The following is a 56,505-nucleotide window of genomic DNA, read 5'->3' on the forward strand; positions in this document are numbered from 1 at the left end:
ATCATCAACCACGCCGGGCGCATGCGGCACCGCACCCGCGGGCGCCTGGCCTGCCCGCTGGTGGTGCGCTCGCCGTGCGGCGCGGGCATCCACGCGCCCGAGCACCATTCCGAAAGCCCCGAGGCGATGTTCGCGCATATGCCGGGCATCCGCGTGGTGGTGCCGTCATCGCCGGCGCGCGCCTACGGGTTGCTGCTGGCGGCGATCGCCGACCCGGACCCGGTGATCTTCCTCGAGCCCACGCGGCTGTACCGGCTGTTCCGCCAGGAAGTGGCCGACGACGGCGCGGCGCTGCCGCTCGATACCTGCTTCACGCTGCGCGAAGGCAGCGATCTTACGCTGGTGAGCTGGGGCGCGATGGTGCAGGAAACGCTGGCCGCCGCCGACGCGCTGGCCGCGGAAGGCATCACCGCGACCGTCATCGACGTGGCCACGCTCAAGCCGCTCGACATGCAGACCATCCTGGACGCGGTCACGCGCACCGGCCGCTGCGTGATCGTGCACGAGGCGCCGCGCACCGCCGGCTTCGGCGCCGAGATCGCGGCGCAGCTGGCCGATGCGGGGCTGTATTCGCTGGCCGCGCCGGTGCAGCGCGTGACCGGCTTCGATACCGTGGTGCCGCTGGCGCGGCTGGAATACACCTACCTGCCCGGCGTGGCGCGCATCGTCGATGCCGCGCGCAGGGCCCTGGCGGCGTAGGCGCCGGCCAGTGCGCACACCGTTCACGCCTGCCAAGGAGGACCGATGAGAGTCTTCAAGCTGCCCGACCTGGGCGAAGGCCTGCAGGAGGCCGAGATCGTGGCCTGGCACGTCAAGACCGGTGATACGGTGGCGGCGGACCAGCCGCTGCTGTCGGTGGAGACGGCCAAGGCGATCGTCGAAATTCCGTCGCCCTATGCGGGCAGCATCGGCAAGCTGTTCGCGCAGCCCGGCGACATCGTGCACCTGGGAGCGCCGCTGGTCGGCTTCGAGGGCGCCGGCGAGGACGCCGACGCCGGCACCGTGGTGGGCTCGGTCCAGGTCGGCACGCACGTGGCCAGCGAAGCCGCTCCGCCCGGCACCGCGGCACCCGCGGCGGGCATGGCCGCGCGCGTCAAGGCCACGCCCGCGGTGCGGGCGCTGGCGCGCCGGCTGGGCGTGGACCTGGCGATGGCCACCGCCTCCGGCCCCGAAGGCGTGGTCACCGCCGCCGACGTGGAACGCGTCGCCAGCACGCTGGCCGAGCTGGGCGCGCCCGAGGAACTGCGCGGCGTGCGCCGCGCGATGGCGCAGAACATGGCGCGCGCGCAGGCGGAAGTGGCCGCCGCCACCGTGATGGACGACGCCGACATCCACGCCTGGCAAGCCGGCGCCGACGTCACCATCCGGCTGGTGCGCGCGCTGGTGGCCGGATGCCGCGCCGAGCCCGGGCTCAATGCCTGGTATGAAGGCCAGACCGGGCGCCGCCACGTGCTGAAGAAGATCGACGTCGGCATTGCCGCCGACCTGCCCGAGGGCCTGTTCGTGCCGGTGCTGCGCGACGTGGGCAACCGCGACGCGGCCGACCTGCGCCACGGGCTCGACCGCATGCGCGCCGACATCCGCGCACGCACCATCGCCCCCGAGGAGATGCGCGGCAACACCATCACGCTGTCCAACTTCGGCATGATCGCGGGGCGCTATGCGGCGCCGATCGTGGTGCCGCCCACCGTGGCGATCCTGGGCGCCGGACGCGTGCGCGACGAAGTGGTCGCGGCCGCCGGCGCGCCCGCGGTGCACCGGGTAATGCCGCTGAGCCTGACCTTCGACCATCGCGTGGTCACGGGCGGGGAAGCCGCGCGCTTCCTGGCGGCGGTGATCGCGGATCTGGAGATGGCGGAATAGGGCTGGCTGGCAAAAGGTGCGGCCCGACGAAGTACGACAGGCTTTTCCAGCACTAGCTGCGTACTCCCTCTCCCGCTTGCGGGAGAGGGTTGGGGTGAGGGCGGGAGCTTCCACGAAGTTCGAACGCCTCGCGCTTGCCACGCGCCCGCCCTCACCCCCGCCCCTCTCCCGCACGCGGGAGAGGGGAGCAAACCGTCCGCGTGCCAGCCGCCTTCGGTAGCCGCGGTGGGCTGTATATAATGCCCATCCAACCGCCGCCGCCATCACCGGCCCGGACCGCCGCACATCCTCATGGAATCCAAGACCGCCCGCCTGACCATCCTGATCGACCCGGTCAAGAAGAAGGCCTTTGAAACGCTGTGCGCCGCGCAGGACCTGACGCCGTCGCAGGTCGTGCGCCAGCTGATCCGCGATTACCTGGCGCAGCATGGCGTGGATTACGCCACCAAGCCCAGGCCCGCGGGCAGCACGCGCCAGAAGAAGTAGCTCAGCGCGGGGCGTTGCCCGCGCCTGGTTCGTCACCGGCCAGCACGGCGCAGCGCTGCGCCGCCTGCGCCAGCGAATCCGCGTAGTTGTCCTCGCCCAGCGCCGCCAGCACGCCCGCGCGCGCCAGCTTTTCCCTGACCCGCGCGTTGGCTTCGGCCAGCACCACTGCGACGCCGCGCTTCTGCAACGTGACGATCACCGCCTCGAGCGTCTGCAGGCCGGTCATGTCCATGAAGGGCACGCGGCCCAGGCGGATCAGCAGCACGCGCGGCTCGGTATGGGTCTGCACCAGCGCACGCTCGCATGCTTCGACCGCACCGAAGAAGAACGGGCCGTCGATGACATAGACCAGCACGCCCGGCGGCATCGGCGCCGCCGCGCCGGTGCCCGCATCGCCAAGCTCGCGCGCCACGGCCTCGGCGGCCTGCGGTGCCACCTCGACCGATGCCGACATGCGCCGCAGGAACTGCAGCATGGCCAGGATCACGCCGATATTGACCGCCACCACCACGTCGGTCAGCACCGTCAGCGTAAAGGTGATCAGCAGGATCGCGACATCGGCGCGCGGCGCGCGCCGCACCATGCGCGCGAACTGGCGCATCTCGCTCATGTTGTACGCCACCACGAACAGGATCGCCGCCAGCGCGGCCAGCGGCACGCTGGCCGCGAGCGGCGCCAGGAACAGCAGCACCAGCACCAGCGTGAGCGCGTGCACCACGCCTGCGAGCGGGCTGTTGCCGCCGTTGCGGATATTGGTGGCGGTGCGCGCGATCGCGCCGGTGGCGGCAAACCCGCCGCACAGCGGCGCCAGCACATTGGCGATGCCCTGTCCCACCAGTTCCTGGTTGGAGTCGTGCCGGGTGCCGGCCATGCCGTCGGCCACCACCGCCGACAGCAAGGACTCGATCGCGCCGAGCATGGCGATGGTGAAGGCGGGTCCGGCCAGCTCCAGCACCCGCGCCAGCGTGATGTCCGGCAAGGCCGGCACCGGCAGGCCGCGCGGCAGGCCGCCGAAGGCCGAGCCGATAGTGGCCACGCCGTCGAAACGGAACAGCGCCTGCGCCGCGGTGGCGGCCACCAGCGCCACCAGCGGCCCCGGCACGCGCCGCAGCCAGCGCACGCGGGGCGCGCCCACCACCAGCGCCAGGCTGCCCAGCGCCAGCGCGGTGGTAGCCGGGTGCGATTGCGGCAGGGCCTGCAGCAGGTGCCAGAGCTTTTCGTGGAAATGCGTCCCGGCCACCGGCGGCAGCCCGAAGAAGTCGCGCCACTGGCCGACAAAGATGATCACGCCAATGCCCGCGGTAAAGCCGACGATCACCGGCGCGGGAATGTAGCGGATCACGCTGCCCAGCCGGCTCAGCCCCATCGCCAGCAGGATCAGGCCCGCCATCAGCGTGGCGATCTGCAGGCCGTCGATGCCGTGGCGCGCCGTCACCGCGGACAGCACCACGATGAAGGCGCCGGTGGGCCCGGCGATCTGCAGCCGGCTGCCGCCGAACAGCGACACCGCCAGCCCGGCGACGATGGCCGTGTACAGGCCCTGCTCCGGCTTGGCGCCCGAGGCTATCGCGAACGCCATCGCCAGCGGCAGCGCCACCACCCCCACGATCACGCCCGACACCAGGTTCGGCAGCCAGTTGCCGCGGCGGAACAATCCGGCCAGCCAAGCTTCGCGCAGCGCAATCATGCGTCGGTCCCTTCCATCGGTGCGGGGGTAAAGGTGCATCGGATGATAACAGGATGTTAATGTTTGCCCGCGCCCCCGGCTGTGGATCGCGGCAGCGCCGCGCTGGCCCGGTGTCCTGTTCCTTATGGCGCGCAATTCCTATACTGGATTGGCTCGCCCGCCGGTGCGCGGACGCGCCAGGCTGGCGCGGCATCTCTCTGCAAGCGGAGGCTCATCATGTACAGGCACCTGCTAGTACCGACCGACGGCTCCGCGCGCGCCGATGCCATGGTGGACCGCGCGATGGCATTCGCCAGCCGCATCGGCGCCCGCGTGACCGGGCTGCATGTGCTTCCCGAGTACCACGTGCTGACCTACCGGCTCACCAGCCTGCAAGACCCCAAGAGCAACTTCGCGGCCGAAGCCGCGCGCCACGCCGACACCTTCCTCGCCGCGCTCAGCCACACCGCGACGCAGGCCGGCGTGCCTTGCGAGACCATCACCGCCACCGACGACCATCCCTGGCAGGCCATCATCGCGTGCGCGCAGCAGCGCGAGTGCGACCTGATCGTGATGTCGTCGCATGGCAAGCGCGGGCTGCAGGCCCTGCTGATCGGCAGCGAGACACACAAGGTGCTGACCCACAGCACGATCCCGGTGCTGGTGTTCCGCTAGCGGCGGACCGGGCGATGGCGGGACAGAGGGACAGCCGGGATAGCGGGCAAGCGTGCGCGGCAACGCGCGATTCCAAACCAAGCCAACTGCAAGGAGCGCAACCATGGCGATTCGACTGGGCGAGCAAGCCCCTGATTTCACCGCCGAGACCACGGAAGGCCAGATCAATTTCCATGAGTGGATCGGCGACGGCTGGGCCATCCTGTTCTCGCATCCCAAGGACTTCACGCCGGTGTGCACCACCGAGCTGGGCTACATGGCCCGGCTCAAGCCCGAGTTCGACAAGCGCAATACCAAGATCATCGGACTGAGCATCGATCCGGTGGGCGACCACCAGCGCTGGGTCAAGGACATCGAGGAAACGCAGGGCTGTACCGTCAACTATCCGATGATCGGCGATGCCGACCTGAAGGTTGCCAAGCTCTACGACATGATCCACCCCGAGGCCAGCGGCAGCGGGCCGCGCACCGCGGTGGACAACGCCACCATCCGCTCGGTGTTCATCATCGGCCCGGACAAGAAGGTGAAGGCGATGCTGGTGTACCCGATGAGCGCGGGACGCAATTTCGACGAGGTGCTGCGGCTGCTGGATTCGCTGCAGCTCAACGCGAAGCACACCGTGGCCACGCCGGTGAACTGGAAGCCGGGCGAGGACGTCATCATCCCGACCTCGGTCTCGGACGAGGAAGCCAACAAGAAATACCCGCAGGGCTTCAAGACGCACAAGCCCTACCTGCGCACGGTGGCACAGCCCAAGTAGCGCAACGGCGAAGGACGGGCGCGGACAGGGAGAGGGGAGAGCGAGGAGCGGCGGCGCCAGGGAGCGCGGCGGCGCGGAAGCCCGCGCCAGGCCGCGGTCGGGGCTTCCCGGCCGGCATCGCGTGATGCCGGCCGGGAGCGCACCGGCGGGCCCGACTTGTCCACAGGAAATATCCACAGGATCAGTGGATATCCCCCCTCTTGACAACCGCAAAGGGCGCGCCCGCGCTGGAACGCGCTGGAGTGCCCGTTTTATAGGCAACCGACCGGCGTACGGGAATGGTTGCGGGCGCTTGCATTTTGTGCCTGCCGTCTGTACCCGCGGCGGCGTGCTTGACGAGTCAGCACCGCGGGGTCAGCACCGCGCGGATGGTGTCGGCAAGTTCCTTGGCGACAAACTTGGCCACATAGGCGTCGGCGCCCACCTTGCGCACATGTTCTTCGCTGGCCTCGCCCGACAGTGACGAGTGAATCACCACCGGCAGCGATTTCAGCCGGCTGTCGGCCTTGATCTTGCGGGTCAGCGTAAAGCCGTCCATCTCGGGCATTTCCAGGTCGGTCAGGACCAGCGCGACGTCGTCCTGCACCGATCGGCCATGGCTGGCGGCCTCGGCCGCGATACGGTCGAGCAGTTCCCAGGCCTCCTTGCCCGACTTGGTCATCACCACCGGCGCGCCCAGCGCCTTCAGGCCCTGCTCGATCAGCCCGCGCGCCAGCGCGGAGTCGTCGGCGGCGATCACTTTGGCGCCGGGGCGCAAGTGCAGCTGCGGACCGACCTCGCCCGGATCCACGTCAGGCTGGCGCGTCGGCAGCACGTCGCGCAGGATCTGCTCGACGTCGAGCACCTGCACCAGGCGCGCCCCTTCGGCACCGCCCTCGGCCCCGTCCGCGCCGCCTTCCAGCTTGGCGATGCTGGTCACATGGCCGGTGCGCACGCTGGCCTCGGCCGAATGCACCTGGTTCCATTCCAGCCGCACGATTTCCTCGACGGCTTCGACCGCAAAGCCCTGGGTCGAGCGGGCGTATTCGGTGACCAGCAGGATGCCCAGGCCGCCGCGCGGCTTGCAGCCGACCAGCCGCGGCAGGTCGATCACCGGGATCACCTGGCCGCGGATGTCAGCCATGCCCAGGATCGACGGGTCGGCGCCGACCACGGTCGTCACCGGGGGCATCACCAGGATCTCGCGCACCTTGAAGACGTTGATGCCGAACAGCTCCGACTGGCCGGAATGTTCCGCCTCGCCGAGCCGGAACAGCAGCAGCTCGAACTGGTTGTTGTTGGTGAGGTTAGTCCGTTCGTCGATGTCCCTCATGGAACTGCTCATGCGTCGCTCCCGTGCCGTGCTTGTGGTGTGTTGCCGCCATCGTTGTCATCTGCCTGCGGCCGCGGCGGATGGCGCACGGCAGGGTTCATGACTGGATATCGGCCGGGGGCACGGGGAGTTGAGCGGCGCCGCGGCCGGGGGCTAGCCCCCGGCCAGTGCCTGCAGGATATGGACCTCGTCGGTCTCCTGCAGCGGCGCATCGAGGCGCATCAGCTGGGTGCGGTTGACGAAGACGCGGATATACGGGCGCAGCTTGCCCTGCTCGTCGACGATGCGAAAACGCATGCCGGGAAACTGGCGCTCGAGGTCGTCGAGCAGCTCGGCAATGCTGGCACCGCGGGCCTCGACATATTCGCGCTGTCCGGTATAGGAGAACAGCGGCGTCGCGATACGGACCTGCATGGGAAATCCTCCGGCGCGGCAGCAGCGATCAGGCCGGACGCGCCACGCTGACCGCGTAGATCTGCGGCAGGTTGCGGGCGATGCATTGCCAGGCCTCGCCTTCATCGGCGCTGGCCCACAGCTCGCCGCCGGTGGTGCCGAAGTACACGCCCACCGGTGCGTGGCCGTCGGTTGCCATGGCCTGCCGCTTGACCGTGAACCAGCCCTGTTCGGCGGGCAGGCCGCGGTCCTGCCGCTGCCAGGTCTCGCCGCCGTCGCGCGTGACATAGGCGGCGGGCCGGCCGCCCGGGCTGACGCGCGGCCACACATCGCTGCCATCCATCGGGAACACCCACACCGTGCGCGGGTCGCGCCGGTGCGCCACGATCGGGAAGCCGATGTCGCCGACTTCGGCCGGCATCGCCTCGCCGATGCGCTTCCACACGCCTTCGCGGCGGTCCATCCGGTAGATGCCGCAATGGTTCTGCTGGTACAGGATGTCGGGGTTGGCAGGATGCTGCAGCATGCAGTGCGGGTCCTGGCCGTATTCCGGGTTGGGATCGGGCAGGAAGTTGGCGATGCTGCCGCGGTTCAGCGGCTTCCAGTCGGCGCCGGCGTCGGTGCTCTCGAACACGCCGCCGCTGGACATGCCGATATACAGGTGGCGCGCATCGCGCGGGTCGACCAGCACGGAATGCAGCTTGGGACCGTCGGGGGTGCCGTCCTGCTCGCCGCCGGTCCAGCTGCGCCACATCGGATGGTCATTGAAGCCGGACACCGGCTCCCAGGTCGCGCCATGGTCGGCACTGCGGAACAGCCCCTGCGGCGAGGTGCCGGCGTACCAGGTGCCGGGTTCGCTGGCATGGCCGGGGGTGAGCCAGAACACGTGGTCGACGACGCGGCCGGTCTCGCCCTCGGGCACCTTGTCGAAGGCGGGCGGGCGCGCCGCCTCGGTCCAGTTGCGGCCGCCGTCGGTGGAGCGGAACACGGTCGGCCCCAGGTGGCCGGTGCGCGCCGCCATCAGCACGCGCGACGGGTCGCGCGGGTCCTGCACGATATGGTGGATGGTATGGCCGAGGAAGGTCGGGCCGTCGATTTGCCAGCTGCGGCGCGCGGGGTCGCTGGTCAGGAACCAGGCGCCCTTGGTGGTGGCCACCAGCAGGCGGACCGGGCCGGTATCCGCGCCGTGGCCAGCAGATTCAGGAATGGGGGAAGTCGTCATCTTGGCTCCTGCAAGAAGGCCGGTGAACGATGTTTCCGAGTCTAGTACATGTAGACAGTGTTCACAATGAACGATCACGACGGCCCGTGCCAGCCCCCTTGCACGCGCCCGCGGGCAACAGAAGTAGAACGGAGTTCACTGCCGAAGCCCGCAACTTGGCTGGACATTACCGATAAAGTGTGGCATAAGCAATGTTCCTTCGCACCCTTGCGCCCCCAGCCTCCATGCCTTGCTTCGCCCGTTTCGCCACCCTGAACCGCCCGGCCCAGCCGGCGGCAGGCGCGCGCGTGCGCACCGCGCGGCAAGGCTTTGCCCTTGGCCTGGCCAGGCTCTTCCCCGCCTGCAACCAGGTCCGTCGCGCCGTGCTTTTCCTGGCCGTGCGGGCAGTTCGGGGCGCCACCCTCCAGCCCTGAGCTTTCCCGCACGGCCCATGTCGCGGATGCCATCCGGCACCCGCTCGATCATGCAGCCAGGAGAAAGCCAGACATGTCACCGCTCTACCGCCATACCTTCTGCGCCATGGTGGCGCTCGCCGCCCTCTACCTGCTCCTCAATTCCTGAGCGGGTGGGAGACTGCCATGGCGAATTTTCATGCCCCGCGCCTGCCGGTGCCGGCGCTGCCGCGCGCGCTCGAACTGCGCATCGACGTTGACCTGGCACCCGCCGAGATCGAGCGCGAACTCGACGCCCTGCACGGCCGCATCGGCCGGCCGGGCGACCGCCTCCATGCGATGCCTGCCCTGCCGGCAGGCGCGCCCGGCCTGCGCCTGCGCTACCGCGAGGCGGACGGCGAGTACTACGTGTATGTGGAGGACGTGATGCAGCGCCGGCTGGCCGGTTATACCGTCTTCAACCGGCTGATCGAGGTCGGCCGCCGGGCCGATCCGTGGGTGCGGGCGCCGCATAGCAAGTTTGCGCCCGCTTACCAGCGCCGCGGCCTGGCCCGGGCGCTCTATCGCTGGGCGCTGGACGGCGGGCTATGCCTTCTGAGCGGCGCGCGGCAATCGGCCGGCGCCCACGCGCTATGGCTGGCGCTGGCCCCCGACTACGCCATGGGCTATGTCGATTTGCGCAGCAAGACGCTGACGTGGCTCGGCGAAGCCGTCGATGCCGCCACGCGCGATGGGCTGCATACGCGGATGCTGCTGCTCGGCCGCGGCTGGACGCTGGAGGCGTTCATGGCCCGCACCGGCATGTACTGACGCAGCGCGGTTGGCTTACAGCCAGCGGATCGGCGCGGCCTCGCGGGCATTGGCCGCGTACAGCGTCCAGCCCTGCGCAAAGTAAGCGCGCACGCGCGCGGCCAGCGACTGGCCGCCGCCCATGCGGGCGTAATAGGCGACATCGCGCGTCGGCTGCGCCGCCACGGGCTGCGAGGCCTTCGGCTGTGCGGGCTGGCGATAGAGGGTGTCGGCGAGTGCTTGCATGGCGATTTTCCTTTTTCGGTCGGAAACAGGTTTAGTGTCTCGTGAAGCACTTCTGGCCGGGATTCGGCCTGGGTCGCGAGACGATTCAGGGTTATCCCTAGTATAGAGAAGTCGACCGCCGGGCATCCGGGTCATTCCCTATAGGCCGTATATGCATCGCCTGATAACGGCAGCCGCCGAAAACGCCACCTGCAGCGGCCGCGACATCTGGAGATACCCATGCATCACATTCGATATTCTCCGTCGCACATGCCGCGCATTGAGCGTCGGTGATGATGGCACGCGCCGCCTCACCTAGCCTTCAGCCTTGCCCGGATCACGCCCACAGAAGGCACCGACAAGCGGCACACCGATAACAGCGGGGTTGGCCAGGATTTCCGCCTCCAGCCCAGACCAGAACCACGTGAGACCGCCTGACGACGTTCCGCACGACGGACGTTGCAGCGCCCGCAAGGAGACAGCTCATCATGATCGAACAACCCTATCCGTCGTCCGCGGCGGAGGCCGATCCCGCACGCCCCCACGTCCCCCATGTTCCGGAAGTCAAAGGCCGGCTCGACGCGTTCTTCGAGATCACCGCGCGCGGCAGCACCCAGCGCCAGGAAGTGGTGGCCGGCGTCACCACCTTCATGGCCATGGTCTACGCCGTCTTCGTCGTGCCGGGCATGCTCGGCAAGGCCGGCTTCGACACCAGCGCGGTCTTTGTCGCGGTGTGCCTGACCACGGCCTTCGGCTCGCTGCTGATGGGCCTGTGGGCCAAGCTGCCGATCGCCATCGGCTGCGCCATCTCGCTGACCGCGTTCATGGCCTTCGGCCTGGTGCTGGGCCAGGGCCTGTCGCCGGCGGTCGCGCTCGGCGCGGTGTTCCTGATGGGCCTGATCTTCACCGCGATCTCGGTCACCGGCGTGCGCAGCTGGATCCTGCGCAACCTGCCGGCCGGCGTGGCGCACGGCACCGGCATCGGCATCGGCCTGTTCCTGCTGCTGATCGCCTCGAATGAAGTCGGGCTGGTGGTCAAGAACACGCATGCCGGCCTGCCGGTGGCGCTGGGCAAGATCACCTCGTTCCCGGTGGTGATGTCGGTGCTGGGCCTGGCCGCGATCTTCGGGCTGGAGCGCCGCAAGGTGCCGGGCGGGATCCTGCTGGTGATCATCGCCATCTCGGCGCTGGGCCTGGCCTTCGATCCGGCGGTGAAGTTCACCGGCGTGTTCGCGCTGCCGTCGCTGAGCGCACCGGGCCACGAGTCGCTGATCGGCGCCATGGACGTGCGCGGCGCGCTGACCGCCGCCGTGCTGCCGAGCGTGCTGGCACTGGTGATGACCGCGGTGTTCGACGCCACCGGCACCATCCGCGCCGTCGCCGGGCAGGCCGGGCAGCTCAATGCCGCCGGCCATATCCACAACGGCGGACGCGCGCTGACCGCGGACTCGGTCAGCTCGATCTTCTCGGGCATGTTCGGCGGCGCCCCGGCCGCGGCCTATATCGAGTCGACCGTCGGCGTCGCCGCCGGCGCCAAGACCGGCCTGACCGCGGTGGTGGTGGGCCTGCTGTTCGTCGCGGTGATGTTCTTCTCGCCGCTGGCCGCGCTGGTGCCGTCGTACGCCACCGCGCCCGCGCTGATGTACGTCGGCCTGCTGATGCTGTCGAGCGTCAGCCGCCTGCACATGGATGACCTGGTCGACGCACTGGCCGGCCTGGTCTGCGCCGTGTTCATCGTGCTGACCTGCAATATCGTCACCGGCATCATGCTCGGCTTCTGCACCCTGGTGGTGGGCCGCGTCGTGGCCGGCGAATGGCGCAAGCTCAATCTCGGCACCGTGGCGATCGCGGTGGTGCTGGCTGCGTTCTACGCCGGCGGCTGGGCGATCTGACGCCGCCGCGCATGACCGCGTCCCGGCTGCTGCCGGGACGCTGACAACCAGATGTCTCCTCCACCGCGATCCAGGTGGATTTCAAGCCCGGGCTTCCTGCTTTCCCGGGCTGTTTTTTTTGGCGCTGGCCGGGCGCGATGGCACCTTCATTGCGACGCCTGCATTGCCGCCATATCCATGTACACCAGCTCCCAGACATGGCCGTCCAGGTCCTGGAAGCCGTGGCCATACATAAAGCCCAGGTCCATTGGCGGCTTGTAGGTATTGCCGCCCGCCAGCACCGCGGCATTGACCATTTCATCGACGCGGGCCCGGGTTTCCATCGACAGGCAAACCAGCACTTCGGTGGCTTTGCGCGCATCGCAGATGTCATTGGGCGAGAACGTGCGGAACTTGGCTTCGGTGAGCAGCATCACGAAAATGTTCTCGCCGACGATCATGCAGGTGCCGGTATCGTCGGTAAATTGCGGATTGAAGGTAAAGCCCAGCTGGGTAAAGAAGGCAATCGACTTTTGCAGGTCGCGCACGGGTAAATTGAGAAAGATCTGCTGACTCATAGGGGGCTCCGGTAGTCGTGGCTTGGCACTGCGCGGGGCGCAGACAAACAGTCTAGGCGCTAAAGCCAGGCGGCGCGCGTAATTCGATTGGCCCTAAATGAGGGAAAAAAATAGGAAGCCCGGCGCAGCAAAACCGTCATTGAGGGGGCAATGTCGCGGCCATGGACGCGCCAATCGTTCCCGCATTGGGCGTGACAATCATAGCGACAAGCCGCCCGACAATCTGTCCGTGCAATCTGCGTTATTTTTTGTAAAATTTTTCCAGGTGCTCTGTCACCGGAATTTCTAGTACCATGCAGCGGCCTAATTGCAGAAAGGGGATATAAATGGCGACATACAAGCAACTCCTGGCTGAGAAGGAAGCGCTGGAAGCCAAGCTGAATGAAGTGCGCGCGACCGAAGTAGCGGGCGTGATCGATAAAATCCGCGACCTGATGACCGAATATGGCCTGACCGCGGAAGACATCCTGCCCCGGCGCAAGCGTGGCCGTCCTGCCGGCAGCAGCGCGCGCAAGACTGCCGCCGCCCTGCCCCCGAAGTACATGGACCCCAAGACCGGCAAGACCTGGTCGGGCCGCGGCCGTGCCCCGGCCTGGCTGGGCAAGCGCCCGGAGCGCTTCCTGATCGAGCAGTAAACCAGTCCTGCCCCGGGGCTCAGCGGACCGATCCGGTTGCCCGCTGCCCCGCAAACCCGTCCGCAGCCGGGGGGCCCGGACGGGTTTCACAACGCCTGACAGACATAATCCTTGCGCAGCGCCCTGAAGCCCTGCTGCGTCGGCTCGGCCGCCAGGCGCGCGCCGCCGTCGGCCAGCGGCTGCAGGCGCAAGATCCGCGCCGAACACTGGCTGGCGGTCTCGTCCCGCTGGTAGCGGATCTCGTACTGCGCGCCAGCCACCGGCACGAACGACACGCCCGCGGCGCAGCGCATCTCGGGCAGCGGCGGCGCGGCCGCCGAAGTTACCGCCACATAGATGCGCCGGCCCGCCTCGACCAGCCGTTCACGGGTGCGCGCGGCCGGCTCCGGCGAACGCCCGGCCATGTCGAGGCCGCGCTCCCTTCCCATCGCCGACAACTGCCTGCCCATCCCCGCCAGCACCAGCGGCCGGGCCGGATCCGGACACCCGGCCGGATCGACGATGGTGAACGAGGTGTTTTCGTCGGTGCTGGTCACCAGCCGCACGCTGGCGGACGGCGCACCGGCAGGTACCCGGTATTGCGCCACGCAACCCGACACCGCCGCGGCGGTGGCAAGCAATGGCAACACGGCAAGGCGGCGCGGGAAGGCGAACGACCGGTCATGGCGCATGGCGGCGGGCAGATTGAGTCGCGGAATGTGGATGCCGGGCTGGGTACAGCGTTGGCGGCACGATGACGCAAAATGGGCCATGGATGCCGTCGGATCGCGCTGCGGCCCACCCAACCGTCGGCGGCCGCTGGTGCCGGAGCTGTCCCGCCATGCCGCCAAAGCCACCCAGCATACCCGCTTCCACGGCCCACTGGCAGCCGCACAAACCCATGTTGAAAACTCCGACGTGATATCCACAGAATCTGTGGATATCCTGCCGCGCACTGTCCGAAAACCGCGGTCTGTGCGCCACCGCACCGGACTGCCCAAAATTTAAGCAACGGGTTGCAGCGACCCGCCAAGCCAGCCGCGACGCGGGCCTCACTGTCGCCTGGCATCCAAACACGCCTGCGTGAGCGTCCGTTAAGCTGCCTGGCCCACACTTCCGGCCGCCCCGCACCCTTGAAGGGCCCATCGTCACCGCGTAATCTCTTTCGTACCGGGGGCTGCACGGGCGCATTTGCGCCACTTTGCCAGCCAGAAAACGACGATGCCACAACAAGAGCCTATCCAGGCCGGGCCGTTGCCTCGTGACCTGCTGCACGCACTGCGTGAAGGCGGTTACGACGTATCGGCACTCGCGCCTGCCCCGGAATCCGACACCGACTCCGACTCCTGCGACCACCAACCCGCCGCGCACGCGGCCGACCCGCAACAGGCCATCCACCTGCTGCTGGCCGTCTATCACGCCACCGGCGACCCCGCCATCGGATTGTGGCTGGGCAGCCGGATGCCGCCCGACCTGCTCGGCCTGGCCGGCCTGCCCGCCATGGCCGGCCCGTCATTGGGCACGGCCCTGCGGCGCATCGCGCGCTACCAGAAGCTGCTCGCCGGCGACCGCGTGGAGCTGCGCCGCCAGGGCGACGAAGCCTGGGTCTGCATCCGCCCGAGCGATCCCGAGGCGCCCGACAGCCGGCCGCGCATCGACATGGAGCTGTGCTCGCTGCTGGCCTTCGGCCGGCGCTTCACGCGCAAGCCGCTGCATCCGCTGCGGGTATCGCTGCGCATCGGCCAGCCGGCCTGGCACCTGCGCTATACCGAGGCCTTCGACTGCCCGGTGCGCTTCGGCGAGCCCGAAGACGCGATCGTGTTCGGCCGCCGCGACCTGGCGCTGCGGCTGATGGCGCGCGACCGCTCCAGCCCCGCGGCACCGCCCGCCAGCCGCGACCTGCGGCCGGCAGCGGCCTCGCTCTACGATGTGCGCAGCGCCCTGCAGCAGCTGGCCGGCGACCGCGCCCTGAGCCTGGCCGCGGTGGCACGCCACCTCGACATCAGCGAGCGCACGCTGCAGCGCCGGCTGATGGCCGCCGGCACCAGCTTCCGCACGCTATGCGAAGACGCGCGGCGCGAGCTGGCCGGCCACTACCTGAGCGAAGGCGCGCTGTCGCTCGGCGAGATCGCGTTCCGGCTCGGCTTCGACGATGCCAACTCGTTCTTCCGCGCGTTCCGCCGCTGGACCGGCATGACGCCGGGCGACTACCGGCGCCACGCCATGCCCGCGGCCCAGCCGCCGGCATAGCGAGGGACCTGGCTCACCCGCCGCGGGGCCGCTCCCACGGCGGGTTGTCGCCAAAGCGCTCGGCCAGGAAATCGACGAAGGCGCGCACGCGCGGCGGCACCAGCCGCCGCTGCGGCATCACCGCATAGATGCCGGTGTCGGCCAGCGGGTAATCGGGCAACACCTGCACCAGCCGGCCGGCCTGCAGGTCGGCACAGACATGCCAGGCCGAATGCAGTGCGATGCCAAAGCCCGCCAGCGCCGCGTCGGACAGCAGCTCGCCGGTATTGGCCTCGATCCGGCCGCGTACGCGCACGGCAATCTCGCCGCCGGCGCCATCGCCCAGCCGCCAGACATCCTGCCGACCCTGGCTGCCCACCAGCAGCAGGCAATCGTGCCGCGCCAGGTCCTGCGGCGTGCGCGGCGTGCCGCGCCGGCGCAGGTAGTCGGGCGACGCGCACAGCAGCCGACGGTTGTTGGCCAAGCGGCGCGCGACCAGCGCCGAGTCGTCGAGCGCGCCGATGCGGATCGCCAGGTCGAAGCCCGCGCTGACCAGGTCGAGCACGTGGTCGCTCAGGTTGACGCTGAGCGATACCCCGGGATGCCGCACCAGGAATTCCGGCAGCAGCGGCGAGACGTAAAGCCGCCCGAACGACGACGACGTCGTCACCCGCAAGGTGCCGGTGATGCCGGTGCCGGCCTGCCGCAACGACGCCCCCAGCGCCTCCAGGTCGTCTACCAGCGCGCGCCCCTGCTCGGCCAGCACTGCGCCCTCGGGGGTCGCGTGCAGCCGCCGCGTGGTGCGATGCAGCAGGCGCACGCCCAGCTCGCGTTCCAGCCGCTGCAAGCGCTGGCTGGCCACCGCCACCGACAGGTCCAGGCTGCGCGCCGCGGCACTGATCGAGCCCAGGTCGAGCACGCGCAGAAACAGGCCGATATCGCCGATGCGGTCCATGATTCTCAATGGTTTATTGAAACTGATTATGGATCATGCCGGTTTTTGCTGAAGCCGGAAAGGGCCAGACTGCGGGCTTCGTACTCCCTTGCGACCCTCTTCGACCATGGCTTCCTCCCCTTCCACCCTCGCCGCTCCCGCCCGGGCCCGGCTCCCGATGGCGTTGTACGCGCTGACGGCCGGTTCCTTCGGCATCGGCTGCGCCGAATTCGTGATCATGGGCCTGCTGCTGCAGGTTGCGGCTGACCTGCAGGTGACCATCGCCGCCGCCGGCATGCTGGTGTCCGGCTACGCGCTGGGGGTGTTCGCCGGCGCGCCGGTGCTGACGCTGCTGACGCGCCGCATGCCGCGCAAGGCGGTGCTGCTGGCGCTGATGGTGATCTATACCGTCGGCAACGCCGCCTGCGCGCTGGCGCCCGACTACACCACGCTGATGATCGCGCGCGTGCTGACCTCGCTCACGCATGGCACCTTCTTCGGCGTCGGCGCCGTGGTCGCGACCGGGCTGGTGCCGGAGGACCGCCGTGCCTCGGCGATTTCCGTGATGTTTTCGGGCCTGACCCTGGCCACGCTGCTGGGCATGCCCGCCGGCGCCTGGCTGGGCCTGCACCTGGGCTGGCGCTCGACCTTCTGGGCCATGACGCTGGTCGGGCTGCTGTCGCTGGCGGTGATCGCGCTGCTGGTGCAGAAGAGCCAGGACCACGGCGCGCGCGTGGCGCTGCGCGACGAGCTGGCCACCATCGGCCGCCCGCAGGTGCTGCTGGGGCTGTTGATGACGGTGCTGCAGTCGATGGGGATCTTCGCCGTGATCACCTACGTGCAGCCGCTGCTGACACGCGTGTCGGGCTTTGGCGAGGCGGCGGTATCGCCGATCCTGCTGCTGTTCGGCGCCGGCATGATCATCGGCAACGTGCTGGGCGGCCGCTTTGCCGACCGCGCCCCGACGCGCGCCGTGCTGACTACGCTGGCGGCGCTGACGCTGGTGCTGGCGGCGATGACGCTGGCCATCCACAGCCAGGTGCTGGTGGTGGCCTTCGTCGGTATCCTCGGCGTCGCAGCCTTTGCCACGGTGTCGCCGCTGCAGCTGCGCGTGCTGCGCCACGCCCACGGCGCCGGCGAGAACCTGGCATCGAGCTTCAATATCGCCGCGTTCAACCTCGGCAACGGCCTGGGCGCGTGGATGGGCGGAGTGGTGGTCGACCACGGCCCGGGGCTGGCGGCACTGCCCTGGGTTGCGGCACTGGCGCCGATGGCGGCGCTGGCGGTGGCGTGGCTGAGCGTGAAGCGGGAACAAGGCGCGCGCGCCCGCGCGCCGATGGCGGCCTGCCCCTGAGCCCCCGCGCGATATCGTCAGCCCGGCTTGCCGTCCACCCGCGGACGCGCCAGCCGCGGTGCATACGTCAGCGCATAAAGTCCGAAGCCCGCCACCCAGCACGCGCCCGCGCCCCATACCCAGTGCAGGTAGCCGGCGGGCCAGGCCATCGGCCCGAATACGCGCAACACCGCCGCCGCGGCCACCAGCCAGTACGCCGCGGTCTCGGTGCGGCCGGCCACCAGCATGCGGCCGGTGTGGCCCAGCGCGGTGCGGGTAATCATGGCGATGATCGCCACGCCGAGCACGCCCACGGTGAACGCGTGCGTCGCCAGCCCGGCCATCACCAGGCCCAGCGCACCGAGCGCCTGCAGCAGCAGCGCCACCGGCAGCCACGCGTAGGCCAGGTGCAGCACCCACAGGATCGGCCGGTTGCCGACCGCATGGCCGCGCCACCCCGCCACGCGCGCACCCAGCACCAGCGCCGCCAGCAATGACAGCGCCGCCACCAGCCATCCGGGCACGGGCAGCAGGCCCGCCGCCAGCCCGAGCACCGCAGCGGGAATCACCAGCCGATCCACCTGCCGGTTCTGGCGCAACCGGAAGCCGGGAATCGCATTGGTGGTGAACATCGGGATCACGCGCCCGCCGATCACCACCACGAACAGCGTCACCAGCGCCACGCCGGCGCGGCAGGCCAGCATCGCGCCTGCGTCATGGCCGCGCGCCTGCAGCCACAGGCTGGCGATATCGGCCAGCGCCAGCAGCCATAGCGCGAGCGCCAGCGGATAGTTGCGGCGATTGCCGCCGCGCACCAGCGTGCGCGTAAAGGCCAGCGCCGCCAGCGGCAGGAACGCGGCTTCGATGGCGAAGGCAACGGTGCCCGGCGCCACCCACAGGCCCACGCGTCCGGCCAGCCACAGCCCGAACAGCACGGCCAGTGCCGCGCCGGTCGGCGTGGGCTGCCCGGTCCAGGCCCGTCCCGCCGTGAACAGGAAACCCACCACGATCGCCGCGCCAAAGCCGAACACCATTTCGTGCGCATGCCAGAACATCGCCGGCAGCGCCGGTGCCGGCGCGAACGCGTGCACGCCGGCCAGCATTGCCGACCACGCCGCGATCGCCAGCGCGGCAAACACCGCGCCGCCCAGATAGAACGGGCGGAAGCCCAGCGCAAACAGGGCAAAGCCACGTGGCGGCGGGCCCGCAGGGGCCTTGCCGGAAGGCGGCATGCGCCGCGCGGGAAGGATGGGAATGGTGTCCATGACTGGAGAGCGCAATGAGGATGCGGCGCGGGTTTCGCCGCGGCGGCGCAACGTGATGCGCCGCAAGTCGTCCCCACGATAGCACCGCCGCCGCGCCGGCGACCTCCCCCGGTAGAACTACTTCCAAAGGCAGTCAGCGCCCGCGCCTGCGCTGTGCGGCCGGCGAATAGGCAGCACCAGCGCCCGCCCCTACTCTGGCATCACCCCCGCCAAAGTTGACACAGGAGCATGGCCATGGCCACCCAACCCCGCGCGCCGGAGCCGATCCCGCCCGGCGCCGCAATAACACTGGCGTCCAGTACTTTTGCCTTCACCATCTGTTTTGCCGTGTGGATGCTGTTCGCGGTCCTCGGCATTCCCCTCAAGCAACAGCTCGGCCTCAACGACACCGAATTCGGCCTGCTCGCCGCCACCCCGGTGCTGAGCGGCTCGCTGATCCGCGTGCCGCTGGGGCTGTGGACCGACCGCTTCGGCGGCCGCATCGTGTTCTTCGTGCTGATGCTGGCCACCGTGATCCCGATCTGGCTGATCTCGTACGCGACCACGCTGTGGCAGCTGCTGGTGCTGGGCCTGTTCGTCGGCCTGGCGGGCGGCTCGTTCTCGGTCGGCACGCCCTACGTGGCGCGCTGGTTCCCGCGCTCGCGCCAGGGGCTGGCGATGGGCATCTTCGGCGCCGGCAACTCGGGCGCGGCGCTGACCAAGTTCGTCGCGCCGGCGCTGATCCTGGCGGCCGGCACCTGGACCGTGGTGCCGCGCGTGTATTCGGTGGCGATGCTGGTCACCGCGCTGCTGTTCTGGGTGTTCTCGCGCAGCAACCCGGCGCACATGGTCAAGTCCAGCGTCGGCTGGCGCGAGCAGCTGGCGGTGATGCGCGACCCGCGCGTGTGGCGCTACTCGCAGTACTACTCGGTGGTGTTCGGTGGCTATGTCGGCCTGTCGCTGTGGATGACCAAGTACTACATCGGCGAATACGGCTTCGACATCAAGGTGGCGGCCTTCCTCGCCGCCTGCTTCTCGCTGCCGGGCGGCGTGCTGCGCGCGATCGGCGGCTGGATCTCGGACCGCTACGGTGCCCATCGCACCACCTGGTGGGTGATGTGGGTGAGCTGGGTCGGCTTCTTCCTGCTCAGCTATCCGCAGACCGATTTCATCGTCCAGACCACCAGCGGCCCGCAGGCCTTCCGCATCGCGCTGACGCCCACGCTCTTCACCATCCTGCTGTTCGTGGTCGGCATCGCCTTCGCCATCGGCAAGGCCTCGGTGTTCAAGTTCATTTCCAACGACTTCACCCACAACATCGGCGCGGTTTCCGGCGTGGTGGGCCTGGCCGGCGGCCTGGGCGGCTTCGTGCTGCCGATCCTGTTCGGCATGCTGGCCGACCTGACCGGCGTGCGCAGCAGCTGTTTCATGCTGATGTACGGCACCGTGTGCGTGAGCCTGGTGTGGATGCATTACAGCCACCGCGCCGAACGCCAGCGCAAGGCCCAGGCCGTGGGCCTGACCCAGGCGGCCTGACGCGGCACTGACCACCCTGCGCCTGCGCGCATTCTTCCTCAAGGCACACTGATCATGACCTCATCCGTACTCACCCGCTGGGAGCCCGAGAACGCGGCGTTCTGGCAAAGCGAGGGCGAGCGCATCGCCTACCGCAACCTGTGGATCTCGATCCCGGCGCTGATGCTGGCCTTCGTGGTCTGGATGCTGTGGAGCGTGGTCGCGGTCAACCTCGACCGCGCCGGCTTCCAGTTCACCAAGAACCAGCTGTTCTGGCTGACCGCGCTGCCGGCGCTGTCGGGCGCCACGCTGCGCATCTTCTACTCGTTCCTGGTGCCGGTGTTCGGCGGGCGCCGCTTCACCGCGATCTCCACCGTGCTGCTGCTGATCCCCGCGCTGGGCATGGGCTTCGCGCTGCGCGACCCGTCCACCGGCTATCCCACGCTGCTGGTGCTGGCGCTGCTGTGCGGGCTGGGCGGCGCCAACTTCAGTTCGTCGATGGCCAATATCAGCTTCTTCTTCCCCAAGGCGAAGAAGGGGCTGGCCACCGGGCTGAATGCCGGCATCGGCAACCTGGGCGTGTCGGTGGTGCAGTTCGTCACGCCGCTGGTGGTGTCGCTGGCGGTGTTCGGCGCGCTCGGCGGCGAGCCGCAGCAATACCAGGCCAACGGCGCCACGCAGAACCTGTGGCTGCAGAACGCCGGCTTTATCTGGGTGCCGTTCATCGTGGTGTCGGCACTGGCCGCGTGGTTTGGCATGCATGACATCGCCGACGCCAAGGCCTCGTTCGCCGAACAGGCCGTGATCTTCAAGCGCAAGCACAACTGGCTGATGTGCTGGCTCTACGTGGGCACTTTCGGCTCGTTCATCGGCTTCTCGGCCGGGCTGGCGCTGCTGACCAAGTCGCAGTTCCCGGGCGTGAACCCCACCGCCTATGCCTTCCTGGGGCCGCTGGTCGGGGCGCTGACGCGTCCCGTGGGCGGCTGGATCTCCGACAAGCTCGGCGGCGCGCGCGTCACGCTGTGGACCTTCGTCGGCATGATCGCGGCGGTGTTCGCGGTGCTGGCGGCGCTGCCGCACGACGGCGCCGGCGGCAACTTCACGTACTTCCTCGCGGCCTTCATCGCATTGTTTGCGCTGACCGGCATCGGCAACGGCTCGACCTTCCGCATGATCCCGGTGATCTTCCTGACCGAGCGCCAGCGCGCCGCGAAGGGCAAGGGCGACGCCGCGCAACGCCAGGCGCTGCAGGACGCCGGCAAGGAATCCGCCGCGGTGCTGGGCTTTTCGGGCGCGATCGGCGCCTACGGCGGCTTCTTCATCCCCAAGAGCTTCGGCACCTCGCTGGAGCTGACCGGTGCGCCCGACGCCGCGCTGTACTGCTTTATCGCCTTCTATGTCAGCTGCGTGCTGGTGACGTGGTGGCATTACGCGCGCCGCAACGCCCCCATGCCCTGCTGAACGCCCTGCCGGCCGGACTAGTTCTTCGGAACTAGGCCCGCGCCGGACACCTCCCCCGATCGCCACCCGGCGGCTGTTCCACCAGCGAATTGGCCGCCGCCCCGCTCCCCCATAAGCTCGAGGTGTCCCTGCAAATGCTCCCGGGCAACCGTCGGAGCCCCGCAGAATAGCCTCGCGGAGAACAAGCAAATGAGTCATTTCCTGGATCGACTGAAGTTCATGTCGCGCGTCAAGTCCACCTATGCGGACGGCCACGGCGCGGTGGTGAACGAAGACCGCAAGTGGGAAGACGGCTACCGCAGCCGCTGGCAGCACGACAAGATCGTGCGCTCCACCCACGGCGTGAACTGCACCGGCTCGTGCTCCTGGAAGGTCTACGTCAAGAACGGCCTGATCACCTGGGAAACGCAGCAGACCGACTACCCGCGCACGCGCCCGGACCTGCCCAACCATGAACCGCGCGGCTGCCCGCGCGGCGCCTCGTACAGCTGGTACGTCTACTCCGCGCAGCGCGTCAAGTACCCGATGATCCGCGGCCGGCTGATGGAAATGTGGCGCGAGGCCCGCAAGACCATGGACCCGATCGCAGCCTGGGAATCGATCAGCCAGGATCCGAAGAAGGCGGCACGGTACAAGAGCGTGCGCGGCCAGGGCGGCTTCGTGCGCGCCGACTGGAACACCGCCACCGAGATGATCGCCGCGGCCAACGCCTTTACCGTGAAGAAGTTCGGCCCGGACCGCGTGATCGGCTTCTCGCCGATCCCGGCGATGTCGATGGTGTCCTATGCCGCGGGCGCGCGCTACCTGAGCCTGCTCGGCGGCGCCTGCCTGTCGTTCTATGACTGGTACTGCGACCTGCCGCCGGCCAGCCCGCAGATCTGGGGCGAGCAGACCGACGTGCCCGAATCGGCCGACTGGTACAACTCCACCTACCTGATGGTGTGGGGCTCAAACGTGCCGCAGACGCGCACCCCCGACGCCCACTTCTACACCGAGGTGCGCTACAAGGGCACCAAGACCGTCGCGGTCTCTTCCGACTTCGGCGAGATGGTCAAGTTCGGCGATATCTGGCTGGCGCCGAAGCAAGGCACCGATGCCGCGCTGGCCATGGCGATGGGCCACGTGGTGCTCAAGGAATTCCATGCCAGCGGCAAGTCCGCGTACTTCCGCGACTATGTGAAGCAGTACACCGACATGCCGATGCTGGTGCTGCTGCGCGAGCATGGCGACACGCTGGTGCCCGACCACTTCCTGCGTGCCTCGCACCTGGCCGACAACCTCGGCGAAGCCAACCATCCGGAATGGAAGACGCTGCTGGTCGACGACGCCACCGGCGAGATCGTCGCGCCCAACGGCTCGATCGGCTTCCGCTGGGGCGAAGCCGCGCACAACGACGGCGCAAAGGTGGGCCGCTGGAACCTGGAACTGAAGGACGGCGGCAGCGGCCGCGCGGTCGAGCCGCGCCTGTCGCTGCTCGGCCACGGTGACGAAGTGGTCGAGGTCGGCTTCCCCTACTTCGGCGGCGAGCACGACGAGCTGCTGCGCCGCCGCGTGCCGGCGCGCCGCATCACGCTGGCCGACGGCAGCAGCGCGCTGGTGGCGACCGTGTACGACCTGCAGATGGCCAACTACGGTGTCGACCAGGGCCTGGGCGGTCCCAACGTGGCGTCGTCGTATGAGGACGACGTGCCCTACACCCCGGCCTGGCAGGAAAAGCACACCTCGGTGCCGGCCCGCCTGGTGACACAGGTTGCGCGCGAGTTCGCCGACAACGCCGATCGCACGCAAGGCAAGAGCATGGTGATCGTCGGTGCCGCGCTGAACCACTGGTACCACAACGACATGATCTACCGCGGCATCATCAACCTGCTGATGATGTGCGGCTGCATCGGCAAGAGCGGCGGCGGCTGGGCCCACTATGTCGGCCAGGAGAAGCTGCGCCCGCAGTTCGGCTGGGCCCCGCTGGCCTTCGGCCTGGACTGGTCGCGCCCGCCGCGCCAGATGAACGGCACCTCGTTCTTCTACAACCACACCAGCCAGTGGCGCCACGAGAAGCTGGCCGTCGACGAGATCCTGTCGCCGACCGCCGACCGCAAGCGCTATGACGGCCTGTCGCTGCTGGACCTGAACGCCAGGTCCGAGCGCATGGGCTGGCTGCCGTCGGCGCCTCAGCTCGGCACCAATCCGCTCGACGTGGTCGACGCGGCCGAACGGGCCGGCAAGGATCCGGTGGCCTACACGGTCGAGCAACTGAAGTCGGGCGCGCTGCAGTTCGCCTGCGACGATCCCGACAACCCGGCCAACTTCCCGCGCAATATGTTCGTGTGGCGCTCCAACATCCTGGGCAGCTCGGGCAAGGGACATGAGTATTTCCTGAAGTACCTGCTGGGCACACAGAACGCCGTGTTCGGCGACGAAGCCGACGCGATCACGCCGAGCGAAGTCAACGTGCGCCCGGCCGCCGAAGGCAAGCTCGACCTGCTGACCGTGCTCGACTTCCGCATGAGCACCACCTGCCTGTACGGCGACATCGTGCTGCCGACGGCAACGTGGTACGAGAAGGACGACCTCAACACGTCCGACATGCACCCCTTCATCCACCCGCTGTCCGAAGCCGTGCAGCCGCTGTGGGAAAGCAAGACCGACTGGGAGATCTACAAGGCCATTGCGAAGAAATTCAGCGAGATCGCCGGCCCGTACCTCGGCACGCGCAAAGACCTGGTCTGCACGCCGCTGCTGCACGACACCCCGGGCGAACTCGGCCAGCCATTCGAGCCGAAGGACTGGAAGGCCGGCGAGTGCGACCTGATCCCGGGCAAGACCGCGCCGTCGATGACGGTGGTCGAGCGCAACTACGCCGACATCTACAAGAAATTCACCTCGATCGGCCCGCTGCTGGACAAGCTCGGCAATGGCGGCAAGGGCATCAACTGGAACACCCAGCATGAGGTGAAGGAAATCGGCGACCTGAGCCACACGGTAACGGAGCCCGGCGTGAGCCAGGGCCGCCCGAAGCTCGAAACGGCCATCGACGCCGCCGAGATGATCCTGACCTTCGCTCCCGAAACCAACGGCCACGTCGCCGTCAAGGCGTGGGAAGCGCTGTCGAAGATCACCGGCCGCGACCACACCCATCTCGCCGAAGGGCGCGAGCACGACAAGATCCGCTTCCGCGACGTGCAGGCGCAGCCGCGCAAGATCATCTCCGCGCCGACGTGGTCGGGGCTGGAATCGGAAGAGGTCAGCTACAACGCCGGCTACACCAACGTGCACGAGCTGATCCCCTGGCGCACGCTGACCGGCCGCCAGCAGTTCTGGCAGGACCATCGCTGGATGCTGGACTTCGGCGAAGGCGCGTGCGTGTACAAGCCGGCCATCGACACCAAGACCGTGGCGCCGATGCTGGGCAAGAAGCCCAACGGCAATCCGGAGCTGGTGCTGAACTGGATCACGCCGCACCAGAAGTGGGGCATCCACTCCACCTATTCCGACAACCTGCGCATGCTGACGCTGTCGCGCGGCGGCCCGCACGTATGGATCTCGGAAGCCGAGGCCAAGGCCAACGGCATCCGCGACAACGACTGGGTCGAGGTCTTCAACGTCAACGGCACGCTGACGGCGCGCGTGGTGGTGTCGCAGCGCGTGCCCAAGGGCATGTGTTTGATGTACCACGCCCAGGAAAAGATCGTGAATGTGCCGGGCGCCGAAACCAGCGGCATGCGTGGCGGCATCCACAACTCGGTCACGCGCGCCGTGACCAAGCCCACGCACATGATCGGCGGCTACGCGCAGCTGGCCTACGGCTTCAACTACTACGGCACCGTCGGCAGCAACCGCGACGAGTTCGTGATCCTGCGCAAGATGAAGAAGGTCGACTGGCTCGAAGGGCCGCTCGTGGAATCGAACAAGGAAGGAGCAACGCAATGAAGATCCGCGCCCAGGTAGCCATGGTGCTGAACCTCGACAAGTGCATCGGCTGCCATACCTGCTCCGTGACCTGCAAGAACGTGTGGACCAGCCGCGACGGCGTCGAGTACGCGTGGTTCAACAACGTCGAGACCAAGCCCGGCATCGGCTATCCCAAGGAATGGGAGAACCAGGACAAGTGGCAGGGCGGCTGGAAGCGCAATGCCGACGGCACGCTCGAGCCGCGCCAGGGCGGCAAGCTGAAGATCCTGGCGAACCTGTTCGCCAATCCCAACCTGCCGGCGATCGACGAGTACTACGAGCCCTTCACTTTCGACTACGAGCACCTGCAGAAGGCGCCGCTGTCGCAGACTCCGCCCACCGCGCGCCCGGTCTCAGTGCTGACCGGCCGCAAGATGGAAAAGATCGAGTGGGGCCCGAACTGGGAAGACGACCTCGGCGGCGAGTTCAGCTCGCGCGGCCGCGACAAGCTCTTCGACGACGTGCAGAAGGAGATGTACTCGACCTTCGAGAACACCTTCATGATGTACCTGCCGCGCCTGTGCGAGCACTGCCTGAACCCGGCCTGCGTGGCCTCGTGCCCGTCGGGCTCGATCTACAAGCGCGAGGACGACGGCATCGTGCTGGTCGACCAGGACAAGTGCCGCGGCTGGCGCATGTGCATCTCGGGCTGCCCGTACAAGAAGATCTATTTCAACTGGCAGAGCGGCAAGGCCGAGAAATGCCTGTTCTGCTATCCGCGCATCGAGGCCGGCCAGCCTACGGTCTGCTCCGAGACCTGCGTCGGCCGCATCCGCTACCTCGGCGTGATGCTGTACGACGCCGACCGCATCGAGCAGGCCGCGTCGGTGGCCGACGAGCGCGACCTGTACCAGTCGCAGCTCGACGTCTTCCTCGATCCGCACGACCCGGCAGTGCAGGCCGAGGCGCTGCGCCAGGGCATCCCGCAAAGCTGGCTCGACGCCGCGCGCAAGTCGCCGGTCTACAAGATGGCGTGCGAGTGGAAGGTCGCCTTCCCGCTGCACCCCGAGTACCGCACGCTGCCGATGGTCTGGTACATCCCGCCGCTGTCGCCGATCCAGTCGGCGGCCGAAGCGGGCCACATGGGCATGAACGGCATCATCCCCGACGTCAAGAGCCTGCGCATCCCGGTCAAGTACCTGGCCAACCTGCTGACCGCGGGCGACGTGATGCCGGTGCTGTCGGCGCTGGACCGCATGCTGGCGATGCGTGCCTACAAGCGCTCGCAGGTGGTGGACGGCGTGCAGGACCTCGACGTGCTGAAGCAGGTGGGCCTGACGCCCGCGCAGGTCGAGGACATGTACAAGACCATGGCCATCGCCAACTACGAGGACCGCTTCGTGATCCCGTCCTCGCACAAGGAGATGGTCGAGGACAGCTTCAACGACAAGGCCAGCTGCGGCTTCACCTTCGGCAACGGCTGCTCGGGCGGCACTTCGGACGGCGCGCTGTTCGGCAAGAAGCCGCAGGGCAGCGTGCATTTCGTCGACATGCCCAGGTCGCGCAAGAAGGCCGTGATGAGCTGAACGCCCGCGAACGAACCGGAGAACAACATGCCCCTCTATCCCATCCTCAGCGCGCTGCTCGGCTATCCCGAGCAGGAACTGCTCGACGCGCTGCCCGAGATCGACACCGCGCTGGGCGAATGGCCGCAGGCGCGCGCGCTGCTGGCGCCGGTGACCGGCCTGCTGCGCAGCGAGACGCTGATCACGCTGCAGGAAAACTATGTCGCCACCTTCGACCGCAACCCGGCGCACTCGCTGCACCTGTTCGAGCACGTGCACGGCGAAAGCCGCGACCGCGGCCAGGCCATGGTCGACCTGATCGACGAGTACCGGCGCGCGGGCTTCGAGCCCGCGGCGTCCGAGCTGCCCGACTACGTGCCGCTGTTCCTGGAGTTCCTCGGCGCGCTTGCGGGCGACAGCAACGAGGCACGCGCCGAGCAGCTGCTGGGCGAAGCCATCCACGTGCTGGCCGCGATCGGCGACCGGCTCGCGCGCAACCAGAGTCCCTACGCCGGCGTGTTCGCCGTGCTGCGCACGCTCACCGACGTGCAGCCGCAAGCGCAGCAGGAGCCGCCGGTGCGGGACATGGACGAGGCGCTGGAAACCTTCGGCCCGGGCGCCGATGGCGTGGAGCCGCTGCTGGCCCCGCACACCGGGCCGCAGGCGGTGAAGTTCTACCCGCGTGGCACGGCGCCGGTGCCGGCGCCTTGCTGAAGTGCTTACGCGAGCCGACTGTTTGCTCCCCTCTCCCGCGTGCGGGAGAGGTGCGGGGGTGAGGGCGAAAGCTTCAACGAAGCGCCGGTGCTTAAACCACCCCTCACCCTACTCTCTCCCCTGAGGGGAGAGGGGAAAACAGTAGGCATAGACGGCGCCCAGCCAGCCCAATCCTCTCAACGAGCTCACACCATGGCAACCCTCCACCAATTCCTCTTCGGCATCTACCCGTACATCGCGCTTGCCATTTTCCTGTTCGGCAGCCTGGCCCGCTTCGAGCGCGAGCAATACACCTGGAAGACCGACAGCTCGCAGGTGCTGTACCGCGGCAACCTGCGCACCGGCAACATCCTGTTCCATGTCGGCATCCTGGGCCTGTTCTTCGGCCACCTGGTGGGCCTGCTGACCCCGGTGGCGGTGTGGGACGCGCTGGGCGTCTCGCACGGCTTCAAGCAGGGCGTGGCGATGGTCGCCGGCGGCGTGATGGGCACCATGTGCCTGGCCGGCCTGCTGATCCTGCTGCACCGCCGGCTGAGCAACGCACGCGTGTCCGCGGTGACCCGCACCGGCGACAAGGTGCTGCTGCTGTGGCTGCTGGTGACGCTGCTGCTGGGCCTGTCCACCATCTTCGAGTCGGCTGGCCATATGGACGGCCACATGATGGTGCAGCTGATGAACTGGGCACAGCACATCGTCACGCTGCGCGGCGACGCCGCCGGCTTTATCGCCGACGCCCCGCTGCTGTTCAAGGCGCACCTGTTCATGGGCATGACCCTGTTCGTGATCTTCCCGTTCACGCGGCTGGTGCATGTGTGGAGCGGCTTTGCCTCGCTCGGCTACCTCGGCCGCGCCTGGCAGCTGGTGCGCAGCCGCTGAGCGCCGCAAGCGCACAAGGAGAATCCGATGCCTGTCACCGTCAACGGCGTGGAACTGCGCGACGCCGATATCGAGCGCGAACTGGACCACCATCACGACGCCGCCAACCCGGCGCGGCTGGCCACCATCTCGGCGATCCTGCGCCTGCTGATGCGGGCCGAAGCCACGCGCACCGGCCTGGACGCCGAAGCCATGGATGACGACGCGCTGGCGCAGGCGCTGCTGGCGCGCGAGGCCGCCACGCCCGAAGCCGACGAAGCCAGCTGCCGCCGCCACTACGACAGCCACCCCGAGCGCTTCCGCGAAGGCGAATGGGTGGAGGCCGACCATATCCTGTTCCAGATCACGCCGCGGGTGCCGCTGGACGCGCTGCGCGAGGTCGCGGCGCAGACGCTGGCGCTGGTGCGCGGCGATCCCTCGAGCTTTGCTCATCATGCCAGCGCGCTGTCCAACTGCCCCAGCGGCGCCAACGGCGGCCGGCTGGGCCGCGTGTTCCGCGGCGAAACCGCGCCGGAGTTCGAGCGCGCACTGTTCGCGGCGCAGCAGGACGGCGTGCTGCCGCAGTTGCTTGAAACCCGTTATGGCCTGCATATCGTGCGCATCCTCGAGCGTTGCCCGGGCACGCGCCTGCCGTTCGAGGCGGTGCGCGGCGAGATCGCGCGCGCCCTCGGCGCCGCGGCGCGTGACCGCGCCTGGAAGCAGTACGCCAGCCTGCTGATCGGCCGCGCGCGCATCGAAGGCATCGAGCTCGAGGGCGCCGACAGCCCGCTGGTGCAATAGCGAGCGGAGGCGACCGTGCATCACATCGAACATCTGCTCAAGGGTTTCGAACGCTTCCAGCAACGCTATTTCGACGACGAGCCCGGGCTGTTCGACAGCCTGCGCACCGGCCAGCGTCCGCCGACGCTGCTGATCGGCTGCTGCGACTCGCGCGTCGACCCCGGCCTGCTGCTCGGCTGCGATCCGGGCGAGCTGTTTACCGTGCGCAATATCGGCAACCTGGTGCCCCCTTGCACCGGCCGCCACGAGGGCAGCCTGCACGGCGTGTCCGCGGCGATCCAGTTCGCGGTGCAGCAGCTGCGCGTGGCCCGCATCATCGTGATGGGCCATGGCGGCTGCGGCGGCATCCGCGCGCTGCTGGCGCAGCCGGCCGACGCCGGCGACCATGCGCCCGACGAGGGCGAGGATCCGGACTACCTCGGCGCGTGGGTCCGCATCGCCGCGCCGGCGCGGCGGCAGGTGGAGGAAACCCTGGGCGGGGCCAGCGCCGCGCAGCGCCAGCGCGCCTGCGAGCAGGCGGCGATCCTGGTGTCGCTGCGCAACCTGCAGACCTTCCCGTTCGTGCGGCGCGCCCTGGAAGCCGGCGCGCTGACGCTGCACGGCTGGTATTTCGATCTCCAGGCCGGCGCGCTGCTGGCCTATTCGCAGCGCGCCGATGCCTTCCTGCCGCTGGTATGTCCTTTGCCAGCCAGCGCCGCACCCGCCGCACCAACCGAATCCGTCACAACATGACTCCCTTTATCTTCGGCATCGCCGGCACCTCGGGCAGCGGCAAGACCACGCTGATTACCGCGCTGCTGCCGTGGTTTCGCACCCACGGCCTGACCGTCAACGTGATCAAGCACAGCCATCATCCGCTGGAACTCGAGCCCCCCGGCAAGGACAGCGCGCGCTTTCGCGCAGCCGGTGCCACGGAAGTAATGGTGGCCTCGCCCTATCGCTACGCCATCGTGCGCGAGCTGGCCAATGAAGCCGAGCCGACGCTTGCCGAGCAGGTGGCGCGGCTGCGGCCCGCGGACATCACGCTGGTCGAAGGCTTCCGCAGCGAGGATATTCCGCGCATCGAGGTGTATCGCCCAGCGCATGGACGTGCACCCTACTATCCCTGCGATCCTTCGATCGTTGCGGTGGCTACCGATGCGCGGCTCGACACCTTGCTGCCCTGCCTGCCGCTGGACCATACCGCGCAAGTGGGGCGGTTCATCCTCGCCCTGCGCGACCGCACCCAGGCGGATCCGCTCGACCCTGGCGCTTTCCTCAAAGCGATGGAGATGATCGCCATCTGAGGGCGTTTCCCGGCGGCATGTGCCGGATGCCGCGCCTGAATTTTCACCGCCGCGCCCACGCCAGTGCCCGCCCCGCCACCCGACTCGACAATTTCCGCACGCCGCCTATCTTTAGGGTGCCAGTACCGTCGCCGTGGGTGCTGCCGCCTGCCCCGGCGCGGCAAGCGGCAGCACCGATTCGCGGGGACACAAGCCAACAGCGAATGAACGAGGACTCGCCCCCGCGGCAGAACTACGAGGATGCCTTGCTCGGCATCGTGGGGGAGATGTCTACCGCTATGCGGCCGCAGGCCGAATCCGGTGCGCCGGCCGCCCCCTCGATGGACAGCGCGCTCGAAGCGGAACTGGGCTTCGACAGCCTGACGCGCGCCGAACTGCTGACCCGCATCGAGCAGCGTTTCAGCGTCAGCTTGCCGGAGCAGGTACTGGTTCAGGCGGATACGCCGCGCGCGCTGCTGCGCGCCGTGCTGGCCGCCAGGGACCTGCCGCCCGGCGCAGAGGAGGGGCCCGCACTGCCGGCCAGCCCGGCATCGGCGGAGTCCGCGGCGCAGGCGCCGGAAGGCGCCGCCACGGTGACCGAGGTGCTGCGCTGGCACCTGCACCGCCACCCCGACCATGCTCACATCATCCTGCATGGCGGCGAAGGCGCGGATACGCCGATCACCTTTGCGCAACTGCACCGGCACGCCTGTAGCGTTGCCGCCGGCCTGGCCGCGCGTGGCGTGCGCGCCGGTACGACCGTGGCGCTGATGCTGCCGACCAGCGCCGAGTACTTCTACTGCTTTACCGGCGTCCTGATGGCAAGCGGGATTCCCGTGCCGCTCTACCCGCCGGCGCGGCTGGCGCAGATCGGCGATCACCTGCAACGCCACGCCGGCATCCTCGCCAATGCGCAGGCTCCCATCCTGATCACGGTGGCCGAAGCCCGGCCTCTGGCCACCCTGCTCAAGGCCAGCACCGGCACACTGCAAAGCGTGCTGACGCCTCAAGAGGTCGAGGACACCGCCGCCGCGCCGGTCCATGCAATGCCGGGCGCGCATGACATCGCGCTGCTGCAGTACACCTCCGGCAGCACCGGCTCGCCCAAGGGTGTGGTGCTGACGCATGCCAACCTGCTGGCCAATCTGCGCGCCATGGGCCTGGCGCTGTCGGTCGACTCGCGCGACGTCTTTGTCAGCTGGCTGCCCCTGTATCACGATATGGGCCTGATCGGCGCCTGGCTGGGCAGCCTGTACTACGCTTTCCCGTTGGTGGTGATGTCGCCGCTCACGTTCCTGGCACGGCCCGAGCGCTGGCTTTGGGCGATCCACAAGTACCGGGGCACGCTGTCGGGCGGGCCCAATTTCGCATATGAACTGTGCCTGCACAGGCTGGCACACGCGGACCTGGCGGGGCTGGACCTGTCGAGCTGGCGTTTCGCCTTCAACGGCGCCGAGCCCGTGAGCCTGCAGACCATGCGCAAGTTCGCAGCGCGCTTTGCCCCGCACGGCCTGCGCGCAGAGGCGGCGGCGCCGGTCTACGGGCTGGCGGAGGCATCGGTGGGCCTGACGTTCCCGCCGCCGGGACGCGCCTTGACTGCCGACCGCATCGACCGCGCCGCATTCGTACACACATCGCGCGCCATTCCCGCCGCGGCGGACCGGCAGGACGTGGCAGCCGAACGCGATGTGCTGGAGATCCCTTCGTGCGGCCGGCCACTGCCCGGCCACGATATCCGCATCGTCGACGCCAGCGGCTGCGAACTGCCCGAGCGGCGGGAGGGCCTGCTGCAGTTCCGCGGGCCCTCGGCCACCAGCGGCTATTTCCGCAACCCGGTGCAGACGCGCAAGCTCTTCGACCATGGCTGGCTCAACACCGGCGACTATGGCTATATCGCCGACGGCGAGCTCTACGTCACCGGGCGCGCCAAGGAAACCATCGTTCGCGGCGGCCGCAATCTCTATCCCTACGAAGTGGAGCAGGCCATCGGCGCCATTCCCGGGATCCGCAAGGGCTGCGTCGCGGTGTTCGGCAGCCCCGATCCGGACAGCGGCACCGAGCATATCGTCGTGATGGCGGAAACCTCGGCAACGGACCAGGCCGCGCGCAGCGCGCTGCAACGGCAGGCGCTGAAGACCGCGCTCGATATACTCGGCATGCCGCCTGACCATGTCGTGCTGGTGCCGCCACACACCATCCTGAAGACGTCGAGCGGCAAGATCCGGCGCGCCGCTTGCCGCGAGCGGTTCGAGCATGGCGGCACCGGCCATGGCCAAGCCGCACCGTGGCTGCAGATCGCGCGCTTCGGCTGGCAGGCGCTGCTGCCGCAGCTGCGGCGCGGCCGGCATGCCGCTGCCGGCCTGTCTTATTCGCTGTATGCGTGGCTGTTGTTCGCCGCGATGGCGCCCGTGACGTGCCTGGCATCGGTGGCAATGCACCGGCCAGCCATGGGATGGGCGCTCAGCCACCACGCCGCCCGGCTGCTGCTGCGGCTGGCCGCGGTGCCATGGTTCGTGCAGGGGCTGGAGCACCTGCCGCGCCATCGCGCCTGCGTGCTGGTATCGAACCATGCCAGCTACCTGGACGGCATCGTGCTGGTTGCCGCACTCCCGCTGCCGGTGTGTGTCGTGGCCAAGCGCGAGCTGCAAACGCAACGCATCCCGGCCGCCTACCTGTCCAGCATCGGGGCCGACTTTATCGACCGCTTCGACAACGTGCGTGAATCCGAGGCCATCGAGCGGCTGGTCGCGGCGGTGGGCGCCGGGCGCTCGGTGCTGCTGTTCCCGGAAGGCACCTTTGGTCGCGAGTCCGGGCTGCAACGTTTCCGCTCGGGCGCCTTCGTCGCCGCCGCCCGTGCCGGCGCCCCGGTGGTTCCCGTTGCGCTGCGGGGCACCCGCTCGGTGCTGCGCGACGGCCAGTGGCTGCCGCGCCGGGGACCGGTCAGCGTCGTCATCGGCCGGCCCCTGCCGCCTGACGGGCACGACTGGTCGGCCGCAATGCGGCTGCGCAATGCGGCCCGCGCTGAAATCCTGCACTACTGCGGCGAACCCGACGCGCTGCGCGTGAAGGCGCAGTTCGCGCGGCGCCTCGCGCGGCCGCTGCCATGATCCCCGCCGGCCGGACCCGGCGCCCGCCGCCGGCCATCCCACCCGCCGTCTCACTCGCCGTCTCACCATAAGGCAATGGAGACCTTTGCCACCGCCCCGATGTGGGCTGGATTTTTCGTCCTGGTGCTGGGCACGCTGCTGGTGGACATATTTGTGCTTGGCGGGCGGCGCGCGCACCGGGTCTCCTCGCGCGAGGCGCTGGGATGGACCCTGACCTGGATGACGCTGGCCACGCTGTTCGGCCTGGCGCTGTGGTGGGTGGTGGCCGAGGACGCCGGGCACGACGCGGCCTATCGCAAGGTGCTGGAGTTCTACACCGGCTACCTGATCGAGCTGTCGCTGTCGGTCGACAACATGTTCGTGTTTGCGATGATCTTCAGCTATTTCGCCGTGCCGCCGGAACTGCAGCGCCGCGTGCTGCTGCTTGGCGTGCTTGGCGCCATCCTGATGCGCGCCGCCATGATCCTGGTGGGGGTATGGCTGATCAGCCAGTTCGCCTGGATCCTCTATGTGTTCGGCGCGTTCCTCGTCATCACCGGCATCAAGATGCTGTTTATTTCCAGGCACGCGCCCGACCTCTCGCGCAATCCCATCGTGCGCTTCCTGTGCGCGCATATGCGGATCACCTCGTCGTACCACGGCGAACGCTTCTTCGTGCGCATCGACGGGCTGCGTCATGCCACCCCGATGTTCGTGGTGGTGCTGATGGTCGAGGCTACCGACCTGGTGTTCGCGGTCGACAGCATCCCGGCGATCTTCGCCGTGACCACCGATCCGTTCATTGTCTTCACTTCCAACATCTTCGCGATCATGGGCCTGCGGGCCCTGTATTTCCTGCTCGCCAACCTGGCGGCGCATTTCCAGTACCTGAAGTACGGACTCGCCATCGTGCTCGCCTTTATCGGCGCCAAGATGCTGGTCGAGCCGTGGTTCCACGTACCGGTGCACTGGTCGCTGTGCGCGGTCGCGATGACGCTGTTCGTCTCCGTCCTGCTCAGCCAGGCCAGGACCAGGCGAGCCGCCGCAGCGGGCGATCAGCCGGGCCGCAGCGGCGCACCGCGCGGTCGCGGGGCCGGGAACCGGCGCACATGAGGAGCAAGCCATGAACAAGATCCTGCTGGCGACCGACGGGTCGTCCTATAGCGATGCGGCCGCGCGCTTCCTGGCGCAAAGCCCCCTGCTGACCCGAGACCTCGTGGTGCATGTGGTGCATTGCGAACCGGATGTGCCCGGCGACATCAAGACGTTCATCGATCGCGGCACGCTCGAGGACTGGCATCGCGAACAGAACGAGAAGGCGATGGCCTCGGCGACCACCATCCTCGGCGAGGCCGGGATCGCATTCGAGCGCCAGGGCCTCACGGGCTTCGCGCCCGCCCGCATCGTCGAGTATGCGCGCCAGATCGGTGCCAGCCTGATCGTGATGGGCTCGCATGGCCGCGGCGGCTTCCTCGATGCCATCGTCGGGTCGGTGGCAAGACGGGTCCTCGCCCATGCGCACTGCCCTGTGCTGCTGATCAAGCATTAGCGGCGCGTCCCGCAACGCGCTTCGCTCCCTCTCCCGCAAGCGGGAGAGGGAGTACCCGATCGGCACGTTCGTTCCACCACAACGCGCCAAAGCGCATTCCGTCATCTCTGCGCCAACCGGCGAACACCGAAAAAAAACCGTTGCGTGACATCCCGCACGGTTTGATGCCAGTCAAGCCCCTTCTCGCAGTGTGTCCGCATCATCACTGCAAGCGCCTGGTGCCCAGTTCGCACCCCACAAGCACCGCGACAACAGCTTTCCACAACCCGCTGAACCACGGCACCATGAAAGCAAGAAAATGGCTTTATCCCGCATTCGCGGCACTGCCGCTCTCGCTCTGGCTGGGTCTTCCCCAGGCAGCCACCAACACCGCAAGGACCGCGCAGAAGCCTGAAGCAAAGACCGAACAGAAGGCCGCCATCCCCACCCTGACCACCGCCGAATTCGACCATGCGCGGCAAATCTACTTCGAACGCTGCGCCGGCTGCCACGGCGTGCTGCGCAAGGGTGCTACCGGCAAGGCGCTGACGCCCGACATCACCCGCGCGCGCGGCACCGAATACTTGAAGACCTTCATCAAGTACGGCAGCCCTGCCGGCATGCCCAACTGGGGCACCTCGGGCGACCTCACCGACAAGGAAGTCGACCTGATGGCGCGCTACATCCAGCTCGATCCGCCGACCCCGCCCGAGTTCTCGCTGGCCGATATCGAGAAAAGCCGCAAGGACATCCTGCCCGTCGCCAAGCGCCCGACGCAGAAGATGAACCAGTACAACCTGGACAACCTGTTCTCGGTCACGCTGCGCGACGCCGGCGAGGTGGCGCTGATCGACGGCGACAGCAAGCAGATCATCAATATCGTCAAGACCGGCTATGCGGTGCATATCTCGCGCATGTCGGCGTCGGGGCGCTACCTGTACGTGATCGGTCGCGACGCGCGGCTGGACCTGATCGACCTGTGGCTGCCCAAGCCCGATATCGTCGCCGAGGTGAAGATCGGCATGGAGGCGCGCTCGGTCGAGACCTCCAAGTACAAGGGCTACGAGGACAAGTACGCGGTGGCCGGCTCCTATTGGCCGCCGCAGTACGTGATCATGGAGGGCGACACCCTCAAGCCGCTGAAGGTGGTGTCCACGCGCGGCATGACCGTGGACAACGAATACCATCCCGAGCCGCGTGTGGCGTCGATCGTCGCCAGCCATTTCCATCCGGAATTCGTGATCAACGCCAAGGAGACCGGCAAAATCCTGATGGTCAACTACTCGGACCTGGCCAACCTGAAGACCACCACCATCGACTCGGCCAAGTTCCTGCATGACGGCGGCTTCGATTCGACCGGGCGCTACTTCCTGGTGGCGGCCAATGCCTCCGACAAGATCGCCGTGGTCGACACCAAGGAAGACAAGCTGGCCGCGCTGGTCAACGTCGGCAAGACCCCGCACCCTGGCCGCGGCGCCAATTTCACGCATCCGCAGTTCGGCCCGGTCTGGGCCACCAGCCACCTGGGCGACGAGACCATCAGCCTGATCGGCACCGACCCCGCCGGCCACCCCGCGCAAGCGTGGAAGGTGGTGCAGACGGTCAAGGGCCAGGGCGGCGGCTCGCTCTTTATCAAGACCCATCCCAAGTCGTCCAACCTGTGGGTCGATACCCCGCTGAATCCGGATGCCAAGCTCAACCAGTCGGTCGCGGTGTTCGACACGCGCAACCTCGAAGCCGGCTTCAAGGTGCTGCCCATCGCCGAGTGGGCCGACCTGAAGGGCAGCGGCGCCAAGCGGGTGGTGCAGGCCGAATACAACAAGGCCGGCGACGAAGTCTGGTTCTCGGTCTGGGGCACCAAGGACGGTGAATCCGCGCTGGTGGTGGTCGACGACAAGACCCGCGCACTCAAGACCGTGATCAAGGACAAGCGCCTGATCACGCCGACCGGCAAGTTCAACGCCTACAACACGCAGCACGACGTCTACTGAGGCCGCGCCCTCGCTGCGCCGCGGCGCAGCGAGGGCCGTCATCGTCCCCACGCACTTTGCACGGAGATTGAATCATGCGAACCCAACACGCGCTGACAGCGCTGGCGGCAGCGTTCGGCTGCCTGCTGGCGCTCGGCGCCGCCATGCCGGCACACGCCAGCCAGGCCCTGGCATCGAGCAAGGCCTGCCTGGCGTGCCACAGCCTCGACAAGAAAATGGTCGGGCCAGCCTTCCAGGACATCAAGGGCAAGTACACCGGCCGCAAGGACGGGCAGGCGCAGATGGTCCAGTCCATCCTGAAAGGCAGCAGCGGCCGCTGGGGCCCGGTGCCGATGCCGGCCAACGCCGTCAGCCAGGCCGACGCCAACACGCTGGCCAAATGGATCCTGTCCCTCTGAACCGCACCGCGTGGCGCCGCGCCGCTGCTGCCGCGCTGGTCGCCACGCTGTTCGCCACGCCGGGCGCACGCGCGCTGGCCACCGTCGATCCGCCCGCGCCGGCGCGGCAGGCACAACTGGCGCACTGGCTGCGCGATGACTGCGGCGCCTGCCACGGCATGACCCTACGCGGCGGACTGGGCCCGCCGCTGACGCCGGCGGGCCTGGCCGGCAAGCCGCCTGACGGCCTGGTCGCCACCGTGCTGTACGGCCGGCCCGGCACGGCGATGCCGCCCTGGAAACCATTCATGACGCAGGATGAAGCCCGATGGCTGATCGATCGACTGCAGGCCGGCCAGCCGCCGGCCGTCTTGCCGCCAGGCAACTGATGCGCGGCCTGGCTGCGGCGGCGTGCGCGGTGCTGGTGGCCGTGCTGGCCGCTGGTTGCGCCGCCAGCGTGCGCGGCACCGGCGACCTGGGCGTGGTAGTGGAGCGCGCCGCGGGCCGGCTGCAGATCGTGGAGACCACCGGCACGACCCGCCTGGCCACGGTCGAGGGACTGGGCGACCTGTCGCACGCCAGCGTGGTGTTCTCGCGCGATGCGCGCTACGCCTATGTCTTCGGCCGCGATGGCGGCCTGACGCGCGTCGACCTGCTCGGCGCCCGCATTACCCACCGCGTGCTGCAGGCAGGCAACAGCATTGGCGGCGCCATCTCGCAGGACGGCCGGGTGGTGGCGGCGCAGAACTACACGCCGGGGGGTATCCGCCTGTTCGATGCCCAGACGCTGGAACCGCTGGCGGAGCTTCCCGCCATCGGCAGCGACGGACGCCGCGCCAAGGTAGTCGGACTGGCCGACCTGCCCGGCCGGCGCTTCGCCGCCAGCCTGTTCGAATCCGGCGAAATCTGGATCATCGATGCCGGCGACCCGCGCCACCCGCAGGTGACCCGGCTGCCCGCCGGCCACGAGCCTTACGACGGGCTGGTCACGCCCGACGGCCGCTGGTACCTGGCCGGCCTGTTCGGCGAAGACGGGCTGGCGCTGGTCGACCTGTGGCAGGTTCCCCCTCAGACGCGGCGCATCCTGTCCGGCTACGGCCGCGGCAACGCGCCGCTGCCGGTCTACAAGATGCCGCACCTGCGCGGCTGGGCCATGGCGCAGGGCATGGCATGGCTGCCGGCGATCGGGCGCCATGAAGTACTGGTGGCCGATCCGGCCAACGGCTGGCGCGAAGCGGCGCGCGTGGCGCTGGCGGGCCAGCCGGTATTCGCCATGGCGCGGCCCGACGGGCGCCAGGTCTGGGTCAATTTCGCCTTCCCGCATAACGACACCGTGCAGGTGATCGACACCGCCACGCGCCAGATGGTGCGCACGCTGCAACCCTGCCGCGGCGTGCTGCACATGGAATTCACGCCCAAGGGCGAGGCGCTGTGGCTGTCCTGCCGCGACGACAACCGCGTCGAGGTTTACGACACCGCCACGCTGGAACGCCTGGCCACGCTGCCGGCCGACAATCCCAGCGGCATCTTCTTCACCGCGCGCGCGCAGCGCTTCGGCATGTAGGGCACGCCATGTTCAACGAGCAAAGCCTCTACGACCAGCTGCAGCGCGGCTTCCCGCTGCTGCCCCGGCCCTACCAGGCGCTGGCCGCGAAAGCCGGACTGTGCGAGCACGCGCTGCTGAGCTTGCTGGCGCGCGATCTCGGCAGCGGGCGCATCAGCCGCGTCGGCGCCGTGTTCGCGCCGAACGTGATCGGCGTCAGCACGCTGGGCGCCTTGTCGGTGCCCCCCGCGCAACTGGACCGCGTGGCGGCGCGCGTCAGCGCCTGCGCGGCGGTCAGCCACAACTACGCGCGCAGCGGCCACCGGTACAACCTGTGGTTCGTCGCGGGCGCGCGCGAGCGCGGCATGCTCGATGCCACGCTCGCGTCGATCGGCGAGCTCACCGGCCAGGCGCCGCTGGTCCTGCCGATGACGCGCGAATACCACATCGACCTAAGCTTTCCGCTGGCGCGCCAGCACGGTACCCGCCCGCGCCGGCCCGCCGGGCTGGCGGCGCCCGCCGCCGCCGTGGCGCTGGACGACGATGACTGGCGCCTGGTCGCGGCGCTGGAAGCCGGCCTGCCGCTGACGCCGCGCCCGTTCCATGCGCTGGCCACACAGGCGCGCCTGGGCGTACCGCAGGTGCTCGAGCGGCTGGCGCAATGGTCCGCGCAAGGCGTGATCCGGCGCATGGGGGTGGTGTTGCGCCACGGGCGCTTCGGCTACCGCCACAACGCCATGTGCGTGTGGGACGTGCCCGACGGCCGTGTCGACGCCATCGGCACGCGGCTGGCGCGGCAGCCGCGCGTGACCCTGTGCTACCGCCGCGAGCGCCGGCTCCCTGACTGGCCCTACAACCTGTTCGCGATGATCCATGCCCGCAGCGCGCAGGACCTGCAGCCCGCGCTGGCCCGGATCCGCGCCGCCGCCGGCCTGGAGCAGGTGCCGGGCTCGGTGCTGGTCGGGACGCATTGCTACAAGCAGCGCGGCACGCGCTACGCCATCCAGGTGCCGGCATGAACGGCGCCGCCGCGTCGTGCGACGCCATCGATCCAGCCGATCGTCCCGATCCCTTCGATGCGCTCGACGCGCTCGACCGCCGCATCATCAACGCCCTGCAGCGCGGCCTGCCGCTGGTGCCGCGCCCGTACGCCGAAGCCGCCGCGGCGCTCGGCATCAACGAGGCCGTGCTGCTGGCGCGGCTGCGCGCGCTGCTTGCCGCCGGCGTGCTGACGCGCTTCGGTCCGCTGTACCAGGTGGAGCGCGCCGGCGGCCGCTTCGTGCTGTGCGCCTGCCATGCGCCGGCGGCGCGACTGGAAGCCGTCATAGCCGCCATCAACGCCCACCCTGAAGTCGCGCACCACTACGCGCGCACGCATCACCTGAACCTGTGGTTCGTAGTGGCCGTCGTACGGCCGGAGCAGGTTGCGCCGGTGCTCGCGCGCATCGCCGCGGCGGCCGGGGTCGAGGTGTTGCCGTTCCCCAAGGAACGGGAGTTCTTCGTCAACCTCTATCTGCCCGCCTGATGCCAACCACTGCCGACGCCGCCGATCCCACTGACCTGGCGCTGATCCGCGCCACCCAGGCCGGCCTGCCGCTGGTATCGGCCCCGTACGCCGCGGTCGCCGCGGAACTGGGCCTGACCGAGGCGCAAGTGATCGCACGCCTGGCGGCGATGCAGGCGCGCGGCGTGCTGCGCCGCATCGCCGCCGTGCCCAACCACTACCGGATCGGCTGGCGCGCCAACGGCATGACCGTGTGGGACGTCGACGATGCCGACATCGATGGGCTGGGCGCGCGCATCGGTGCCCTGCCTTTCGTCAGCCATTGCTATCGGCGACCGCGCCGCTTGCCGCACTGGCGCTACAACCTGTTCGCGATGGTCCACGCCCGTTCGCGCGAAGAGGCCGCGCCCCAGATCGCCGCGATCGCGGCGCTGCTGGGCGACGCCTGCCGCGCGCACGACGTGCTGTGGTCCACCCGCGTGCTGAAGAAGACCGGGCTGCGGCTCGCGCCAGCCGATGCCCACACCCCGCCGGACCCCGGCCCGGAACGAACACACCCGGACTGAACACACCCGGACTGAACACACCCGGACCGAACACACCAACAGGAAGCCCCAACCATGTTCCGCCTGTCCCGCTTCATGGAAGCCCTGCGCGATGACGGCCCGGTGCCGCCTCCGCGCCAGCCCGCCGGCCCGGTGGTGATCTGGAACCTGATCCGCCGCTGCAACCTGAACTGCCGGCACTGCTACGCTACCTCGGCCGACACCGACTTCAAGGGCGAGCTCGATACCGCCGAAGCGCTGGACGTGCTGGGCCAGTTGCGCGCGGCGCGCGTGCCGGCGCTGATCCTGTCCGGCGGCGAGCCGCTGCTGCGGCCGGACCTGTACGAGATTGCCGGGCACGCGCGCGCGCTCGGCTTCCACCTGTCGCTGTCGTCCAACGGCACGCTGCTCGATGCCGGCCACGCGGCGCGGCTGGCGGCGGCTGGCTTCGACTACGTCGGCGTCAGCCTCGACGGCCTGCCCGCCACGCATGACCGCTTCCGCCGCAGCGACGGCGCCTTCGCGCGGGCGCTGGCAGGCCTGCGCACGGCACGCGCGGCCGGGCTGCGCGTGGGCGTGCGCATGACCCTGACCGAAGCGAACGCGGCACAGCTGCCCGAGCTGGTGGCGCTGGCCGAGCGCGAGGGCATCGACAAGTTCTACCTGTCGCACTTCAACTATGCCGGCCGCGCGCGCAGCCACCGCGCCGAGGACGCGCGCCACGCCCGCACCCGCGCCGCGCTGGACTGGCTGTTCGACCACGTATGGCAGCGCGCGCGCCAGGGGCATGCGGGCGACTTCGTCACCGGCAACAACGATGCCGACGGCGTGTACCTGCTGTACTGGATCGCCAGCCGCTTTCCGCACCGCGTCGCCGACATGCGCCAGCGGCTGGAGCGCTGGGGCGGCAACGCCACCGGCGTTGGCGTAGCCAATATCGACAACCTGGGCAATGTCCATCCCGACACGATGTGGTGGCACGTGACGCTGGGCAATGTGCGCCAGCGTCCGTTCGGCGAGATCTGGGCCGACCGCGCCGATCCGCTGATGGCGGGCCTGGCCAGCACGCCGCGTCCGTTGCAGGGGCGCTGCGCCGGCTGCGCGTACCGCGCCATCTGCAACGGCAATACACGCGTGCGCGCCTTTGCGCTGACGGGCAACCCGTGGGCCGAGGACCCGGGCTGCTACCTGAGCGATGCCGAGATCGCGCACGCGCCAGGCGCGGAGGTCACGGCATGACAGCGCTGATCCGATGGTTGTGCATGCTTGCGCTCGCCTGCGTCGCGCAAGCCGCGACGGCGGCCGACCCGGCCGCGCTCTATGGCCAGCACTGCGCCGCCTGCCATGGCGCCGACCGCCTCGGCGCCATGGGGCCCGCGCTGCTGCCGGAAAGCCTGGAGCGCCTGCGCGCCGGCGAACTCGACGCGGTGCTGCGCGACGGCCGCGCCGCCACGCAGATGCCGGCGTTCGCGGGCACGCTGGCCGCGGCCGAGCTGCAGGCGCTGGCACGCTGGCTGCGCACCGCGCCCGCCGCCGCGCCGCAGTGGGACGACCAGGCCATCCGCGCCAGCCATGTCGTCCACCACGCGCCCGGCAGCCTGCCGGCACGGCCGGTGTTCCGCGCCGACCCGCAGAACCTGTTCGTCGTGGTCGAGGCCGGCAGCCATCACATGACCGTGCTCGACGGCGACCGCCTGGCGCCGGTGCATCGCTTTGCCACGCGCTTCGCGCTGCATGGCGGGCCCAAGTTCAGCCGCGACGGCCGCTATGTCTACATGGCCAGCCGCGACGGCTGGGTCAGCAAGTACGACCTGTGGAACCTGGCGTATGTGGCCGAGATCCGGGTCGGCGTGAACACGCGCAACGTGGCCGTCAGCGATGACGGGCGCTGGGTACTGGCCGGCAACACGCTGCCGCGCACGCTGGTGCTGTTGGATGCCGACGACCTGTCGCTGGCACGGGTGATCGACGTCGCCGGGCGCAACGGCGAGCGTTCGCGCGTCTCCGCGGTCTACGATGCCGCGCCGCGCCACAGCTTTATCGCCGCGCTGAAAGACATCCCCGAGGTCTGGGAGATCCCGTATGCCGACGCCGCGGGCGCGCCGCTGCCGCCTTCGGCGCTGCTGCAGCCGCGCGCGATCGAACTGGACGAGGTGCTCGACGACTTTTTCTTCGACCAGCCCTATCGCCATATCCTGGGCGGCTCGCGCCAGGGCGGCGGGCAGGTGATAGACCTGCAGCGCGGGCGCAAGGTGGCGCCGCTGGCGCTGGGCGGCATGCCGCACCTGGGCAGCGGCATCACCTGGCAGCGCGATGGCCGTGAAGTGATGGCCTCGCCCGACCTCGGCCAGGGGCGCATCACGGTGATCGACATGCAGGACTGGCACACCGTCGCCACCGTGCCGACCAACGGCCCGGGCTTCTTCCTGCGCAGCCATGAGCGCACGCCCTACGCCTGGGCCGACGCCATGATGAGCGCCCGGCGCGACACCCTGCAGGTCATCGACAAGCAAAGCCTGCGCGTGGTCGGCAGCGTCACCCCCAGCCCCGGCCGCACCGCCGCGCACGTCGAGTTCACGCGCGACGGGCGCTACGCGCTGGTCAGCCTGATGGAGCGCGACGGTGCCATCGTGGTGTATGACACCGCCACGTTGCAGGAAGTCAGGCGCCTGCCGATGGACAAGCCCATCGGCAAGTACAACGTCTTCAACAAGACCACGCGCTCGGCCGGCACCAGCCACTGAGCCGTGGCGCAATCCCATTGCAGGAGTCCAACATGCAAGCACCGCTGAAGCCCGGCAAGGTCTGGCTGGTCGGCGTCGGCCCCGGCAGCCCGGACCTGGTCACGGTACGCGCCATGCGCGCGCTGGCCGCCGCGGAAGTCTGGCTGGTCGATGACCTGGTCTCGCCGGAAATGGCCAGCTATGCCAGCCCCGGCACCCACGTGGAGTGGGTCGGCAAGCGCGGCGGGCGCTGCTCGGTGAGCCAGCAGCGCATCCAGCAGCTGACGCTGCAGCATGCGCTGGCCGGCCGCACGGTGGCACGCGTCAAGGGCGGCGATCCGCTGCTGTTCGGGCGCGGCGGCGAAGAAGCCGCGTTCCTGCGCGGCCACGGGCTGCAGGTCGAGATCGTCAACGGCATCAGCAGCGGCATGGCCGCCGCGCAGGCGCTGGGCATTGCGCTGACGCATCGCGCGCACTGCCACGGCGTGACCTTCGTCACCGGCCATACCAGTGCCCACGGCTCGCCCGACTGGCACGCGCTGGCGCGCGGCGGCACCACGCTGGTGATCTACATGGGCATGAGCCGCATCGCCGCGATCCGCGACGGCCTGCTCGCCGCCGGCATGGCGGCCGGCACGCCGGCGGCGGTGGTGATGCACGCCGGCAGCGAGCACGCGCGCAGCTGGACCGGATCGCTTGGCACGCTGGCGCAAGCGCTGGCGGCCGGGCTGGCAAGCCCGGCGGTGATCGTGGTGGGCGCGGTGGTCGGCGACGCGAACGCGCTGCTGCCGGTGCTGGAGAGCGACCCCGTATTTCTGGCCGAAGCCGCCACGCTGTGCACTGCAGCGCACCAGGCGGCGGGATGAGCGGACGCGGGGCGCTGAGGAATCCCGCGGACCGATAGCGGTCCAACGCATCAGGACCGCAACCGCTCACGCGCCATCGCCGATCATGCAACGTCTGCTTATCATCCTGGGCTGCCTGCTGCTTGCCGCCGGCGCCGCCTGGCCCTGGCTGTCCAGGCTGCCGTTCGACCGCCTAGGCCGCCTGCCCGGCGATATCCATATCGTCCGCGACGGCTTCAGCTTCTACCTGCCGATCACGACCTGCATCCTGGTGTCGGTGGTGGTTTCGGTCGTGATCTGGCTGTTGCGGCGCTGATCCGGCGCTGATCCCGCGCCAGCGGCTTCAGGCCGCGTGCGCCTCAGTCCGGAACACCGCCACCGCCCGCTGCATCTGCAGCGCCTGCTCCCGCAAGGACTGCGCCGCGGCCGCGGCCTGCTCGACCAGCGCGGCGTTCTGCTGCGTGACCTGGTCCATCTGCGCCATCGCCTGGTTGACCTGGCCGATGCCGGTGCTCTGCTCGCGCGAGGCCTGGCTGATGTCATCCATCATCGCCGCGACCCGGCCGATGGCGGCGACGGTGCCTGCCATGGTCGCAGCGACATCGAGCGCCAACGTATTGCCCGCGGCCACGCGCTCGCCGGATTGCGAGATCAGCAGGCGGATCTCCTTGGCCGCGGCGCCGGCGCGCTGCGCCAGCCCGCGCACTTCGCTGGCCACCACCGCGAAGCCGCGGCCGGCCTCGCCCGCGCGCGCCGCTTCCACCGCCGCGTTCAGCGCCAGGATATTGGTCTGGAAGGCAATGCCGTCGATCACCGCGATGATGTCGGCGATGCGCCGCGAGTCGGCGTCGATCGCCTGCATGGTCTGCTGCATGCGGCCGACCGCGTCGCCGCCGGCACGCGCCGCTGCCGACGCCTCGCGCGCCAGCGCGCTGGCCTGCCCGGCGTTGCCGGCATTCTGCTGCACGGTCGCGGTCAGCTGCTCCATGCTGGCCGCGGTCTGCTCCAGCGACGCCGCCTGTTCCTCGGTGCGCTGCGACAGGTCGATATTGCCTTGCGCGATATCGGCGGCCGCGGCCAGCACGTTTTGCGCGCCGGCCTTGGTGTCACCGATCAGCGCGCGCCAGCCGGCGGCCAGCGCCAGCAGGTGCCGCTTGACCTCGCTCAGCTCGTCGCGCCCGCGCACCGCAAGCCCCACGGTCAGGTCGCCGGCATTGATGCGCGCGACCATCGCGGCGACCTCGCTCACGTCGGCGCGCATGGCGCGGCTGAAGCCGATGAACAGGTAGAACGCGGCGCTTACCGTCACCAACGCAATGCCGGCCAGCCAGGCAAATTGCCGGGCCTGCGCCGCGGCACGCTGCGCCAGCATCCCGGCGGCGATCGCGGCGAATTCGCGGCTGGCTTCCGCCACGCCATCGATGGCGGCGGTGGCTTCGTCGAAATAGGCTTTGGCCTCGATATCGATGCCGGCCGCGCCCAGCATGCGCACCTGCAGCGTGCGATGGAAACGGTCCATCGCGTCCAGCCGTGCCAGCGCGGCATCGATGCGCGTGCGGTAAGCGGGTGCAGCCCTGCCGACGCGAGCGATGTCGCGCCGTATCGCGTCCAGCCCTGCGCGGATCTGCTCGGCCAGCGCGCCCAGTCCCGCCTGCTGCGCCGCATCCGCATAGCCGCCCCGTGCAATGATGCCCGCGCCGCGGCCGCGCGCCAGCGCGCTCTGTTCGGCCAGTTGCGGCATCGGGCCCGTCAGCAGGCTGACCAGGTAGTAGGAGCCGGCCTCGCTGTCCAGCGCCAGGCGCGAGCGCTCGGCGACGTCGGCGATATACGCCTGCGTCTGCCGCACCAGTGCGCTGTGGCGCTCGAACAGCGGCCCCGCCGTGGTGTCCAGGCCAGGCCCGCGCACTTGCTGCCAGCCCTGCTCCAGCTGGCGCATGCCGGCCGCGAGTTCAAAGCCGGGGTTCTGCGCGATGCTGCGCGCCAGTGCGGTAAGGTTGGCCGCCGCCTTTTCGTCCGCCTGGTCGAAGGTGGCGCGGAAGGCGGCATTGCCCGACAGCACCGCATGCGCGGCGCCACGCCGGACCTGGGTCTCGCGCATGAAGTCGAGCGCGTGCCCGACCACCGCCAGCCCGCGGATTTCCTGGCTGGTGATGCTGCGCGCTTGCGCCGCGTCGCGCAGCGCCACGGACAGCGCGCCGACCAGGGGCACCAAGAACAGCACGGCAATCAGTGCCAGCTTGCGGCGGATATTCAGGCGCGCCATCAGGCGCTCGGCGGGAAGGAACAGGGCGGGCATGGATCGTCGCAGAGGGGCTAGGTTTCCCCCTGCTATCGGCCCGGTTTGGCGGTGCTGAAGCGCAGATGTACGGGTTTTTGACGATGCGCAAATGCGGTGCGACAAAAGCGCTGAAGTAGGGCAAACCGCGCGCTGCTCAGGGGCATGGCGCCCTGTTTGCGGGCCGCCTTGCCGCCATCGCCGCTCCGCTCAGAGTTGCGCGCCGATCAGCGAGGCCAGGCGGTCGCGCAATCGTTCCCGCCATGGGCGGTTGACCCACGCCTCATAGGTTATCGGGCGCGACAGCTTCAGGTCTTCCTCGAAGATCCGGGTCTGCTGCGCGGCAAATGCCGCGTCGAGGATATTGAGCGTGGCCTCGTCATTGAGGCGGAACGAGCGGTTGTCGAAGTTGGTGGAGCCGACCGAGACCAGCAGGTCGTCGACGATCAGCACCTTGCAGTGGTACATGGTCGGCGCGTACTCGGCGATCAGTGCGCCGGCCTTCAGCAGCTCGCCCCAGCGGGCGCGCGACGCCGAGCGCACGGTTTCCGAGTCGATATGTTCGCCCGGCACGATCACCCGCACCCTCACGCCTCGTGCCAGCGCCGCCAGCAACGCCTTCTCGGTCAGCGCGTCCGGCACGAAATACGCTGCCGAAAGGTCGATGGTGCGCGCCGCCGCGGTGATCGCCAGGTGGTACATCAGCGCCATGCTCTCGCTGCCGCCCGTCGGCGAGCTGCTGAACATCTGCGCCCGGCCATTGCCGACCGGCACCAGTTCGGGAAAGTAGTCGGGGCCGTGCGGCACCGCGCCGCTGACCTTGATCCAGTTGTCCAGGAACACCGACTGCATCTGGCCGACCACCGGGCCTTCCACCTCGAAATGCGTATCGCGCCAGTGCTCGGGGTCCTGCGCATGGCCGGTCCACTCCGGCGCGATGCCGACGCCGCCGGTAAAGCCGATGCGGCCGTCGACCACCAGCACCTTGCGGTGGGTGCGGTTGTTGAGCTTGCCGATGGTGTACCAGCGCACCGGATGGTAGCGGCGCACATCCACGCCGGCACTCGTCATCAGCGCGAGCGCTGCCTTGTCGATCTTGGAACTGCCGACCGCGTCCAGCAACACCTTGACGCTCACGCCGGCCCTGGCGCGCTCGGCCAGTGCCTGTGCGAAATCATGGCCGATATCGCCCGACCAGTAGATATACGACTCGAAGTTGATGGTCTTCTGCGCGGCGCGGATCGCGCCCAGCATCGCCGGAAAGATCTCGTCGCCGTTACGGAGCACGCGGTAGCGGTTGCCGTCGACCACGGGCGGGCCCAGCAACACCCCCAGCTCGCGCGCGAACTGCGGATCTTCCAGGCTGTAGACGCGGTCGAGGCGGCGCTCGATGCGCTTCTCGCCGCCGACCAGGTTGTAGGCGACGATGCCCGCCAGGGCAAGCAACACGATGGCGGCGGCAAACGCGAACATGCGGCCCCTTGTTCGAAACCTGGGAAAGACGCGGCGGATCACGCAGGCACCATGAGGTCGGGGCGCGGGGTTGCCCGCGGCGGAGGTAATGGCCGATACAGGATAGGCGTTATCGGCGCGCTTGTGTCATCCCGCGCGGCACGCGCGCCCGTTCGACCATGCCGGCGGCCGGGATCGCTTGCCGCATGGCGTCGGCGAACAGGCGCAGCCTGGCCGGATAGAAGCGCGCATGCGGATAGACCAGGTAGATCGGCAGCGGGTCGGCCTGCCATTGCGGCAGCAGGTGCAACAGCCTGCCGCTGGCAATGTCGTCGGCAAAAATCCACGACGAGCCCACCGCGACGCCCAGCCCGAGCCGGGCCGCCGCATGCAGCGCGTACAGGCTGTCGGTGCTCATGCGCGGCGCGAAGGCCAGGGCCTGGCGCGCCTGCGTCTGCCGGTGCTGCAGCACGATCTCGTTGCGGTAGAACGTACGCAGCGCCAGCCAGGGCAGGCTTTCCAGGTCTTGCGGGCGGCGCGGCAGCGGCTTGCCGTCGAACAGCGACGGCGCGGCGATGACCGCGCGCGGCACTTCCGCCAGGCGCACGGCCACCAGGCCGGGTTCATGCACCTCGCCCACATGGATCGCGCAATCAATCGCTTCGGCGATGAAATCCGGGGTCCGGTCGTGCAGCAGCCATTCCACCGCGACCTGCGGATATTGCCGCAGGTAGTCCGCCAGCGGACCCACCAGCACCTGCTGCCCGAACGCGTGCGGCACCACCACGCGCAGCGTGCCGCTGGGGGCGCGGCCCACGCCGCGCACGTCGGCCTCGAAGCGGGCCCAGTCGGCCACCAGTTCGCGCGCGCGCTCGTAGCAGCGCGCGCCGTCTTCGGTCAGCTTCATCGCATGCGTGGAACGCTGCAGCAGGCGCACGCCCAGCAGCCGCTCCAGCGTCTGCAGGCGCCGGCTGATGGTGGGCTGGGTGGTCTGCAGCTGCGCGGCGGCCAGCGACAGGCTGCCGGCCTCGACGATGCGCACGAAGGTCTGCATCAGGTCGATCCGGTCGGCGCCGGGCGCGCCGCGGGTAGCGGCGGGGGCGGCGCTCGGGTTAGTGGCTGGCTGGCCTTTCATACGCGTCTCGTATAGCCATTGTTCACCCCGCACGTCTACCAGAATCGGCGCGCGTGGACAACACTTCGGTCCATCTCAACCGCTTTGCGAACCGCGCAAACCCGCCATGTCCCCTGCTCCCGCAACCTCCCCCGCCGCCACGCTGGCCGACCCTGCCGTGCCAGGGCGCCTGGTGCTGCTGCTCGCCACCGGCGCCGGCCTGGCGGTGGCGTCGCTGTACTACAGCCAGCCCATGCTCGGCGTGATGGCCCCCGACCTGCACGCCAGCGACGCCACCGCCGGCGCCATCCCCACCCTGACGCAGCTCGGCTATGCGCTGGGCATCCTGCTGCTGGCGCCGCTGGGCGACCGCTATGACCGCCGCCATATCATCGTGGCCAAGGCAGTGGCGCTGGTCGGCGCGCTGCTGCTGGCGGGCCTGGCGCCGGGCATCGGCATGCTGCTGGTGTCGAGCCTGGTGGTGGGCCTGTCCGCAACGCTGGCGCAGGACATCGTGCCGGCCGCGGCGGCGCTGGCCCCGGCCGCGCAGCGCGGCAAGGTGGTCGGCACCGTGATGACCGGGCTGCTGCTGGGCATCCTGCTGTCGCGGGTGGTCAGCGGCTTCGTCGCCGCGCACTTCGGCTGGCGCGCGATGTTCGTGCTGGCGGCGGCCAGCATCGCGGCGGTGGCGCTGGTGGCACGGCGCCAGCTGCCGCGCTTTAGCCCGGCCACGACGCTGCCGTATCGCGCCCTGCTGGCCTCGCTGGCGGCACTGTGGCGCGAGCATGGCGCGCTGCGTCGCGCGGCGCTGGCGCAGGGGCTGCTATCGGTGGGCTTCAGCGCGTTCTGGTCGACGCTGGCGGTGATGCTGCATGGCGCGCCGTTCCACCTGGGCAGCGAGGCCGCCGGCGCGTTCGGCCTGGCCGGGGCCGCCGGCGCGCTGGGCGCGCCGCTGGCCGGCCGCCTGGCCGACCGCGGCGGTCCGGAACGGGTGACCCGCGCGGGCGCGGCGCTGGCGGCGCTGTCGTTCGCCGCCATGCTGCTGACCCCGCTGCTGGCGCCGCAGGCGCAGCTGTGGCTGATCGGCGCCAGCGCCATCGGCTTCGACCTGGGCGTGCAGGTGGCGCTGGTGGCGCACCAGACCATCGTCTATGGCATCGACCCGGGCGCGCGCAGCCGCCTGAATGCCGTGCTGTTCGTCTGCATGTTCACCGGCATGGCCGCCGGCGCGGCCCTCGGCAGCCTGGTGCTGGCGCGCTTCGGCTGGACCGGCGTGGCCGCGCTCGCCACCGCCGCGGCGCTGTGCGCACTGGCGGTGCGGCTGCTGCCGAAGCGCGCAGCGCAGTAAGCCGCAACCAGCCCTATGCCGCGGGCGCGGCCCCTTCCCCGGGCGTGCCCGCCTCATCGCCCTGCGCCGGCGCCAGCGGCACCGCCACCGTCAGCGCCGTGCCGCCAGGCGCCGAGCGGATCTGCAGCCGGCCGCCGATCGCCGCGGCGCGCACCTGCATATTGCGCAGCCCGCGCCCGCCGCGCGTGGCTTCGGCATCGAAGCCGCGGCCGTCGTCGGCCAGCGTGATGCGGATCGCCTGCGCGTCGGCCTGGGCGGTCACGGTCAGCGTGCGCGCCGCCGCGTGCTGCAGCACGTTGGTGATGCCTTCCAGCAGCAGGTATTGCAGCTCCTGCACCTTGCGCGCGGAGAAATGCGGCAGCGCCGGCAGGCGTTCGACTTCCCAGCGGATCTCCAGCCCGGCATCGGCGATGCGCGGCCCCAGCCGGTAGCGCAGGTTGCCCAGCACCGCGGCCAGGTCGCCGCCGGTGTCCTGCATCGCATCGATGGAAAGCTTGAGCGAATCCAGCGCATGCCGCACCTGCGTGGCCACCTCCGGGCCGCTCGCCTTGCCCGACTCCAGCATCGACAAGGTCGTGACCAGCTGGCTGCCCAGCCCGTCGTGCATGTCGCGCAGGATGCGCCCGCGCTCGCGCAGCGCGGTTTCCTCGGCGGCAATCTTCTGCGTGCGCGCAAAGGCCGCGCGCAGCTGCGCCTCGCGCTGCGCGACGCGCTCGGTCAGCACCTGGTTGGCGTTCTGCAGGCTCTGCACCGCGCTGGTGTAGCGTTCCACCAGCATCCACGCCATCACCACGCTGAACGGCACCGAGACGTAGCGGGTCATCGAATGGACCCAGTAATAGTCGCCGGTCAGCCAGACCTTGATCCAGTCCGCCAGGAACAGCACCGCCGACACACCGACGGTGACGGCCAGCAGCGTCGCCTCGCGGCTGGGCCGGCGCAACGCGCCCCACACCATCGCGCCGGCCACGGTCAGGATGATGCCGACCTTGACCAGCCAGCTCAGCGGGAACACCAGCGGATGGCTGGAGATGGCAGCCAGCGGCGCAAGCACCGGCAGCGCCAGCCACAGGTAGGCGTTGAGGGTGCGATGCAGCCAGCGCCACGGCACCCGGATCACCAGCAGGCAGAACCTGGCGATGGCGCCCAGGAACACTTCGCGCGCGGCGGCGACGATATAGCCGCGCAGTTCCGCCGGGATGGCGAGGTCATCGACGAAGTAGTCGAGCAGGCGCACGCTCCAGGCAACCTCGGCCAGCCCGTACAGTCCGAACAGCGGATCGCGCTGGCGCCACCAGATCAGCAGCGCCAGCCCGCCCAGCACGACGCTGAGCACCGCCGCGATCAGCGGGCCGACCACGCGCAGCAGGAAGGCCCGCTCATACTGCGCGCGCACCTCGGCGGCCGGGCCCACCGTCACCGGCAGCAGGCCGGAGCGCGCATAGGCGCGCGCGGCCACGGTGATGCGCAGCAGGTTGCCGTGCGTGTTCGCCAGTTCGGGCGGCACCGCCACGTAATAGGGACGCTTGGCCAGGGCCGACGCCGGCGCGTCCAGGCGCCCGCCGGCGGCGAGCAGCACGCCGTTGAGGCGCACCTCGTAGCTGCCGCCGGCCCATGGCACGAATAGCCCGCCGGGGGCCGTTGCGGGCCAGTTGCGGTCGAAGCGCAGTTCGTAGACCACGGTGCCGGACTTCCCCGGCATCACCCGGTCCCAGTAGTCGGGCAGCGTCAGCGCGCGCGCCGGCAGCACGGTGCCGTCGGCGAGCGTGGCCGAGCGCGTGGCACCCGCCAGCGCCATGGTGTCCGCCGCCGCCATGCCGGGCAGCAGCAGGCCGGCCCACGCCAGCAGCAGAGCCAGCGCGGTGCGCAGAAATGGCGGCCAGGACGGCATGGCGCGCTTACAGGGACTTGAGCAGGCCGAGCTTGGCCGCCTCGAACACGGCCTCGCCGCGCGAGCGCACCGCCAGCTTGCCGTAGATGTTCTTGATATGCGATTGCACGGTATGCACGCTCAGCCCCAGGTAGCGGGCGGTTTCGGCATAGGTGTAGCCGCGCGAGATCAGGTCCAGGATCTCGTTCTCGCGCACCGACAGCGTTACCGCGCCGCAAGCCGGGGCGGAACCCGCGCCAGCGCCCGCATCGCGCGCCGCCGCCTCCGGCGGCGCGCCGCGCAGCCGGTTCACCACCTGGCGCGCGATCAGCGGGCTCATCGGCGAGCCGCCCGCGCGCAGTTCGCCGATCGAGGCGGCGATGCGGTCGGAAGTTTCATCCTTGAGCAGGTAGCCGATGGCGCCGGCCTCGATGCTGGCCAGCACATGCTGGTCGTCGCCGAACACCGTCACGACCATGCAGTCGCAGGCGGGATAGCGCTCGCGCGCGTTGCGGATCACGTCGATGCCGCTGCCGTCGGGCAGGCCGAGGTCGCACAGCAGCACGTCGGGCTGGTGCTGCGCCAGCCACGCCAGCGCCTCTGCCACGGTCGAGGCGCTGCCCGCCACCGCGGCATCCGCCGCATGCAGGTCGACGGCCTGCACCAGCCGGCGCAGCGCCAGGGGGTCGTCTTCGACGATGAGGACTCTTGTTGTGCTTGCCATGCCTGTATTCCCGAGCCACGCGCGGTGCGCCCCCTGTGTTGCCACGCGGTGCGCCGGCACGACGGCGGATTCTGACATATCCCGCCCGCGCGCGGACGGCCCGGCGGGCCCGTTCAGGGTAAACGCCGCCGCCCGTACCCATCGCACGGCCGCACGGCGTTGCCCATCCCATATTCAGGGGAGGCGGCGCGCCGGGCCTGCTCCTATGATCGCGGCAAAACAGCCCCGCCCGTCCGCATGACGGCCGCCAGCGCGGGCAACAAAACCATGACGGGAATACGGGGAGCATGACCGTGACAGAGAAGACAGCCGGCACACCGGCCGCACGGGAAATCGGGGAAGCAAGGGGGAAAGCCGCGCGCAACATCCCGCCGACGGCCGCGCTGCGGCTGGCTGGCGGGATGGCGGCAGGCGGGCTGGCGGCGCTGCTGGCGGGATGCCTTGCCACCGCGCCGAACGCCGCCGGCGTGTCCGCAATGGAACTGGACACCGGCCGCAAGGGCGCGGTGTCCGGCGTGGGCCTGGAGGGCCACGACATTGTCGCCATGGCCGACCAGATGATGCGCGACATCCTGGCGCAGCCGCGCTTCGCGCCCGGCCGCGACGGCAAGCGACCGCGCATTGCCATGGACGGCGCCAACTTCATCAACGACAGTGCCCAGCCGCTGGACCGCCAGCTGATCGTGGAGCGGCTGCGCGTCAGCCTGAACCGCGCCGCGCAGGCGCGCATCCAGTTTGTCAGCACGCAGACCGCGCTGGTCGAGCGCGAACGCCAGGCCAAGCGCAGCGGCGCCACCGACGCCGGCACGCTGGGGCTGGCCCGCGCGCGCCTGGGCGCCGACTACAGCCTGTCGGGCCGCATCGGTTCGCTCGACAGCCGCAGCGCCGCCACCGGCATGGTGCAGCGCTATATGCAGATCTCGTTCGAGCTGGTCGAGGTGGAAACCGGCGAACTGGTCTGGAGCAACATCTATGCATTCCAGCGCGCCGCGGCCGACGATGTGGTCTATCGCTAGGCGCTGCGCCGGGATCGCCGCGGCATGGCTGCTGGCCGGCTGCGCCGCCACGCCGCCCGCCCATACCGGCTGCACGCCGTGGCAGCAGCAGCACGCGCGCCCGGCCCTGCCGGTCTCGTTCCTGTCGCCGGAGCTGGCCGCCATGGTGGCGGTGCCGGAAGCCGTCACCGCGCCCTCCGCCTCCGGAGCGGGCGCGGTCCACGCCGGCCTGCACAACTGCACCGAATTCGACGTCGCGTTGCTGGTGCGCACGCGCTTTCGCGCGACGCAGCCGGCTGCAGCGACTGAGCCGCCCAGCGCCTGGCGCACGCTGGTGTTGCCGCCGCGCACGCAGGTCGACTACGCCGAGCATGCCGTCATGGCCGGTTCCGTGCCGGCCGCGCTGGAAATCCTGGACGCCCAGCACGCGCAGCAGCCCTACCGGCCGGGACAACACTATCCGGTACTGCCCGGGCCCGCGCGGCCGTGACCGCCCTGCCGGCAGCACAGACCTTCCCCAACGCTTCTTCATGCCCCCGGTCATGACCCTTGTCCACTTCATGCCACGCTTCGCTTCGCTCGCCACGCTGCTGGCCGCCCTCCTTGCCGCCGGCTGCGCCGCGCCGCCGATGGCGCTGAAATCCACCCGCACCGGCGGCGACAACTCGCCCGTGGTGCGCGCCGACGTGGCCGGCAAGGCTGACCTGTCGGGCCTGAACGTGGGCGATACCGTCGCCGTGTCGCCCGGCAACAACAAGGTCGTGGTGGCTTCGACCCCGCTGGTCTACACCCTGTATGAAGACGGCATGGTGACGCAGGCCGAGGTCAAGCGGCAACTCGCCGTCAACCGCAAGGACGCGCCTCGGATCGAATTCATCAAGGGCGAGCTGCACCGCGGCGACTTCATCCGCCGCGAGATCCTGCTGGACCTGCACAGCAAGGACCCGGACGAGTTCAACCGCACCATCCACTTCCTCGCCTTCAACCGCGGCGACAAGGCCTTTCGCGGCGACCTGACGGTCTATGACCTGCTGCCCGCCGAGCTGGACCTGGTAAAGCTGGGCAGCGCCAGCAAGTACACCGACCAGACCATGGTCAAGGGCGTGCTGAGCGGGCTGCCGTTCCTGTCGCTGGTGACACTGGCCATGGACAACTATTCGCGCTCCGACGAAGCCGTGCCGATGCGGCATGAACGGCTGGACCAGGTGCAGAAGTTCACTTTCCAGCGGCTGGTGCTGGAACCCGGCCAGGCCGTCGGCTTCACCATGCACGTGCGCTACCAGCTGCCGGGCGAAGCAGAACTGGCCGACCTGCGCGAAACCGCCGCGCCGCTGGCCCGGCAGCAGTAAGGGGCGCCCGTGCGGATTCCCGACACGGCCGGGGTATGGCGGCGCGCCGGCGCGGCGCTGCTGGCGCTGGCGCTGGCCACGCCGCTACCCGGCGTGGCGGCCTGGTTCAACGGCGACGAGAAACGCCTGGCGGCCGAGGCGGACCGCTTTGTCGCCGACAAGCCCGCCGAGCTCCAGCGCATCCTGCATACGCTGTACATGGAGGGTGAATGGAATGCGGTGCTCAACCTCGACCTGCTCGGCCTGGCCGCGATCGAGTCCGGCCGGCCGCGCCTGGCCGAGCGCGCCTTCGACATGGCCGCGGCACGCATCCTGCGCGTCTATGCCGACGATCCCCACGCCCGGCAGGCGCGCTCGCTGTGGTCCGCCGAAAGCGTCAAGGACTGGAAGGGCGAACCGTACGAACGGGCCATGACGTTCTACTACCGCGGCCTGCTCTATGCGCACGCCGGCGACTACCAGAACGCCCGCGCCGCCTTCCTGCAGGCCGACATCCAGAACGCCTTCGGGCAATACGAACGCCCTGACAGCGGCCACGGCAGCTTTGCGCTGATGGCATGGCTGGCGGCATGGGCCTCGCAGTGCG

51 protein-coding genes and 1 pseudogene (2 of these 52 cut by a window edge) are annotated in these 56,505 nt (G+C 69.4%); 38 read left to right on the forward strand and 14 right to left on the reverse strand.

What is annotated here, in order from left to right; all coding sequences use genetic code 11:
* The 3 genes from GA0116996_RS17895 to GA0116996_RS17905 form a co-directional block, all read left to right on the forward strand.
* A protein-coding gene (locus GA0116996_RS17895; RefSeq protein WP_092314315.1) for an alpha-ketoacid dehydrogenase subunit beta crosses the window boundary here: on the forward strand, positions 1–699 show its 3' portion. 279 nt of this gene lie to the left of the window's left edge; the window shows 699 of its 978 coding nt (coding positions 280–978); the start codon falls outside the window, past its left edge; its stop codon occupies positions 697–699.
* A 45-nt stretch (positions 700–744) separates the two neighbouring features.
* Complete coding sequence (locus GA0116996_RS17900; protein ID WP_092314317.1) at positions 745–1,863, forward strand: dihydrolipoamide acetyltransferase family protein; 1,119 nt, start codon at positions 745–747, stop codon at positions 1,861–1,863.
* Between the two features lie 291 nt (positions 1,864–2,154).
* The gene (locus GA0116996_RS17905; RefSeq protein ID WP_092314319.1) at positions 2,155–2,349 is read left to right on the forward strand and encodes a CopG family transcriptional regulator; all 195 of its coding nucleotides are present in this window, start codon (positions 2,155–2,157) and stop codon (positions 2,347–2,349) included.
* A gap of 1 nt (position 2,350) precedes the next feature.
* On the opposite strand, the gene GA0116996_RS17910 is transcribed toward GA0116996_RS17905, so the two are convergent.
* Entirely contained in the window at positions 2,351–4,036 is a 1,686-nt protein-coding gene (locus GA0116996_RS17910; protein WP_092314321.1) for a SulP family inorganic anion transporter, read from the reverse strand.
* 216 nt (positions 4,037–4,252) lie between these two features.
* Here GA0116996_RS17910 and GA0116996_RS17915 point away from each other — a divergent pair, with 216 nt between their 5' ends.
* Both GA0116996_RS17915 and GA0116996_RS17920 read left to right on the forward strand, forming a co-directional pair.
* Complete coding sequence (locus GA0116996_RS17915) at positions 4,253–4,690, forward strand: universal stress protein (RefSeq protein WP_092314323.1); 438 nt, start codon at positions 4,253–4,255, stop codon at positions 4,688–4,690.
* 103 nt (positions 4,691–4,793) lie between these two features.
* Positions 4,794–5,450, forward strand: coding sequence for a peroxiredoxin (locus GA0116996_RS17920; protein ID WP_092314325.1), 657 nt, complete (start codon positions 4,794–4,796; stop codon positions 5,448–5,450).
* Between the two features lie 340 nt (positions 5,451–5,790).
* On the opposite strand, the gene GA0116996_RS17925 is transcribed toward GA0116996_RS17920, so the two are convergent.
* The 3 genes from GA0116996_RS17925 to GA0116996_RS17935 all read right to left on the reverse strand — a co-directional run bounded on the left by GA0116996_RS17925 (position 5,791) and on the right by GA0116996_RS17935 (position 8,377).
* Entirely contained in the window at positions 5,791–6,774 is a 984-nt protein-coding gene (locus GA0116996_RS17925; protein WP_092314327.1) for a chemotaxis protein, read from the reverse strand.
* A 141-nt stretch (positions 6,775–6,915) separates the two neighbouring features.
* A complete protein-coding gene (locus GA0116996_RS17930; protein ID WP_092314329.1) occupies positions 6,916–7,176 on the reverse strand; it encodes a MoaD/ThiS family protein in 261 nt (86 codons plus the stop codon).
* 28 nt (positions 7,177–7,204) lie between these two features.
* Positions 7,205–8,377 carry a beta propeller repeat protein gene (locus GA0116996_RS17935; protein ID WP_092314331.1) on the reverse strand — a complete coding sequence of 391 codons (1,173 nt, stop codon included), beginning with the start codon at positions 8,375–8,377 and terminating at the stop codon, positions 7,205–7,207.
* Between the two features lie 578 nt (positions 8,378–8,955).
* Between GA0116996_RS17935 and GA0116996_RS17945 the strand changes: the two genes are divergently transcribed.
* Complete coding sequence (locus GA0116996_RS17945) at positions 8,956–9,579, forward strand: N-acetyltransferase (protein ID WP_092314333.1); 624 nt, start codon at positions 8,956–8,958, stop codon at positions 9,577–9,579.
* Positions 9,580–9,594: 15 nt separating this feature from the next.
* On the opposite strand, the gene GA0116996_RS17950 is transcribed toward GA0116996_RS17945, so the two are convergent.
* Positions 9,595–9,804: a hypothetical protein gene (locus GA0116996_RS17950; RefSeq protein ID WP_092314335.1), complete on the reverse strand. Its 210-nt coding sequence runs from the start codon at positions 9,802–9,804 to the stop codon at positions 9,595–9,597.
* Positions 9,805–10,271: 467 nt separating this feature from the next.
* Here GA0116996_RS17950 and GA0116996_RS17955 point away from each other — a divergent pair, with 467 nt between their 5' ends.
* Positions 10,272–11,675, forward strand: a complete 1,404-nt coding sequence (locus GA0116996_RS17955; RefSeq protein ID WP_092314337.1) for an NCS2 family permease — start codon at positions 10,272–10,274, stop codon at positions 11,673–11,675.
* 146 nt (positions 11,676–11,821) lie between these two features.
* Here the strand turns inward: GA0116996_RS17955 and GA0116996_RS17960 are convergent, their stop codons facing one another.
* Positions 11,822–12,232 (reverse strand): VOC family protein, encoded by a 411-nt coding sequence (locus GA0116996_RS17960; protein ID WP_092314339.1) that lies wholly within the window; start codon positions 12,230–12,232, stop codon positions 11,822–11,824.
* Between the two features lie 326 nt (positions 12,233–12,558).
* Between GA0116996_RS17960 and GA0116996_RS17965 the strand changes: the two genes are divergently transcribed.
* Positions 12,559–12,867, forward strand: coding sequence for an H-NS histone family protein (locus GA0116996_RS17965; RefSeq protein WP_092314341.1), 309 nt, complete (start codon positions 12,559–12,561; stop codon positions 12,865–12,867).
* Positions 12,868–12,953: 86 nt separating this feature from the next.
* Here GA0116996_RS17965 and GA0116996_RS17970 read toward each other — a convergent pair whose 3' ends face one another.
* Complete coding sequence (locus GA0116996_RS17970; RefSeq protein WP_092314343.1) at positions 12,954–13,538, reverse strand: hypothetical protein; 585 nt, start codon at positions 13,536–13,538, stop codon at positions 12,954–12,956.
* 529 nt (positions 13,539–14,067) lie between these two features.
* On the opposite strand from GA0116996_RS17970, the gene GA0116996_RS17975 reads away from it, so the two are divergent.
* Positions 14,068–15,096 carry an AraC family transcriptional regulator gene (locus GA0116996_RS17975; protein WP_243419694.1) on the forward strand — a complete coding sequence of 343 codons (1,029 nt, stop codon included), beginning with the start codon at positions 14,068–14,070 and terminating at the stop codon, positions 15,094–15,096.
* Positions 15,097–15,109: 13 nt separating this feature from the next.
* Here the strand turns inward: GA0116996_RS17975 and GA0116996_RS17980 are convergent, their stop codons facing one another.
* On the reverse strand, positions 15,110–16,030 hold the full coding sequence (locus tag GA0116996_RS17980; protein WP_092314347.1) for a LysR family transcriptional regulator: 921 nt from the start codon (positions 16,028–16,030) through the stop codon (positions 15,110–15,112).
* Positions 16,031–16,136: 106 nt separating this feature from the next.
* Between GA0116996_RS17980 and GA0116996_RS17985 the strand changes: the two genes are divergently transcribed.
* Positions 16,137–17,363, forward strand: coding sequence for an MFS transporter (locus GA0116996_RS17985; protein WP_092314349.1), 1,227 nt, complete (start codon positions 16,137–16,139; stop codon positions 17,361–17,363).
* A gap of 17 nt (positions 17,364–17,380) precedes the next feature.
* Here the strand turns inward: GA0116996_RS17985 and GA0116996_RS17990 are convergent, their stop codons facing one another.
* Positions 17,381–18,607 (reverse strand): NnrS family protein, encoded by a 1,227-nt coding sequence (locus GA0116996_RS17990; protein ID WP_092314351.1) that lies wholly within the window; start codon positions 18,605–18,607, stop codon positions 17,381–17,383.
* Positions 18,608–18,841: 234 nt separating this feature from the next.
* Between GA0116996_RS17990 and GA0116996_RS17995 the strand changes: the two genes are divergently transcribed.
* The 23 genes and pseudogenes from GA0116996_RS17995 (at position 18,842) to GA0116996_RS18105 (ending at position 45,108) form a co-directional block, all read left to right on the forward strand.
* Positions 18,842–20,122, forward strand: coding sequence for an MFS transporter (locus GA0116996_RS17995; RefSeq protein WP_181487027.1), 1,281 nt, complete (start codon positions 18,842–18,844; stop codon positions 20,120–20,122).
* A 54-nt stretch (positions 20,123–20,176) separates the two neighbouring features.
* Positions 20,177–21,562, forward strand: a complete 1,386-nt coding sequence (locus GA0116996_RS18000; protein ID WP_092314355.1) for a NarK family nitrate/nitrite MFS transporter — start codon at positions 20,177–20,179, stop codon at positions 21,560–21,562.
* A 189-nt stretch (positions 21,563–21,751) separates the two neighbouring features.
* A complete protein-coding gene (locus tag GA0116996_RS18005; RefSeq protein WP_092314357.1) occupies positions 21,752–25,489 on the forward strand; it encodes a nitrate reductase subunit alpha in 3,738 nt (1,245 codons plus the stop codon).
* Positions 25,486–27,036: a nitrate reductase subunit beta gene (gene narH / locus GA0116996_RS18010; protein ID WP_092314359.1), complete on the forward strand. Its 1,551-nt coding sequence runs from the start codon at positions 25,486–25,488 to the stop codon at positions 27,034–27,036. The genes GA0116996_RS18005 and narH overlap by 4 nt, the downstream gene beginning before the upstream one ends.
* 27 nt (positions 27,037–27,063) lie before the next feature.
* Positions 27,064–27,729 carry a nitrate reductase molybdenum cofactor assembly chaperone gene (gene narJ / locus GA0116996_RS18015; RefSeq protein WP_092314361.1) on the forward strand — a complete coding sequence of 222 codons (666 nt, stop codon included), beginning with the start codon at positions 27,064–27,066 and terminating at the stop codon, positions 27,727–27,729.
* A gap of 192 nt (positions 27,730–27,921) precedes the next feature.
* On the forward strand, positions 27,922–28,605 hold the full coding sequence (gene narI, locus GA0116996_RS18020) for a respiratory nitrate reductase subunit gamma (protein WP_092314363.1): 684 nt from the start codon (positions 27,922–27,924) through the stop codon (positions 28,603–28,605).
* Between the two features lie 27 nt (positions 28,606–28,632).
* Complete coding sequence (locus GA0116996_RS18025) at positions 28,633–29,385, forward strand: peptidylprolyl isomerase (protein WP_092314365.1); 753 nt, start codon at positions 28,633–28,635, stop codon at positions 29,383–29,385.
* Positions 29,386–29,400: 15 nt separating this feature from the next.
* Positions 29,401–30,117 (forward strand): carbonic anhydrase, encoded by a 717-nt coding sequence (locus GA0116996_RS18030; RefSeq protein ID WP_092314367.1) that lies wholly within the window; start codon positions 29,401–29,403, stop codon positions 30,115–30,117.
* The gene (gene mobB, locus GA0116996_RS18035; RefSeq protein ID WP_092314369.1) at positions 30,114–30,671 is read left to right on the forward strand and encodes a molybdopterin-guanine dinucleotide biosynthesis protein B; all 558 of its coding nucleotides are present in this window, start codon (positions 30,114–30,116) and stop codon (positions 30,669–30,671) included. The genes GA0116996_RS18030 and mobB overlap by 4 nt, the downstream gene beginning before the upstream one ends.
* A gap of 203 nt (positions 30,672–30,874) precedes the next feature.
* On the forward strand, positions 30,875–33,757 hold the full coding sequence (locus GA0116996_RS18040; RefSeq protein ID WP_092314371.1) for an AMP-binding protein: 2,883 nt from the start codon (positions 30,875–30,877) through the stop codon (positions 33,755–33,757).
* A 75-nt stretch (positions 33,758–33,832) separates the two neighbouring features.
* A complete protein-coding gene (locus GA0116996_RS18045) occupies positions 33,833–34,849 on the forward strand; it encodes a TerC family protein (RefSeq protein WP_092314373.1) in 1,017 nt (338 codons plus the stop codon).
* 10 nt (positions 34,850–34,859) lie between these two features.
* On the forward strand, positions 34,860–35,285 hold the full coding sequence (locus tag GA0116996_RS18050) for a universal stress protein (protein ID WP_092314375.1): 426 nt from the start codon (positions 34,860–34,862) through the stop codon (positions 35,283–35,285).
* Positions 35,286–35,707: 422 nt separating this feature from the next.
* Positions 35,708–37,255, forward strand: a pseudogene (locus GA0116996_RS18055) (cytochrome D1 domain-containing protein); the annotation flags it as partial.
* A gap of 74 nt (positions 37,256–37,329) precedes the next feature.
* Complete coding sequence (locus GA0116996_RS18060; RefSeq protein ID WP_181925885.1) at positions 37,330–37,653, forward strand: c-type cytochrome; 324 nt, start codon at positions 37,330–37,332, stop codon at positions 37,651–37,653.
* Positions 37,635–38,021, forward strand: coding sequence for a c-type cytochrome (locus GA0116996_RS18065; protein ID WP_092314379.1), 387 nt, complete (start codon positions 37,635–37,637; stop codon positions 38,019–38,021). The genes GA0116996_RS18060 and GA0116996_RS18065 overlap by 19 nt, the downstream gene beginning before the upstream one ends.
* On the forward strand, positions 38,021–39,196 hold the full coding sequence (locus tag GA0116996_RS18070) for a cytochrome D1 domain-containing protein (protein WP_092314381.1): 1,176 nt from the start codon (positions 38,021–38,023) through the stop codon (positions 39,194–39,196). The genes GA0116996_RS18065 and GA0116996_RS18070 overlap by 1 nt, the downstream gene beginning before the upstream one ends.
* Before the next feature lie 8 nt (positions 39,197–39,204).
* Positions 39,205–40,194: a siroheme decarboxylase subunit beta gene (gene ahbB / locus GA0116996_RS18075; protein WP_092314383.1), complete on the forward strand. Its 990-nt coding sequence runs from the start codon at positions 39,205–39,207 to the stop codon at positions 40,192–40,194.
* Entirely contained in the window at positions 40,191–40,700 is a 510-nt protein-coding gene (locus GA0116996_RS18080; protein WP_244159905.1) for an Lrp/AsnC family transcriptional regulator, read from the forward strand. The genes ahbB (GA0116996_RS18075) and GA0116996_RS18080 overlap by 4 nt, the downstream gene beginning before the upstream one ends.
* On the forward strand, positions 40,700–41,245 hold the full coding sequence (ahbB, locus tag GA0116996_RS18085) for a siroheme decarboxylase subunit beta (RefSeq protein WP_092314385.1): 546 nt from the start codon (positions 40,700–40,702) through the stop codon (positions 41,243–41,245). Before GA0116996_RS18080 ends, ahbB (GA0116996_RS18085) begins: the two co-directional genes overlap by 1 nt.
* Before the next feature lie 54 nt (positions 41,246–41,299).
* Positions 41,300–42,463 carry a heme d1 biosynthesis radical SAM protein NirJ gene (nirJ, locus tag GA0116996_RS18090; RefSeq protein WP_092314387.1) on the forward strand — a complete coding sequence of 388 codons (1,164 nt, stop codon included), beginning with the start codon at positions 41,300–41,302 and terminating at the stop codon, positions 42,461–42,463.
* Positions 42,460–43,968: a nitrite reductase gene (locus tag GA0116996_RS18095; RefSeq protein ID WP_092314389.1), complete on the forward strand. Its 1,509-nt coding sequence runs from the start codon at positions 42,460–42,462 to the stop codon at positions 43,966–43,968. The genes nirJ and GA0116996_RS18095 overlap by 4 nt, the downstream gene beginning before the upstream one ends.
* A gap of 32 nt (positions 43,969–44,000) precedes the next feature.
* Positions 44,001–44,813: a uroporphyrinogen-III C-methyltransferase gene (gene cobA / locus GA0116996_RS18100; RefSeq protein WP_244159908.1), complete on the forward strand. Its 813-nt coding sequence runs from the start codon at positions 44,001–44,003 to the stop codon at positions 44,811–44,813.
* Positions 44,814–44,898: 85 nt separating this feature from the next.
* Positions 44,899–45,108 carry a DUF2905 domain-containing protein gene (locus GA0116996_RS18105; RefSeq protein ID WP_092314391.1) on the forward strand — a complete coding sequence of 70 codons (210 nt, stop codon included), beginning with the start codon at positions 44,899–44,901 and terminating at the stop codon, positions 45,106–45,108.
* Positions 45,109–45,135: 27 nt separating this feature from the next.
* On the opposite strand, the gene GA0116996_RS18110 is transcribed toward GA0116996_RS18105, so the two are convergent.
* The 3 genes from GA0116996_RS18110 to GA0116996_RS18120 form a co-directional block, all read right to left on the reverse strand.
* Complete coding sequence (locus GA0116996_RS18110; protein ID WP_092314393.1) at positions 45,136–47,088, reverse strand: methyl-accepting chemotaxis protein; 1,953 nt, start codon at positions 47,086–47,088, stop codon at positions 45,136–45,138.
* A 189-nt stretch (positions 47,089–47,277) separates the two neighbouring features.
* Complete coding sequence (locus tag GA0116996_RS18115; RefSeq protein ID WP_092314394.1) at positions 47,278–48,540, reverse strand: phospholipase D-like domain-containing protein; 1,263 nt, start codon at positions 48,538–48,540, stop codon at positions 47,278–47,280.
* A 109-nt stretch (positions 48,541–48,649) separates the two neighbouring features.
* A complete protein-coding gene (locus GA0116996_RS18120) occupies positions 48,650–49,654 on the reverse strand; it encodes a LysR family transcriptional regulator (protein ID WP_092314396.1) in 1,005 nt (334 codons plus the stop codon).
* Positions 49,655–49,760: 106 nt separating this feature from the next.
* Here GA0116996_RS18120 and GA0116996_RS18125 point away from each other — a divergent pair, with 106 nt between their 5' ends.
* Positions 49,761–50,981 (forward strand): MFS transporter, encoded by a 1,221-nt coding sequence (locus GA0116996_RS18125; protein WP_092314398.1) that lies wholly within the window; start codon positions 49,761–49,763, stop codon positions 50,979–50,981.
* Between the two features lie 13 nt (positions 50,982–50,994).
* On the opposite strand, the gene GA0116996_RS18130 is transcribed toward GA0116996_RS18125, so the two are convergent.
* Positions 50,995–52,872, reverse strand: a complete 1,878-nt coding sequence (locus GA0116996_RS18130) for a sensor histidine kinase (protein WP_092314400.1) — start codon at positions 52,870–52,872, stop codon at positions 50,995–50,997.
* Positions 52,873–52,879: 7 nt separating this feature from the next.
* Positions 52,880–53,575 (reverse strand): response regulator, encoded by a 696-nt coding sequence (locus GA0116996_RS18135; protein ID WP_092314402.1) that lies wholly within the window; start codon positions 53,573–53,575, stop codon positions 52,880–52,882.
* Positions 53,576–53,868: 293 nt separating this feature from the next.
* On the opposite strand from GA0116996_RS18135, the gene GA0116996_RS18140 reads away from it, so the two are divergent.
* The 4 genes in view from GA0116996_RS18140 to GA0116996_RS18155 are tightly spaced (at most 52 nt apart) and all read left to right on the forward strand, a layout consistent with a single transcriptional unit that may run on beyond the window.
* Complete coding sequence (locus GA0116996_RS18140) at positions 53,869–54,591, forward strand: penicillin-binding protein activator LpoB (RefSeq protein ID WP_244159910.1); 723 nt, start codon at positions 53,869–53,871, stop codon at positions 54,589–54,591.
* Complete coding sequence (locus tag GA0116996_RS18145; protein WP_141693749.1) at positions 54,575–55,060, forward strand: putative periplasmic lipoprotein; 486 nt, start codon at positions 54,575–54,577, stop codon at positions 55,058–55,060. The genes GA0116996_RS18140 and GA0116996_RS18145 overlap by 17 nt, the downstream gene beginning before the upstream one ends.
* A 52-nt stretch (positions 55,061–55,112) precedes the next feature.
* Complete coding sequence (locus GA0116996_RS18150; protein ID WP_243419696.1) at positions 55,113–55,919, forward strand: hypothetical protein; 807 nt, start codon at positions 55,113–55,115, stop codon at positions 55,917–55,919.
* Positions 55,920–55,928: 9 nt separating this feature from the next.
* Positions 55,929–56,505, forward strand: the start of a protein-coding gene (locus GA0116996_RS18155) for a hypothetical protein (RefSeq protein ID WP_092314408.1). It continues 806 nt past the right edge of the window; the window shows 577 of its 1,383 coding nt (coding positions 1–577); its start codon is at positions 55,929–55,931; its stop codon lies off the right edge, out of view.

This window comes from Cupriavidus alkaliphilus (genome assembly GCF_900094595.1).
Taxonomy (GTDB): Bacteria; Pseudomonadota; Gammaproteobacteria; order Burkholderiales; family Burkholderiaceae; genus Cupriavidus; species Cupriavidus alkaliphilus.

Coding starts and splice junctions, on each gene's coding strand:
- GA0116996_RS17985 (WP_092314349.1), top strand. CDS start 16,137: ATGGCTTCCTCCCCTTCCACCCTCGCCGCTCCCGCCCGGGCCCGGCTC.
- GA0116996_RS18065 (WP_092314379.1), top strand. CDS start 37,635: ATGGATCCTGTCCCTCTGAACCGCACCGCGTGGCGCCGCGCCGCTGCT.
- GA0116996_RS17950 (WP_092314335.1), bottom strand. CDS start 9,804: ATGCAAGCACTCGCCGACACCCTCTATCGCCAGCCCGCACAGCCGAAG.
- GA0116996_RS18120 (WP_092314396.1), bottom strand. CDS start 49,654: ATGAAAGGCCAGCCAGCCACTAACCCGAGCGCCGCCCCCGCCGCTACC.
- narH (WP_092314359.1), top strand. CDS start 25,486: ATGAAGATCCGCGCCCAGGTAGCCATGGTGCTGAACCTCGACAAGTGC.
- GA0116996_RS18000 (WP_092314355.1), top strand. CDS start 20,177: ATGACCTCATCCGTACTCACCCGCTGGGAGCCCGAGAACGCGGCGTTC.
- GA0116996_RS17960 (WP_092314339.1), bottom strand. CDS start 12,232: ATGAGTCAGCAGATCTTTCTCAATTTACCCGTGCGCGACCTGCAAAAG.
- narJ (WP_092314361.1), top strand. CDS start 27,064: ATGCCCCTCTATCCCATCCTCAGCGCGCTGCTCGGCTATCCCGAGCAG.
- GA0116996_RS17990 (WP_092314351.1), bottom strand. CDS start 18,607: ATGGACACCATTCCCATCCTTCCCGCGCGGCGCATGCCGCCTTCCGGC.
- GA0116996_RS18110 (WP_092314393.1), bottom strand. CDS start 47,088: ATGCCCGCCCTGTTCCTTCCCGCCGAGCGCCTGATGGCGCGCCTGAAT.
- cobA (WP_244159908.1), top strand. CDS start 44,001: ATGCAAGCACCGCTGAAGCCCGGCAAGGTCTGGCTGGTCGGCGTCGGC.
- GA0116996_RS18050 (WP_092314375.1), top strand. CDS start 34,860: ATGAACAAGATCCTGCTGGCGACCGACGGGTCGTCCTATAGCGATGCG.
- GA0116996_RS18025 (WP_092314365.1), top strand. CDS start 28,633: ATGCCTGTCACCGTCAACGGCGTGGAACTGCGCGACGCCGATATCGAG.
- GA0116996_RS17935 (WP_092314331.1), bottom strand. CDS start 8,377: ATGACGACTTCCCCCATTCCTGAATCTGCTGGCCACGGCGCGGATACC.
- mobB (WP_092314369.1), top strand. CDS start 30,114: ATGACTCCCTTTATCTTCGGCATCGCCGGCACCTCGGGCAGCGGCAAG.
- GA0116996_RS18080 (WP_244159905.1), top strand. CDS start 40,191: ATGAACGGCGCCGCCGCGTCGTGCGACGCCATCGATCCAGCCGATCGT.
- ahbB (WP_092314383.1), top strand. CDS start 39,205: ATGTTCAACGAGCAAAGCCTCTACGACCAGCTGCAGCGCGGCTTCCCG.
- GA0116996_RS17925 (WP_092314327.1), bottom strand. CDS start 6,774: ATGAGCAGTTCCATGAGGGACATCGACGAACGGACTAACCTCACCAAC.
- GA0116996_RS18095 (WP_092314389.1), top strand. CDS start 42,460: ATGACAGCGCTGATCCGATGGTTGTGCATGCTTGCGCTCGCCTGCGTC.
- GA0116996_RS17980 (WP_092314347.1), bottom strand. CDS start 16,030: ATGGACCGCATCGGCGATATCGGCCTGTTTCTGCGCGTGCTCGACCTG.
- GA0116996_RS17945 (WP_092314333.1), top strand. CDS start 8,956: ATGGCGAATTTTCATGCCCCGCGCCTGCCGGTGCCGGCGCTGCCGCGC.
- GA0116996_RS17975 (WP_243419694.1), top strand. CDS start 14,068: ATGCCACAACAAGAGCCTATCCAGGCCGGGCCGTTGCCTCGTGACCTG.
- GA0116996_RS17905 (WP_092314319.1), top strand. CDS start 2,155: ATGGAATCCAAGACCGCCCGCCTGACCATCCTGATCGACCCGGTCAAG.
- GA0116996_RS18105 (WP_092314391.1), top strand. CDS start 44,899: ATGCAACGTCTGCTTATCATCCTGGGCTGCCTGCTGCTTGCCGCCGGC.
- GA0116996_RS17920 (WP_092314325.1), top strand. CDS start 4,794: ATGGCGATTCGACTGGGCGAGCAAGCCCCTGATTTCACCGCCGAGACC.
- GA0116996_RS18150 (WP_243419696.1), top strand. CDS start 55,113: ATGACCCTTGTCCACTTCATGCCACGCTTCGCTTCGCTCGCCACGCTG.
- GA0116996_RS18125 (WP_092314398.1), top strand. CDS start 49,761: ATGTCCCCTGCTCCCGCAACCTCCCCCGCCGCCACGCTGGCCGACCCT.
- GA0116996_RS17910 (WP_092314321.1), bottom strand. CDS start 4,036: ATGATTGCGCTGCGCGAAGCTTGGCTGGCCGGATTGTTCCGCCGCGGC.
- ahbB (WP_092314385.1), top strand. CDS start 40,700: ATGCCAACCACTGCCGACGCCGCCGATCCCACTGACCTGGCGCTGATC.
- narI (WP_092314363.1), top strand. CDS start 27,922: ATGGCAACCCTCCACCAATTCCTCTTCGGCATCTACCCGTACATCGCG.
- GA0116996_RS18130 (WP_092314400.1), bottom strand. CDS start 52,872: ATGCCGTCCTGGCCGCCATTTCTGCGCACCGCGCTGGCTCTGCTGCTG.
- nirJ (WP_092314387.1), top strand. CDS start 41,300: ATGTTCCGCCTGTCCCGCTTCATGGAAGCCCTGCGCGATGACGGCCCG.
- GA0116996_RS17955 (WP_092314337.1), top strand. CDS start 10,272: ATGATCGAACAACCCTATCCGTCGTCCGCGGCGGAGGCCGATCCCGCA.
- GA0116996_RS18145 (WP_141693749.1), top strand. CDS start 54,575: ATGTGGTCTATCGCTAGGCGCTGCGCCGGGATCGCCGCGGCATGGCTG.
- GA0116996_RS18060 (WP_181925885.1), top strand. CDS start 37,330: ATGCGAACCCAACACGCGCTGACAGCGCTGGCGGCAGCGTTCGGCTGC.
- GA0116996_RS18115 (WP_092314394.1), bottom strand. CDS start 48,540: ATGTTCGCGTTTGCCGCCGCCATCGTGTTGCTTGCCCTGGCGGGCATC.
- GA0116996_RS17930 (WP_092314329.1), bottom strand. CDS start 7,176: ATGCAGGTCCGTATCGCGACGCCGCTGTTCTCCTATACCGGACAGCGC.
- GA0116996_RS17915 (WP_092314323.1), top strand. CDS start 4,253: ATGTACAGGCACCTGCTAGTACCGACCGACGGCTCCGCGCGCGCCGAT.
- GA0116996_RS18045 (WP_092314373.1), top strand. CDS start 33,833: ATGGAGACCTTTGCCACCGCCCCGATGTGGGCTGGATTTTTCGTCCTG.
- GA0116996_RS17970 (WP_092314343.1), bottom strand. CDS start 13,538: ATGCGCCATGACCGGTCGTTCGCCTTCCCGCGCCGCCTTGCCGTGTTG.
- GA0116996_RS17900 (WP_092314317.1), top strand. CDS start 745: ATGAGAGTCTTCAAGCTGCCCGACCTGGGCGAAGGCCTGCAGGAGGCC.
- GA0116996_RS17995 (WP_181487027.1), top strand. CDS start 18,842: ATGGCCACCCAACCCCGCGCGCCGGAGCCGATCCCGCCCGGCGCCGCA.
- GA0116996_RS18070 (WP_092314381.1), top strand. CDS start 38,021: ATGCGCGGCCTGGCTGCGGCGGCGTGCGCGGTGCTGGTGGCCGTGCTG.
- GA0116996_RS18135 (WP_092314402.1), bottom strand. CDS start 53,575: ATGGCAAGCACAACAAGAGTCCTCATCGTCGAAGACGACCCCCTGGCG.
- GA0116996_RS18005 (WP_092314357.1), top strand. CDS start 21,752: ATGAGTCATTTCCTGGATCGACTGAAGTTCATGTCGCGCGTCAAGTCC.
- GA0116996_RS18040 (WP_092314371.1), top strand. CDS start 30,875: ATGAACGAGGACTCGCCCCCGCGGCAGAACTACGAGGATGCCTTGCTC.
- GA0116996_RS17965 (WP_092314341.1), top strand. CDS start 12,559: ATGGCGACATACAAGCAACTCCTGGCTGAGAAGGAAGCGCTGGAAGCC.